This window comes from Motiliproteus sp. SC1-56, assembly GCF_017309075.1.
GTDB lineage: Bacteria > Pseudomonadota > Gammaproteobacteria > Pseudomonadales > Balneatricaceae > Motiliproteus.
In genome coordinates, this window is the sequence record NZ_JAEMGS010000010.1 from 1 (window position 1) to 57,671 (window position 57,671).

44 protein-coding genes are annotated in these 57,671 nt (G+C 61.6%); 15 read left to right on the forward strand and 29 right to left on the reverse strand.

Annotated elements, in window-relative coordinates; translation table 11 throughout:
• The first annotated feature begins 596 nt into the window (after positions 1–596).
• The 6 genes from JGZ97_RS12075 (at position 597) to JGZ97_RS12100 (ending at position 4,639) form a co-directional block, all read left to right on the forward strand.
• On the forward strand, positions 597–1,238 hold the full coding sequence (locus JGZ97_RS12075; protein WP_207062886.1) for an SGNH/GDSL hydrolase family protein: 642 nt from the start codon (positions 597–599) through the stop codon (positions 1,236–1,238).
• Between the two features lie 102 nt (positions 1,239–1,340).
• Positions 1,341–1,652, forward strand: a complete 312-nt coding sequence (locus JGZ97_RS12080) for a pyrimidine/purine nucleoside phosphorylase (RefSeq protein ID WP_207062887.1) — start codon at positions 1,341–1,343, stop codon at positions 1,650–1,652.
• A gap of 20 nt (positions 1,653–1,672) precedes the next feature.
• Positions 1,673–2,023: a carboxymuconolactone decarboxylase family protein gene (locus tag JGZ97_RS12085; RefSeq protein WP_242521732.1), complete on the forward strand. Its 351-nt coding sequence runs from the start codon at positions 1,673–1,675 to the stop codon at positions 2,021–2,023.
• A 189-nt stretch (positions 2,024–2,212) separates the two neighbouring features.
• Positions 2,213–2,575, forward strand: coding sequence for a zf-TFIIB domain-containing protein (locus JGZ97_RS18510; protein WP_370584058.1), 363 nt, complete (start codon positions 2,213–2,215; stop codon positions 2,573–2,575).
• Between the two features lie 42 nt (positions 2,576–2,617).
• Positions 2,618–3,073 (forward strand): hypothetical protein, encoded by a 456-nt coding sequence (locus JGZ97_RS12095; RefSeq protein WP_207062889.1) that lies wholly within the window; start codon positions 2,618–2,620, stop codon positions 3,071–3,073.
• A gap of 90 nt (positions 3,074–3,163) precedes the next feature.
• Positions 3,164–4,639: an AAA family ATPase gene (locus JGZ97_RS12100; protein ID WP_207062890.1), complete on the forward strand. Its 1,476-nt coding sequence runs from the start codon at positions 3,164–3,166 to the stop codon at positions 4,637–4,639.
• A gap of 115 nt (positions 4,640–4,754) precedes the next feature.
• Here JGZ97_RS12100 and hutC read toward each other — a convergent pair whose 3' ends face one another.
• Positions 4,755–5,462 carry a histidine utilization repressor gene (hutC, locus tag JGZ97_RS12105; protein ID WP_207062891.1) on the reverse strand — a complete coding sequence of 236 codons (708 nt, stop codon included), beginning with the start codon at positions 5,460–5,462 and terminating at the stop codon, positions 4,755–4,757.
• A 178-nt stretch (positions 5,463–5,640) separates the two neighbouring features.
• Between hutC and hutI the strand changes: the two genes are divergently transcribed.
• The 4 genes from hutI (at position 5,641) to hutH (ending at position 11,173) form a co-directional block, all read left to right on the forward strand.
• Complete coding sequence (gene hutI / locus JGZ97_RS12110) at positions 5,641–6,873, forward strand: imidazolonepropionase (RefSeq protein WP_207062892.1); 1,233 nt, start codon at positions 5,641–5,643, stop codon at positions 6,871–6,873.
• Entirely contained in the window at positions 6,866–7,828 is a 963-nt protein-coding gene (gene hutG / locus JGZ97_RS12115; protein ID WP_207062893.1) for a formimidoylglutamase, read from the forward strand. The genes hutI and hutG overlap by 8 nt, the downstream gene beginning before the upstream one ends.
• 83 nt (positions 7,829–7,911) lie before the next feature.
• Complete coding sequence (gene hutU, locus JGZ97_RS12120) at positions 7,912–9,609, forward strand: urocanate hydratase (RefSeq protein WP_207062894.1); 1,698 nt, start codon at positions 7,912–7,914, stop codon at positions 9,607–9,609.
• 28 nt (positions 9,610–9,637) lie between these two features.
• Positions 9,638–11,173, forward strand: a complete 1,536-nt coding sequence (hutH, locus tag JGZ97_RS12125; RefSeq protein ID WP_207062895.1) for a histidine ammonia-lyase — start codon at positions 9,638–9,640, stop codon at positions 11,171–11,173.
• 150 nt (positions 11,174–11,323) lie between these two features.
• Here the strand turns inward: hutH and JGZ97_RS12130 are convergent, their stop codons facing one another.
• From JGZ97_RS12130 to JGZ97_RS12145, 4 genes are all read right to left on the reverse strand, one after another.
• Positions 11,324–11,617 (reverse strand): DUF1330 domain-containing protein, encoded by a 294-nt coding sequence (locus JGZ97_RS12130; protein WP_207062896.1) that lies wholly within the window; start codon positions 11,615–11,617, stop codon positions 11,324–11,326.
• Positions 11,618–11,661: 44 nt separating this feature from the next.
• Positions 11,662–12,234 (reverse strand): lipid-binding SYLF domain-containing protein, encoded by a 573-nt coding sequence (locus JGZ97_RS12135; RefSeq protein WP_207062897.1) that lies wholly within the window; start codon positions 12,232–12,234, stop codon positions 11,662–11,664.
• Between the two features lie 78 nt (positions 12,235–12,312).
• Positions 12,313–14,220 carry a nitrogen regulation protein NR(II) gene (locus JGZ97_RS12140; RefSeq protein ID WP_207062898.1) on the reverse strand — a complete coding sequence of 636 codons (1,908 nt, stop codon included), beginning with the start codon at positions 14,218–14,220 and terminating at the stop codon, positions 12,313–12,315.
• Between the two features lie 152 nt (positions 14,221–14,372).
• Entirely contained in the window at positions 14,373–14,771 is a 399-nt protein-coding gene (locus JGZ97_RS12145) for a hypothetical protein (RefSeq protein WP_207062899.1), read from the reverse strand.
• A 277-nt stretch (positions 14,772–15,048) separates the two neighbouring features.
• Between JGZ97_RS12145 and JGZ97_RS12150 the strand changes: the two genes are divergently transcribed.
• A complete protein-coding gene (locus JGZ97_RS12150; protein WP_242521733.1) occupies positions 15,049–16,671 on the forward strand; it encodes a phospholipase D family protein in 1,623 nt (540 codons plus the stop codon).
• Between the two features lie 60 nt (positions 16,672–16,731).
• On the opposite strand, the gene JGZ97_RS12155 is transcribed toward JGZ97_RS12150, so the two are convergent.
• Positions 16,732–18,831: a mechanosensitive ion channel family protein gene (locus tag JGZ97_RS12155; RefSeq protein WP_207062900.1), complete on the reverse strand. Its 2,100-nt coding sequence runs from the start codon at positions 18,829–18,831 to the stop codon at positions 16,732–16,734.
• 381 nt (positions 18,832–19,212) lie between these two features.
• Between JGZ97_RS12155 and JGZ97_RS12160 the strand changes: the two genes are divergently transcribed.
• Positions 19,213–20,010, forward strand: a complete 798-nt coding sequence (locus JGZ97_RS12160) for a hypothetical protein (protein ID WP_207062901.1) — start codon at positions 19,213–19,215, stop codon at positions 20,008–20,010.
• A gap of 307 nt (positions 20,011–20,317) precedes the next feature.
• On the opposite strand, the gene JGZ97_RS12165 is transcribed toward JGZ97_RS12160, so the two are convergent.
• From JGZ97_RS12165 to JGZ97_RS12190, 6 genes are all read right to left on the reverse strand, one after another.
• Positions 20,318–21,124: an OmpA family protein gene (locus JGZ97_RS12165; RefSeq protein ID WP_207062902.1), complete on the reverse strand. Its 807-nt coding sequence runs from the start codon at positions 21,122–21,124 to the stop codon at positions 20,318–20,320.
• 18 nt (positions 21,125–21,142) lie between these two features.
• A complete protein-coding gene (locus JGZ97_RS12170) occupies positions 21,143–21,526 on the reverse strand; it encodes a DUF4398 domain-containing protein (protein ID WP_207062903.1) in 384 nt (127 codons plus the stop codon).
• Between the two features lie 347 nt (positions 21,527–21,873).
• Positions 21,874–22,554 (reverse strand): META domain-containing protein, encoded by a 681-nt coding sequence (locus tag JGZ97_RS12175; RefSeq protein WP_207062904.1) that lies wholly within the window; start codon positions 22,552–22,554, stop codon positions 21,874–21,876.
• 383 nt (positions 22,555–22,937) lie between these two features.
• Positions 22,938–24,137, reverse strand: a complete 1,200-nt coding sequence (gene fabV, locus JGZ97_RS12180) for an enoyl-ACP reductase FabV (protein WP_207062905.1) — start codon at positions 24,135–24,137, stop codon at positions 22,938–22,940.
• 114 nt (positions 24,138–24,251) lie between these two features.
• Positions 24,252–25,865: a methyl-accepting chemotaxis protein gene (locus JGZ97_RS12185; RefSeq protein WP_207062906.1), complete on the reverse strand. Its 1,614-nt coding sequence runs from the start codon at positions 25,863–25,865 to the stop codon at positions 24,252–24,254.
• Between the two features lie 242 nt (positions 25,866–26,107).
• Positions 26,108–27,658, reverse strand: coding sequence for a DUF3369 domain-containing protein (locus tag JGZ97_RS12190; protein WP_207062907.1), 1,551 nt, complete (start codon positions 27,656–27,658; stop codon positions 26,108–26,110).
• A 225-nt stretch (positions 27,659–27,883) separates the two neighbouring features.
• Here JGZ97_RS12190 and JGZ97_RS12195 point away from each other — a divergent pair, with 225 nt between their 5' ends.
• Positions 27,884–28,717, forward strand: coding sequence for an endonuclease/exonuclease/phosphatase family protein (locus tag JGZ97_RS12195; RefSeq protein ID WP_207062908.1), 834 nt, complete (start codon positions 27,884–27,886; stop codon positions 28,715–28,717).
• A gap of 39 nt (positions 28,718–28,756) precedes the next feature.
• Here JGZ97_RS12195 and JGZ97_RS12200 read toward each other — a convergent pair whose 3' ends face one another.
• From JGZ97_RS12200 to JGZ97_RS12245, 10 genes are all read right to left on the reverse strand, one after another.
• The gene (locus tag JGZ97_RS12200; protein WP_207062909.1) at positions 28,757–29,848 is read right to left on the reverse strand and encodes a tryptophan 2,3-dioxygenase family protein; all 1,092 of its coding nucleotides are present in this window, start codon (positions 29,846–29,848) and stop codon (positions 28,757–28,759) included.
• 88 nt (positions 29,849–29,936) lie between these two features.
• Entirely contained in the window at positions 29,937–33,056 is a 3,120-nt protein-coding gene (locus JGZ97_RS12205; RefSeq protein WP_207062910.1) for an efflux RND transporter permease subunit, read from the reverse strand.
• Positions 33,053–34,300 (reverse strand): efflux RND transporter periplasmic adaptor subunit, encoded by a 1,248-nt coding sequence (locus tag JGZ97_RS12210; RefSeq protein WP_207062911.1) that lies wholly within the window; start codon positions 34,298–34,300, stop codon positions 33,053–33,055. Before JGZ97_RS12210 ends, JGZ97_RS12205 begins: the two co-directional genes overlap by 4 nt.
• A 4-nt stretch (positions 34,301–34,304) precedes the next feature.
• Positions 34,305–35,732, reverse strand: coding sequence for an efflux transporter outer membrane subunit (locus JGZ97_RS12215; RefSeq protein WP_207062912.1), 1,428 nt, complete (start codon positions 35,730–35,732; stop codon positions 34,305–34,307).
• A 244-nt stretch (positions 35,733–35,976) separates the two neighbouring features.
• Positions 35,977–36,738, reverse strand: coding sequence for an enoyl-CoA hydratase (locus JGZ97_RS12220; protein ID WP_207062913.1), 762 nt, complete (start codon positions 36,736–36,738; stop codon positions 35,977–35,979).
• On the reverse strand, positions 36,738–37,727 hold the full coding sequence (locus tag JGZ97_RS12225; protein WP_207062914.1) for a nitronate monooxygenase family protein: 990 nt from the start codon (positions 37,725–37,727) through the stop codon (positions 36,738–36,740). Before JGZ97_RS12225 ends, JGZ97_RS12220 begins: the two co-directional genes overlap by 1 nt.
• A complete protein-coding gene (locus tag JGZ97_RS12230; protein ID WP_207062915.1) occupies positions 37,714–38,310 on the reverse strand; it encodes a DUF2889 domain-containing protein in 597 nt (198 codons plus the stop codon). Before JGZ97_RS12230 ends, JGZ97_RS12225 begins: the two co-directional genes overlap by 14 nt.
• Positions 38,307–39,986, reverse strand: a complete 1,680-nt coding sequence (locus JGZ97_RS12235; protein ID WP_207062916.1) for an AMP-binding protein — start codon at positions 39,984–39,986, stop codon at positions 38,307–38,309. The genes JGZ97_RS12230 and JGZ97_RS12235 overlap by 4 nt, the downstream gene beginning before the upstream one ends.
• 45 nt (positions 39,987–40,031) lie before the next feature.
• The gene (locus tag JGZ97_RS12240; RefSeq protein ID WP_207062917.1) at positions 40,032–40,346 is read right to left on the reverse strand and encodes an SCP2 sterol-binding domain-containing protein; all 315 of its coding nucleotides are present in this window, start codon (positions 40,344–40,346) and stop codon (positions 40,032–40,034) included.
• Between the two features lie 39 nt (positions 40,347–40,385).
• Positions 40,386–42,179 (reverse strand): acyl-CoA dehydrogenase C-terminal domain-containing protein, encoded by a 1,794-nt coding sequence (locus JGZ97_RS12245; protein WP_207062918.1) that lies wholly within the window; start codon positions 42,177–42,179, stop codon positions 40,386–40,388.
• 447 nt (positions 42,180–42,626) lie between these two features.
• Here JGZ97_RS12245 and JGZ97_RS18515 point away from each other — a divergent pair, with 447 nt between their 5' ends.
• Positions 42,627–43,721, forward strand: a complete 1,095-nt coding sequence (locus JGZ97_RS18515) for a PEP-CTERM sorting domain-containing protein (protein WP_207062919.1) — start codon at positions 42,627–42,629, stop codon at positions 43,719–43,721.
• Positions 43,714–46,572, forward strand: a complete 2,859-nt coding sequence (gene prsT / locus JGZ97_RS12255; protein WP_207062920.1) for an XrtA/PEP-CTERM system TPR-repeat protein PrsT — start codon at positions 43,714–43,716, stop codon at positions 46,570–46,572. The genes JGZ97_RS18515 and prsT overlap by 8 nt, the downstream gene beginning before the upstream one ends.
• Before the next feature lie 94 nt (positions 46,573–46,666).
• Here prsT and fadA read toward each other — a convergent pair whose 3' ends face one another.
• From fadA to JGZ97_RS12290, 7 genes are all read right to left on the reverse strand, one after another.
• Entirely contained in the window at positions 46,667–47,842 is a 1,176-nt protein-coding gene (fadA, locus tag JGZ97_RS12260) for an acetyl-CoA C-acyltransferase FadA (RefSeq protein WP_207062921.1), read from the reverse strand.
• Between the two features lie 9 nt (positions 47,843–47,851).
• Positions 47,852–49,993 carry a fatty acid oxidation complex subunit alpha FadB gene (gene fadB, locus JGZ97_RS12265; RefSeq protein WP_207062922.1) on the reverse strand — a complete coding sequence of 714 codons (2,142 nt, stop codon included), beginning with the start codon at positions 49,991–49,993 and terminating at the stop codon, positions 47,852–47,854.
• Between the two features lie 199 nt (positions 49,994–50,192).
• Positions 50,193–51,233 carry an AraC family transcriptional regulator gene (locus tag JGZ97_RS12270; RefSeq protein WP_207062923.1) on the reverse strand — a complete coding sequence of 347 codons (1,041 nt, stop codon included), beginning with the start codon at positions 51,231–51,233 and terminating at the stop codon, positions 50,193–50,195.
• Positions 51,217–52,107: a universal stress protein gene (locus JGZ97_RS12275; protein ID WP_207062924.1), complete on the reverse strand. Its 891-nt coding sequence runs from the start codon at positions 52,105–52,107 to the stop codon at positions 51,217–51,219. The genes JGZ97_RS12270 and JGZ97_RS12275 overlap by 17 nt, the downstream gene beginning before the upstream one ends.
• Positions 52,097–54,490 carry an RND family transporter gene (locus tag JGZ97_RS12280; protein ID WP_207062925.1) on the reverse strand — a complete coding sequence of 798 codons (2,394 nt, stop codon included), beginning with the start codon at positions 54,488–54,490 and terminating at the stop codon, positions 52,097–52,099. The genes JGZ97_RS12275 and JGZ97_RS12280 overlap by 11 nt, the downstream gene beginning before the upstream one ends.
• A complete protein-coding gene (locus tag JGZ97_RS12285; protein WP_207062926.1) occupies positions 54,487–55,581 on the reverse strand; it encodes a YCF48-related protein in 1,095 nt (364 codons plus the stop codon). Before JGZ97_RS12285 ends, JGZ97_RS12280 begins: the two co-directional genes overlap by 4 nt.
• A 595-nt stretch (positions 55,582–56,176) precedes the next feature.
• Positions 56,177–57,604 carry an HDOD domain-containing protein gene (locus tag JGZ97_RS12290; protein ID WP_207062927.1) on the reverse strand — a complete coding sequence of 476 codons (1,428 nt, stop codon included), beginning with the start codon at positions 57,602–57,604 and terminating at the stop codon, positions 56,177–56,179.
• Between the last annotated feature and the right edge of the window lie 67 nt (positions 57,605–57,671).

Genomic DNA, 57,671 nt, shown 5'->3' on the forward strand with positions numbered 1-57,671 from the left:
GAGAAACTTCTCTTTGCGTGTCTGGCGACTCTTGCTGGTGAACTCGCTGTCAGCGAAGGAGAGTTGGTGATCCATGGATAGCCCTCAGCACATCAGAGCGCGGATTGTCTCATGCCAAGGGACTTAATCGCATGCTCCCTAGTCGGAAACGAAAGCACCATATTGGTTGTACTGGCATCAACATACATCTTATTTAGACTGCCAATTTTCGGTCAGCGCAATAAATATCGAAGTACTTTTATGGTCACTGCATCGACACTGGTTTTGTTTGTGATTTCGTACTTTCTTCGCGACCTGGTTCAATATCTTGAATCAACAGCATTGGTAGTCGTATTAATATCAGCAGCCTGGGTTTCGGTGTTGCTTCCTGGACCCGCTAATAAAGTGTCTGTACCTAAAGAAAAAAGACCGCATTGGCAATAGGATTATGGTCGGCTGGCATCCTTTCTCTGATAGCGGCAGGGATTTGGCAACGTGTATAGCCCAAGCCCTAACAATGCGTTCAAAAACGTTCGCTGCGCTCACTGGAACCTGCAAACTACTGCGCAGTTTTCCGTCCCGTTAATGGGGCGTTAAAACGCAACCGAGATCAAGCCATGAATCAAATTCTCGTATACTCCGACAGTCTGACATGGGGAATTATTCCGAACACCCGGGAACGACTAGCATTTGAAAAACGCTGGCCGGGCGTTTTTGAAAACACATTAATCAAACTCGGCAAGAATGTTCGAGTGGTTGAAAATTGTCTGAATGGTCGCAGAACTACGTGGAGTGACCCGTTCAAGGATGGGCGCGATGGCTCGCAAGGCTTAGCACAGGTTATTGAAATGCATTCACCATTGAAGCTGGTGATCCTGATGCTTGGCTCAAACGATTTTCAATGTACACATGATAATAACGCCTGGCTTTCCTCCCAGGGCACAGCCAAATTAATTCAAATTATCCGCCAAGCACCGATAGAGCCTGGCATGCCTGTTCCTGAAATAATGGTTATCGCTCCTCCGCCCATCGTTAAGCCCAAAGGGGTCATTGCAGATAAATTTGAAGGTGCTGAAAGGCGGTGTGCCGGTTTGGCCGCCCAGTTAGAGAATGTGGCTAACGAGCTCTCTACCCATTTTTTCAATGCGGGCAGTGTCACCGAAGCCAGCGCTATTGACGGCATCCACCTAGACGAGAAGCAACATCGAACTTTAGGCAAGGCCATCGCCTATGCCGTATCCGAAAAAATAGCCTTATAACAGGGGCTGCCATTCGCACGCTTCCCGTGTCAGACTCAGCAGCAGGTGCTTCGCCGTTGCGCCAGGCCTTATGCTGTAACAAGCCATTGGAGATATTGAACCATGTCACAATTCAACGATGTATCGATTACCCGAGAAGCAAACATCTACTTTGACGGAAAGGTTACGAGCAGAGCCGTTCACTTTCCCGACGGGACAAAGAAGACCCTTGGAATCATGCTGCCAGGTGACTATGAGTTCAGCACCGAGGCAAAGGAGCTGATGGAAATCCTCTCTGGCGATCTTGAGATTCAACGAGTCGGTGAGGAGTGGCGAAAAGTCTCAGCTGGCGAATCCTTTGAAGTGCCGGCCAATTCAAGCTTCAAATTGAAGATCATTGAAGTTACAGATTACTGCTGTAGCTATCTGGACTAGGACCAATACATGACACCTAGATGCAGGACGCCGGCACGCGCCGCGCCTGCTCTTTGTCGTTAAGGAGATTGGAGATTACAGTGCTGAGCAAGCACCACAAGGTGCTTTACGATGCATTCTACGACTCCACGCATCAGAACGAGTACCTGGATCAGAAAACCGAAGTTTTGGTAGGCCTCGCCGCTGCCATGGGCATGAATTGCCAACCCTGCACTCGCTACTATCTTCACCAGGCGAAGAAAGCCGGCATCAAGACGGGCGAAGTGTCAGAAGTTTTAGCGAAGGTGATGGCTGTAGCAGCAGGTCAAAAACGACTTCAAGCGCAGGCAGTCCTCGATGATTACAAAATCGACATTGAGTCGTTCAAGTAGTGCCCTTAATTAGGCTACGCGGTTTCGACGCATGAGCCCAGCGTAGAACGCACAACTAGCAGACCAACATCGCGATGGAGTCGCCATATGGAAGTACGTGGCATGAAGTGCCCTAGGGATCAAGGATTACTGGAGCCGTCCTCAGCAACAAGCCACGGCTCTATAGAATGTTCATCTTGCCAAGGTTTGATGATCGACGCTCGCCAGATACCTTCGCTTCGAAAGCTCAAGCATCAGAAAATACTTTCTCTTAGCGCATCCAAGATAAGTTGCCCTTCATGCGACTCGACTATGCGAGAGTTCTCTTACCGGAGTGTGGAGATCGACATCTGCCCTACATGCAAATCCGTCTGGCTTGATCCTGGCGAAGAAAAAATTCTGGAAAAACGCCGACAAAAAAAAGAAGAATCGAAATGGTACGACCACCTGGACCCAATATCCGTTTTTCCCGGTAGATCCTCTTCACGATCAAGCAGTTCTTGCTCTGGCGATGATAGCGGCATTCTAGATTTTCTGGGAGATGCTATCGGGAACCTGTTTGACGGCATTTAATACAACCGCCAATGACCACCTCAACTCCAATGGATGGCCTGCATGTTAGAAACAATAAAAAAGAAGAAACCTTTCGATTTCAAGACTCAAGAAATCGGCTCAAAAATCATTTGCGGCGCTTGCAGCCATGTACGTACGGAATCTGACAGCAACCCTGCATGGCAATGCCCAAACTGTAAATCAGCTTACGTAAAAGTGCAGAAAAAGTCGCAAGACGCATATAAAAACTTAACACAGGCAGAACTCAAGGCAAAAAACCATGCCTTTTTACAGAAATCTAAAGAAAAAAGAGAAAAGCAGAAGAAAGAGCAATTCAAGGAGCCGCTATTATCGTCCATCGGAGTCATGCTTTTCGCTGGGGTAGCCGAGGTTGCCAGTAAGTTTTCATCCTGCACCTGCTCCTCTTCCAGCCTGTCTACTCCAGCCAAGGCCGGCGCTATATTTTTTGGCATAACTCTATTGGCGATGGTGTTTCTACTTGGATTCTTAAACGAATAAAATCACAAAGACTAAAACATAAAAAAATAAAGACATCCGCAGACGAATGCGCCGACTGAATTGAATCAAATGTACAAGGCGACCCATATAATGAACAGTTCAAATGAGATAGAGGCTCTTGTCAACTCTCAGGTGCCGATCATCATCATCGAATCTCATGAGGAAATCAGAGTTTCAAAACTCATAGGAGAGGTCGCCGCGCGGGCGAAAACGCCCTTGTATAAATGGAGCGTCACTTCCGGCCTCCAGCGCATGGACATAGAGATGCCGCCACAGAAACACAACTCGGACCCTGAGGGGGTACTGAGACACATCAGCAGCATCGAAAACCCGGGGATTTTCATCCTCAACGATTTTCATCCTTTCCTGGACAACCCCGTCCATGTCCGGCTGCTTAAGGACATCGCGATAAGGCACGAACAAAGCAACCAGACAGTCGTGCTGTTAAGCCATGAAGTCGAAGTGCCGAGCGAACTGGCAAAGCTGTCGGCAACGGCCAACATCCCCCTGCCAACGAAAAGTGAACTGGATGAGGTGGTACGAAAAACCGCCAAGGACTGGGCGAAAGAGAACGGCGGGCAGGTCAAGGCCGATCGTGAAACCCTGGATATGTTGCTTAACAACCTTTCGGGACTCACCCACCGTGACGCCCGGACACTGGTCCGAAGGGCGGTGTTCGACGATGGCGCCATCACCCAGACGGACCTGCCAAAGACCATCCGCGCCAAGTATGAATTACTGGGCCGCGATGGGGTTCTGAGCTTCGAACACGATACCGCGCACTTTTCCGAGGTGGGTGGCTTCAGCCGGTTAAAAAATTGGCTTAGCTATCGTAAGGAGGCGTTTTATTCAAAGGCCCACCCCCTGCACACCGACAAACCGAAGGGGATGATGTTGCTCGGGGTCCAGGGCTGCGGCAAGAGCCTTGCCGCCAAGGCGGTCGCCGGTTTGCTGGCCGCGCCCCTGTTACGCTTGGATTTCGGAACCCTGTACAACAAATTTCATGGCGAGACGGAAAGAAATCTGAGGAATGCCTTAAAAACCGCTGAGGCCATGTCGCCCTGCGTACTGTGGATCGATGAAATTGAGAAAGGAATTGCCACCGAGAATACCGACGGGGGGACATCCCGCCGGGTGCTCGCCACCCTCCTGACCTGGATGGCGGAAAAGGAGTCCAGCGTCTTTATCGTCTCCACCGCCAACGACATTACCTCGCTACCACCAGAGTTGGTGCGAAAGGGTCGCTTTGACGAAATTTTCTTTGTCGATCTTCCCGAGCTCGATATCAGAAAAGAGATCTTTGAGATTCACCTGTCCATTCGTGGATTATCAATGGAACATTTCAATGCTGAGCAACTGGCACTGGCCAGCGAGGGCTTTTCCGGGGCTGAAATAGAGCAGGCTGTGGTCTCGGCGCAGTACACGGCCTATGCCCGGAACAGGGCTATTTCAAACGATATTCTGTTGGAGGAACTAGCCCAAACCCGTCCCCTTTCTATCATCATGGCGGAAAAAGTCGCGCACCTGCGTGCGTGGGCAAAAGGACGAACGGTTCCCTGCGACTGAGGGAGTAGGCTGCGTCTGGAGTCTGGAAATCCGCGTCCGCGTCCGCGTCGCAGCGCAGTAATGCTAGCCAGAGCCGCTTTGAATTTTTGGGTCTGAGCGCCATTTACCCTTGCGGTCAGCGCCGTGAACGCGAACTCAACCGGTAGCGGTTGCCGGGGTGGATCAGGCGGGCGCAGCTGATCAGCCCCTGGTCACTCCAGGTACGCCGGTTCACCTGCAGGCAGGGTTCCTCCGCTTTAACACCCAACAGTTGCTGCACCTCGGCGCTGGGGGCCACGGCCTCGACGATGTGCTCCACCTCCGACAGGGGAAAACGCTCGCTCAGGTACTGGCTCGGGGTCAGGGCGCTGAAATCCTGCTGCAGATAGTCCGGGACCACCTCGGCGTTGACGTAGCGATCCTCGAGCTGGATCGGGACGCCGTTCTCGCGGTGGACGATCAGCGAGTGAAAGGCGATCTCACCGGGGTTGAGTCCCATGCGCGCCGCCACGGAGGAATCCACTGACACGGCTTCGAGGCGGTGGCGTTCGCTGCTGTAAATATGGTGACGGGCACGGATTTCGTCGGCGATATTGCGGATCTCCAGCAGCGGCGACTCGGCCTGCACCTCGGCGACAAAAGTACCCAGCCCCTGGTGGCGCACCAGCACCCCGTCGCTCACCAGTTCCTGGATCGCCTTGTTGGCGGTCATGCGACTCACCGTGAACTGCTCCGCCAGCGCCATCTCCGTGGGGATTTGCTGGCCGGGACCGTAACGCCCCTCGCGAACGGCTTCAAGCAGGTGCTGCTTGATCGCTTTGTAACGGGGTAGCACCGAATGCATTCCTCTCTCTGTCCTTAATTCCGCCGCGCCATCTCCCTATTGAATACCTGCTGAACAGGCCCCGGTGAAACGTGCGGCGGTTCAATGGGGTCACATCCTATAGGGATTTCACCGCGTTTTCTACAATTGTATATACATGTATAGACATTCGAATTCCGCTACTCCATAATCGCCGCCCATGAATACGACAACGACCCCACAACTCTGGTACAACGTCCGCATCGCCACCCTGGATCCGCGGGTAGACGCCCCCTACGGGCTGCTCGACGATCAGGCCCTAGTGATCAGGGACGGACACATTCACTGGCTGGGCCCGGCCGCAGAACAGGACCCGGCCCGCTTCGAGGGTACGGTGGTAAACGGCGGCGGACGCCTGCTTACCCCGGGCCTGATCGACAGCCACACCCACCTGGTTTACGGCGGCCAGCGCAGCAACGAATTCGCCGCCCGCCTGGCGGGCGACAGCTACGAGGCCATCGCCCGGCGCGGCGGTGGCATTCTGGCCACGGTCAACGCCACCCGCGAGCTCGACGAAGCGGCCCTGGTGCAGACCGCCCTGCCCCGCCTGCGCGCCCTGTGCGCCGAAGGGGCCACCACGGTGGAGATCAAGTCGGGCTACGGACTCACCGTCGCCGACGAGCTGAAGATGCTCCGCGCCGCCAAGGCCCTGGCCAGGCAGGTGCCGGTGCGGATCCGCACCACCCTGCTGGCGGCCCACGCCGTGCCCCCTGAATACAAAGGCCGCAGCGACGATTACGTCGACCTAATCTGCCGCGAGCTGATTCCCCGGGTGGCCGAAGAGGGGCTGGCCGAGGCCGTGGATGTGTTCTGCGAAAACATCGCCTTTGACGCGCCCCAGTGCGAGCGCCTGTTTGAAACTGCCCGTGCCCATGGCTTGGGCATCAAGGGGCATATGGAGCAGCTTTCCAACCTGGGCGGCAGCCGTCTCGCCGCCCGTTTCGGGGCCTGGTCCGTGGATCACCTCGAGTACCTGGACGATGCCGCCATCGCCGCCATGAAGGAGGCGGGCACCGTCGCCTGCCTGCTGCCCGGCGCCTTCTATTTTCTCGGCGAGACCAAGCTGCCGCCCGTGGCCGCGCTGCGCGAGGCCGGGGTGCCGATGGCGCTCGCCACCGACTGCAACCCGGGCAGCTCGCCCCTGGCCTCCCTGCGCCTGATGCTGAACATGGGCTGCGTGCTGTTCGGCCTCACCCCCGAGGAGGCCCTGGCCGGGGTCACCCGCGAGGGCGCCCGCGCCCTGGGTCTGTCCGAAGAGACCGGCATGATCCGCGAGGGCATGGCCGCCGACCTGCTGCTCTGGGACCTGGATGACCCGGCCCAGCTCTCTTATGAATTCGGTCCCCAGCGCCTGGTCAAACGTCTGCTGGCAGGAGAAGAGACCCATGTATGACGCAATGAACCCCGATATCTGGCGCGGACGCCGGGATGATCACGAGGAGGGGCCGGCACCGCGCTGGCACCAGGTCGTGCAACCCCTGCAACTGGACGCCCCCACCGAGGCGCCGGCGGGCGCCGCCCTGCTGGGGCTCTGTACCGACGCCGGGGTCAAACGCAACCAGGGGCGTCCCGGGGCCCGCAACGGCCCGGACGCCATTCGCCGCGTCCTGGCCAGCCAGGCCTGGCACCTGGATCGCCCCCTTTATGATTCGGGCAACCTGCACTGCGAAGCGGACGAGCTGGAAAGCTTCCAGCAGCGCCAAGCCGCAAGCGTCGAGTCCCTGCTCAAGCAGGGTCACTTTCCGCTGCTGATCGGCGGTGGTCACGAGATCGCCTTCGGCAACTTCAAGGGGCTGCTGGACTTTTCCCGCGACCACCTGGAGGGGCCGGTGGGCATCCTCAACTTCGACGCCCACTTCGACCTGCGCCGCGACGAGAAGGCCAGCTCCGGCACCCCCTTCCTGCAGGCCGCCGAGTACTGCCAGGCGCAGGACGTGCCCTTTCACTACGCCTGCCTGGGGGTGAGCGAAACCGCCAACACCCAGGCGCTGTTCCAACGGGCTGACGCCCTGGGCGTGCGCTACATGACGGACGATCAGATCGATCCCTGGGACCTGGGCAACGTATACGCCCTGATCGACGCCTTCGTCGAGCCGCTGTCCGCGCTCTACCTGACCATCGACCTGGACGTGCTGCCCGCCGGCGAGATGCCCGGCGTCAGCGCCCCGGCCCCCCGCGGCGTGCCGCTGGCGGTGCTGGAGAAGCTGATCGACCACGTGCGTCTGCGGGCCGGCGAACGGCTGCGCCTGGCGGACATGGCCGAGTACAGCCCGGAGTACGACATCGACGCGCGTAGCGCCCGGGTCGCGGCGCGCCTCTGCCACCGCATCCTGCGCCCGCTCCCCTGAGCGGGCGCCCGACAACGACTAGCACGGCACTCCGTTAACACCGATTTTGTAACCGCTCCGACAGGGGCTAAGCGAGAGAAACTATGACAACAAACAATCCCGTTTCCCAAAAGGACAACCGCCTGGATCCCAGCCGCGTCATCAAGGCACCCACGGGTTCTGAAAAGACCTGTAAAAGCTGGCTCACCGAAGCCGCCATGCGCATGCTCATGAACAACCTGCACCCGGACGTCGCCGAGCGCCCCGAGGAGCTGGTGGTGTACGGCGGCATCGGCCGCGCCGCGCGCAACTGGGCCTGCTACGACAAGATCATCGAAGTGCTGCAGCGCCTGGAGGATGACGAATCCCTGCTGATCCAGTCCGGCAAGCCGGTGGGCGTATTCAAGACCCACGAAGACGCGCCGCGGGTTCTGATCGCCAACTCCAACCTGGTACCGCACTGGGCCACCTGGGAGCACTTCAACGAGCTGGATAAGAAAGGCCTGATGATGTACGGCCAGATGACCGCCGGCTCCTGGGTTTACATCGGCTCCCAGGGCATTGTCCAGGGCACCTACGAAACCTTCGCGGCGATGGCCAAGCAGCACTTCGGCGGCGATGCGTCCGGCAAGTGGGTACTGACCGGTGGTCTCGGTGGCATGGGTGGCGCCCAGCCCCTGGCCGCGACCATGGCCGGCTTCTCTTGTATCACCGTTGAGTGCGACGAAACCCGCATCGACTTCCGTCTGCGTACCCGCTACGTCGACAAGAAGGCCTACAGCCTGGACGAAGCCCTGGAAATGATCGAAGCGGCCAAGGCGGAAGGCAAGCCGGTTTCCGTGGGTCTGCTCGGCAACTGTGCCGACATCTTCCCCGAGATCGTTGAGCGCGGCATCGTACCGGACGTGGTCACCGACCAGACCAGCGCCCACGACCCGCTGAACGGTTACCTGCCCAAGGGCTGGTCTCTTGAGCACGCGGCCGAGATGCGCAAAAAAGACGAAGCGGCCGTCATCGACGCAGCCAAAGAGTCCATGGCGATCCAGGTGCGCGCCATGCTGGAGCTGCAAAAGCGCGGTGCCGCTACCACCGACTACGGCAACAACATCCGTCAGATGGCCAAGGAGAAAGGTGTCGAGAACGCCTTTGACTTCCCCGGCTTCGTACCGGCTTACATCCGTCCGCTGTTCTGCGAAGGGATCGGTCCGTTCCGCTGGGTAGCGCTCTCCGGCGATCCGGAAGATATCTACAAGACCGACCAGAAAGTTAAAGAGCTGATCCCCGACGATCCCCACCTGCACAACTGGCTGGACATGGCGCGCGAGCGCATCGCCTTCCAGGGTCTGCCGGCGCGTATCTGCTGGGTAGGTCTGAAAGATCGCGCCCGTCTGGCACTGGCCTTCAACGAAATGGTTAAAAATGGCGAGCTGAAAGCGCCGGTTGTTATCGGCCGTGACCACCTCGACTCCGGTTCCGTAACCAGCCCCAACCGCGAAACCGAAGCGATGAAAGACGGCAGTGATGCCATCTCCGACTGGTCACTGCTGAACGCGCTGCTGAACACCGCGGGCGGCGCCACCTGGGTCTCCCTGCACCACGGTGGTGGCGTGGGCATGGGCTTCAGCCAGCACGCCGGTGTGGTCATCGTCGCCGACGGTACCGACGCCGCAGCCAAGCGCCTCGGCCGCGTGCTGCGTAACGACCCGGGCACCGGTGTCATGCGCCACGCCGATGCCGGTTACGACATCGCCATCAACTGCGCCAAAGAGCAGGGCCTCGACCTGCCGATGCTGAACGACTAGCCGTCGCTGAACAACTACGGAAACTGTTATGAACGAAATGATGATTCAACCCGGCCTGATGACCCTGGCCGACCTGCGCCGTGTCGTTAAAGAGCCGGTCACCCTGGCCCTGGATCCGGCCAGCCACGCCGCGATTGACGCGAGCGCCGCGGCGGTCACCCGCGTGATCGAAGAGAACCGCGTGGTCTACGGCATCAACACCGGTTTCGGGCTGCTGGCCAATACACGCATCGCCCCCGAAGACCTGGAGCTGCTCCAGCGCAGCATCGTGCTGTCCCACGCGGCCGGTATCGGCGACATGATGTCGCCGGCCACCGTGCGCCTGATGATGACCCTGAAGATCAACTCCCTGGCCCGCGGTTTCTCCGGTATCCGCCTGAGCGTGATCGAGGCCCTGATCAAGCTGGTCAACGCCGAAGTGTTCCCCTGCGTGCCGCAAAAAGGCTCCGTGGGCGCCTCCGGCGACCTAGCGCCGCTGGCCCACATGAGCACCGTGCTGCTGGGTGAAGGCGAAGTGCTGTACAAGGGCGAGCGCCTCTCCGGCGCCGAGGGCCTGAAGATCGCCGGCCTCGAGCCGATCACCCTGGCACCCAAGGAAGGTCTGGCGCTGCTGAACGGCACCCAGGCCTCCACCGCCTTTGCCCTGGAAGGGCTGTTCGCGGCGGAAGACCTGTTCGCCGCCGGCACCGTCGCCGGCGCTGCGTCTGTGGAAGCCGCCCTTGGCAGCCGTCGTCCGTTCGACGCCCGCATTCACGCCGTTCGCGGCCAGCAGGGCCAGATCGACGCCGCGGCGGCCTACCGCCACCTGCTTGGCGAAGCCTCGGAGGTGGGTAACTCCCACGAAGACTGCGAGAAGGTGCAGGACCCCTACTCCCTGCGCTGTCAGCCCCAGGTGATGGGCGCCTGCCTGCAGCAGATCCGTCAGGCGGCCGAAGTACTTCTGGTGGAAGCCAATGCGGTTTCCGACAACCCGCTGGTGTTCGCCGACGACGATGACTTCATCTCCGGCGGTAACTTCCACGCCGAGCCCGTGGCGATGGCCGCCGACAACCTGGCGCTGGCCCTGTCCGAGATCGGCGCCCTGTCCGAGCGTCGCATGGCCCTGCTGATCGACTCCAACCTGAGCAAGCTGCCGCCCTTCCTGGTGAACAACGGCGGCGTCAACTCCGGCTTTATGATCGCCCAGGTGACTTCCGCGGCGCTGGCGAGCGAGAACAAGACCCTCGCCCACCCGGCCTCGGTGGACAGCATGCCCACCTCCGCCAACCAGGAAGACCACGTCTCCATGGCCACCTTTGCCGGTCGCCGTCTGCGGGACATGGCGGAAAACACCGCCGGCATCCTGGCGGTTGAGCTGCTGGCCGCTTGCCAGGGCCTTGACTTCCGCGCCCCGCTCAAGAGCTCCGCGCCGGTTGAAGAGGCCAAGGCGGCACTGCGCCAGCGGGTTGCCTTCTACGACAAGGATCGCTACTTCGCCCCCGATATCGAGGCGGCCAAGAACCTGATCCAGGAAGGCGGCTACAACGCGCTGATGCCCGCAGAGCTGCTTCCCAGCGTAGGCTAAGCCCCCTTCGCCACGGCTCTGCTCCACCCTCGGGTGGCGGTGGCGCCGTGGCGATGCGCGGCACAAACCCTGACGGCCCGTCACCGGGAGGATTCCATCTTTCCCGGCGGCGGGCCGTCATCGTCTCTGGCCCAATACGAGGCCTCTAATTCAAACGCCTTCCGTGAGAATCACATTGACCTCCGCGCAGGACTGGCGCAGCGCTTTCCAGGGGCGGTACGCCTCGGAGTGATACCAGGCTTTGAACTGCTCGGTGCTGGGAAACTCGTGAATGACGATCAGGTTGCTCGGCCACTCTCCCTCCAGCACGTCCCCCCGCCCCCCCTTTACCAGGAACCGACCGCCGTATGGCGCCAGCGTCGGAAGGTGGCCGGTGACGTACGCAGCAAACTTTTTCTCGTCGAGGATTCGCACGATGTTGACGATACTGTAGGCTTTTTTCATCGGTCACCCCGTGTCCGCTTGCGGGCTTTGATCAAGCGCGGTGATCAAGGACGCTGACCGCCGGTCAAAGGGACGAAATCGAACTTCTGCCCGCCCAGGGCCGCCTCCACCATCCACCCCCCGCGACTCAGGGTGAACACCGCCACGCCCTGGTGAAATGCGAGATCCAGGGACGCGCCCTGGGTGTCGGTCGCCAGGGAGACCTGCCCTCCCAACTCAAGCCCACCCGAGGTAAAACGCTGCAAGGCCTTGGCGTCCTTGAAGAAGATCACCTCCGAGAACGTCTGGGCACCCAGCGCCGCGCCGACGGTCACTTGCGTCAGGGTGGCGTAACCGATCAGCCGATGTCGAGCATATACCTCGCCTTCGCCAAAGGCGCCGCCGAGCACGAAAGCGCCCTTGGTCACCTGCGGGAACACCGCGTAACCATAGGCCTGCTGAAAGTAGGTGCGCAGGGCGGGAACCTGGGCCTGGAAGCGGGCCAAGGTTTGTCTCACTTCAGGGCCGGCACCGTCCCCCACGGCCGCCGGCGACGAGCCCTTGGAGGCGGGCGTCCAGCCGCCGCTGCAGGCACCGAGCAACAGTGCCACTCCGACGGTAAGAAGCTGTTTGACCATACCGAACTCCGTTCCCTGGCTGCTCAGTATAGAAGCCCCGACACGCGCCCGGGCGCCCAGTTGAGCCCGGGAATAGGATCAGAAGCCGGCGCTTGCCTGTTGCTGTGGTTCGCCAGGAAGGTCGATGTGAATGTGGGTGCCCTCGCCGACCCGGGAGTGAATCTGCATCTCGCCATGCAGGCTGCTGACCAGCGAATCGCACAGCGAAAGTCCGAGCCCCGTGCCCTTACCCACGGGCTTGGTGGTGAAAAAGGCTTCACGTGCCTGGGCCAGCACCTCAGGAGGCATGCCGGTGCCATTATCGCTCACCGAGAGGCGAATGTTCTGTCCGACCTGGGCCGTCTTCACCTCGATTCGGGGGCTCTCTCCGGGGGCCTCGGTCACCGCATCCGCCGCGTTGGCCAGCAGATTCATCAATACCTGGACCAGCAGATCACCGACGGCGAAAACAGCCGGCAGTTGGCTGTCGAGGTTCAACTCCAGCTCAATGGCCTCGAACCGTTTGTCGTGGCGCATCAGCCGGCAGGTGCGCCCCACCAGGTTGTTGAGATCCAGCAACTGGGGCTCCCCCCCGTGGGGGTTGGCGAACTCGGATACGTCACGGGTGATGCTGATCACCCGCTGCACGTGCTCCTGCACCAGGCGCATGTGCTCACGAATTTCGTCGCTGCGCTGGGCGACTCCGGGACAGGGGTCGCAGAGCTGGTCAATCAGGCCGGAGATCGCCGCCACCGGGTTGCCGATTTCGTGGACGATGCCCGCCGCCAGGGTACCGATGGCGGCCATCTTCTCCTGGTGGAACGACTTCTGCCGCGCCTCGTTCAGCGCCCGCTCGGCTTTCACCTGCTCGGTGAGGTCGCGAATGGTGCCGATAAAGAGCAGCGTATCGCCGACAGAGGTTTCGGTGACGGCCAGTTCGATGGGAAACAGCGTGCCGTCGCGTCGCATCCCCTCGAGACGGCGTAGATTGCCGATAATGCGCCGCTCGCCGGTATCCAGATAGTGGCGCAGGTATTCATCGTGGTGGTGGCCATGCTCGTCCGGCATCAGCATCCTGACGTTTTCACCCAGCACCTCCTCGGCCGAGTAGCCGAACATCTCCTCGGCCGTGGGGTTGAATGAAGAGACGGTGCCCTGCCCATCGATAGTGATGATGCCGTTGAAGACATTATCCATAATCGCGTGCAGGTAACGCTCCTTCCCCCTGAGGTCCTTCTCCGCCGCCCTGCGCTCTTCCACCTCCCGGGCCAGGCCCAGGGTGCGCTCTGTGACCCGGCTCTCGAGCTCCTTTTTTACCCTTTGCAGCTCGCGCAGGGAGGTGCGCAATGCACTGTGGTTTTTGCGCAGGTGGCCATCGGCGTAGCGCACCACGGCGAAGAGCAAACCGTAGAGCAGCATCAGCACACCGATAATCCCGAGGCCGATCTGCCACAGGTTGCTCTTGGCCCGCTGTGCCATGGTGGAGACGTCGGAGTAGATCGCCAGCACCGCATCCACGCCGCGCTCGTCGCCAAGGCCAAGGGGTACCAGGGTGTAGATCAGGTCGACGTCGGAAAGGCTGCCGTAGGGGGAGTCGAACCTCGGCGCGTGCTCCTGTTCACTGACCACCCAACCCGCCTTAACGCGCTGAATTTCCCCGACGCCAAAGCGCTCCGCAGCTGCATGGCCGGTACTGTAAAGAGGCTCCATCGAACCGTTATAGACCACCACCCGTACCACCGAGCGCCCCACGAGCTGTTCATGCAGCACCCGGTCAAAACGGCGCACCTCGGATGTCTCGGCTCCGCCCGGCTCGCCGTCCACCAGCGCTTGCAGCGAATCGCGCAACGCGCCGCTGATCACCCCCGCGACCGCAAGGTTCTGGTCCTGCCCCTGTATCAGCAGATTTTTGTGCAGCATATATTGGGCGAAAAGCCCCAGCACGCCGGCGGCAATAACGACGATCACCAGGCTCGAGAGGGAGAAAAACCTCAGCAGTCTGAACATAAATCCGACCGATTTAATCGACTAATCTAGGTGCAGATTATCACTGGACACCCGCGCGATGCCAGCTTAGGAGCAGGTAACGGTTTGAACTGTGGGAGATAAAGAAAGCTTAAACGGAAGAGCCCGCAAGGACGGCCCTTCCGTATCGAACCTCAGCCGTTGCGTTCGGCCAGGGTGGAGATGCACCAGGAGGTAAATGCGGCCTTGTCCCGGGGATTGCGGCATTGCGCCGGATCGGGCGCCCCTTCAAGCAGGCGGTGGAGGATGATCTCGCCCTGGGCCTCGATCACCGCGTCCATCTCCTCTTCCGAAAGGGGAGCGACAAAATAGTCCACCTCGGCGGCATCCTGGGGCGCTTGATCCCGGTCGAACTCTTCGCGCGCGCCGACATTCTGGAACAGCGCCCCCTCGCGATATTCGATTCGCCACGTCTCTGCCTGCTGGCAGTAGCGAGGCCGGAACACCTCGACATTACGTCCATGTAACTGAATTCCAACAATATTAGCGGCCCTTGATTGACGTGCATGGGCCAGCGCGGTCTCTAAGTCCATTTCTTGTCCCTCGCTTTGGTTGCGTGAACGCTTGTTATTTTTAAGGCAATAAAATCTACCGCAGCGGTCCATAAATACCATGCACAATAAGTCTTAGGGCCCCTTCCACTCGGTGCTAAAACGGAGCAACTAAACACTGCCCGCTGGGCAAATTGCAGCCGATCCGGGGTCTGCGCCAAGCGGTACGAGAATTCGACGCCCGACGATTCCTTTCATACCCTTAACGATGAACTATTAAAGCGCGTGATAAACAACCACACGTAAGGATGCACCGGCCATGTTAAAAGCGCACTGCAATTTGACTGCACAGGGAGCAATTAGCGACACCCTCGATGAAGCGAACGGGCTGCCCCTCCCCTGTCAGCGCCTGCTCACGACCCTCGTACTCGCCCTGATGCTGACCGGGTGCGCCCTGCCCCCCATGCAGGAGCGTCAGGAGAGTCGCTCGTTTTCCCCGGTACAGACGCGCGAGACGACACTGGGCAACGCGATCATGCCCCTGGTGGAGCGCCACGACGGGCTGAGCGGCGTGCACTTGATGAACAACCCCTTCGATGCCTTCGTCGCGCGTGCACTGTTGGCACGCCATGCCGAGGCCTCCCTGGATGTGCAGTACTATATCTGGCAGCCCGACATCACCGGGACCCTGCTGCTGCAAGCACTGCACAAGGCAGCCGAACGCGGGGTCCGGGTACGTATGCTGCTGGACGACAACGGCATCAACGGGATGGACGAGCTCCTGGCCGCCATGAACCTTCACCCCAACGTGGAAATTCGCTTGTTCAACCCCTTCGTGGTCAGAAGCCCCAAGTGGATTGGCTACCTGACCGATTTCGGGCGCCTCAACCATCGTATGCATAACAAGTCCTTTACCGCGGACAACCAGGCCACCATCATCGGCGGGCGCAACATCGCCGATGCCTATTTTGGCGCGGGAGAGGGCGCTATGTTTGCCGATCTTGACGCCCTGACCGTCGGCCCGGCTGCGAACCTGGTGTCCACCGACTTCGACCACTACTGGGCCAGCAGCTTTGCCTGGCCTGCCGCGCAGATTCTGCCTGAAGCGCCCGAAAATGCCGCCTCCTGGCTCCAGGACCGGTTTGAATTGAACCGCGACAGTGAGGCGGCCTCTGATTACGTGCGCGCCCTGGAGGAATCTACGCTCCTGCAGAAGCTGACCGCCAGAGAGCTGGAGTTCACCTGGGCCCCGGTTTCAATGGTGAGTGACGACCCCAGCAAGGTCCTTGGGGAAGAGAGCCAGGAAGCGCTGATGAGCCAGCAACTGAAAGCGGCGCTGGACGATCCGCGCCAGCGGGTCACCCTGGTGTCCCCCTACTTCATTCCCCGGGACGCCGGCGTGGAGCTGTTCCGAAACCTGGAGGAGAAAGGGGTCGAGGTTCACATACTGACCAACTCCCTGGAAGCCAACGATGTGGCCATGGTGCATGCTGGCTACTCCAAGTACCGCGATCCCCTGTTGGAGGCCGGCGTTCAACTCTACGAGATGCGGGGACTGGACGTGGTACGTAAAAAGGGGGGACGCTTCCAGGCCGGCTTGATGGGAAGCTCCGCTTCCAGCCTGCACGCCAAGACCTTCGCCGTGGACGGCAAGACCCTGTTTATCGGCTCGTTCAACTTTGACCCGCGTTCGGTCAATATCAACACCGAGCTGGGGTTTGTGATCGAGAGTCCGGCACTCGCTCAGCAGCTGGAGACGGCGTTTGCCGAACGTATTCGCGAGAGTGCCTACGAACTGTTCCTGAACGATGAGGGCGAGCTGCGCTGGCGTGAATACAGTGCAGAGAACCCGATTGTCCACGAGAAGGAGCCAGGGACCGGCGCGATCAAACGGTCGATGGTGTTCTTCTTTTCCCTGTTGCCGATAGAAACGCTGCTGTAGAAGGCTCGCGCCTGCAGGCACCGCGCCCGCAGGCAAGGCGCCGTTTGGTTTTCACCCCGCTCAGGGCTCCTGATCGCTTGGCGGGGACCCCGAGGGGTGGCGCGAACGGCTCAGGATGCGACCAGCACCGGCCTCGACCGCAGCTTCGGCAACCGCGGCTGAATCAAGGGTTTCACCCGCCCCCTCGGGCATACGGATACGAACCTCGGGATGGGCGAAGGTAATGCCGGCGTCCTGCAGGGCGTCGCGCACCCGGGTGTAGGCTTCCCGCCGCAACACCCATTGCTCGCCGGGCTTGGAGGTGAACTTCATCCGCACGATCAGCGCCGACTCTTCCACCCGCGAAACCCCCTGGGATTTGAGGGGAAGCAGCAAATTGGGGCCCAGTTCCGGGTCCTGCTGCAACTCCTGCCCCACCTTCTTGACGATCTTTCGAACCCGCTCGATGTCGGTGTCATAGGGCAAGCGAATCTCCATCTTCATGGTGACCCAGTCCCGGCTGAGGTTCTTGATCGTGGAAATGCTCCCGTAAGGCACCGTCTGCACAGCGCCCAGGTGGTGGCGTAGCTGCATCGAACGCAGAGAAATTTTCTCCACGGTCCCCCTCAGCTCGCCGGTTTCAATGTACTCCCCCCGTCTGAAGGCATCATCGACGAGAAAGAACACCCCTGATATCACGTCCTGCACCAGCTTCTGGGCGCCGAAACCGATCGCGATGCCCACCACACCAGCGCCGGCAATGAGCGGCCCGATCTCCACCCCAAACGCACTCAGCACACTGAGCACGGTAGTCACCACCAACAACACCAACAACATGCTGCGCAGCAACGGCAACAGTGTTTCGGTGCGTGTGCCGCTGGTACCGCCCCCTTCACCGGGATCCAGGCTCCCGCTTTCGAGGCTGTCTGTAGGCTCCGGCAGATGACGTTCGATCGATGAGTAGATCAGCTGCCAGGCAAAGTAGGCCAACAGTAAAATCAGCAGGGTGTCCACCACCACCGACATCAGGCGCTCGGCCCCCAAATCACGCAGCAGCTCGAAGGTTCCGAGCCCCCAGGCCTCGGCCAGGGACAGCAAAGCGACCGCCACCATGATGACTCGCACACCGTTTTGCAGCACGCTGCGCATGCGCTTGCCGCGTTGCTCGAAGCTATGGGATTGGAACCAGGGTAACGCGGTCATACGTACCAGTAACTTTGCCAGCAGGCGGTCCACCAACGGAAACAGTAGCGTCACCCACCAGCTGAGACCCACCTTCGCTGCCAGGTCAGGGTTACCGGCCATCAGGTGGAATCCCCAGAGCGTCCACAGCAACATGAGCCAGGCTGAAAGCAGCCAGGGCCAGCTTTGCCGTATCAGTTGGGCCAGGGGCGTGGTGGCGGGGGCTTGCTGGCTCAGCAACTGCTGCAAGGGTTGGCGCTGCAGCCAGACAATCGCGATGAGAATCAGGGTCAGGGTGGCACCGGAAACCACCCGCAGCACGGTGACCAGCTCGAGGGGAAAGCCGGTACCCTGCAGAAGTCCAATCAACGCACGGTGAACCAGAAACAGGGCAGCAAACACCACCAAATAACGGTGTAACCGACGTGCCCGTTGGTTGCTGAGCGGAATCAGGCGTGAGCCTCCCGTGTCCCGCTCGGGATTCAGAATCCAGGCCGACACCATCGCCACCAGTCGCAGCCAAACGGCAGTGCTCAGAACGGCGCCGAAATAGAGCCCCACGGCACTGTTGTCATCCCTGGTGAGAAACAACAGCGACAGGGCAATGGCAAAGATGGCCAGGCGAATCAGGCTGACCCCCATGCCCACCAGGTTGGCGCAGAACGTTTCGAACCAGCTGCGGAACTGCTGCTGACGGGCCCCGCGTACCATGCGGTTTATAGGAATACTGAGCAGACGTTCGATCAGGTAGGCGGCAACGAGGGCGAAAAGCGTGTAAAACACCAGCATCTGCCCGGAATCAAAACGGCTGCTTTCGATGATCTGATCGATAACAACCGCCAACCGGTCGTCCGCCTGGGGCCAGCTGTCGCGCAACAATCGCATCTGTTGCTGCAACTGGCTGCGCGCCGCGTCAAAGGAAAATGATTCTGTAGGGACCTGATCCTGCTGCGCCTGCAACATCTGGTGCAGCTGCTCACGCACCTCTTTGTCGGTCATCGAGGCCATTGCCTCCGGGGCCGTCGCTGCGGGGTTAGCGACTGTGCAAAGCGGCAGCAGGAAGAGCAGCAACGCAAGCAACGCGCGCCATCCTTGGACAAGAGTAGACGGTGTCATGGCGAATCCGTTGTGAACCGTTTTTTGCTTAGTTTAGTTGGCTTTGCCGCATTGGGACGCCACAGCAACTGCTCTACTCAGCTTCCATGGCGCCTATGCGCCCCTTGCCCGGGGCAAGGCACCTGCTGGGGCATCAAAGTCGAAGCCGTCCCGTCGGGGCGAAGAGCCTAGGCTGGGCTAAAGTATTCGATGGGCAAAACCGGTGTACCGGCCATCTGCCGATGAATCCCCGGGACGCCTAATCCATCAACCTCGGTACTGCGTATGATTTCTTCTAAAAGCTACCTTACGGGTGCAGCGCTCAGCCTGAGCCTGATGCCGGCCGTTGCATCGGCTCAGTCTGACGCCGACCTCGCCCAGCAACTCGCTAATCCGGTCGCCAACCTTATCAGCGTGCCACTGCAGCTCAATTACGACCACCGGATCGGTGCCGACGACGGGAATCGCTGGACCTTAAACATTCAACCGGTCGTACCAACCGATTTCAGCGAAAGTACCCTGCTCATCTCGCGCACCATCGTGCCATTGGTCCACCAGGAAGACACCCGGCCGGGAGAGTCCAGCGAAGGCGGCATCGGGGACGTGGTCCAGAGTTTCTTCTTTTCACCGAAAGACAGCGGCAGCCTGACATGGGGCGTTGGGCCTGTGTTCCTGCTTCCCACCGCCACCGACGATGACCTGGGCAGCGAGAAATGGGGAGCGGGCCCGACAGCCGTCGCACTCTACCAGGCCGGCCCCTGGACGGTCGGTGCGCTGGGTAACCATATCTGGTCTTTTGCCGGCTCCGATAACCGCCGCGACGTGGATGTCACTTTCGTACAACCCTTTGTCAATTACACGACCCCGAACGCCACCAGCTTCTTTGCAAACCTTGAGGCAACCCATGACTGGGAATCCAGGGAGTGGGCGATTCCCATCAACATCGGCGTCAACCAATTGCTAAAGATCGGCCAGCAATCGGTGCAGATTGGCGCGGGCCTGCGTCACTGGCTCGACTCAACGCCCGGGGGGCCAGAGGACTGGGGGCTGCGGTTCAACCTCGTCTTTCTTTTCCCAAAATAAGCGACCACTGAGTCCCTCTCAAACACCCGCCGCAGATGAGGCGCAGGCAACGAGTCGGACAGGAGGCAAGGCCAGAACTCACACCTCTTTCCCCGGGACTGAGGCTTAGGTGCGCGGTAGATTCAGGTCGAAGAAGGTTTGATCAAAGGAAGAAGGTTTGATCAACAAGGAAGGCGTCTAGGGACAAGACTCAACGCCCCTGGCAACGGGGCGTTGAATATCGATTACGATAAAAGGTCGCGGAAAAATCACCACCGGCAACCTTGGCCTGCACCGGCCAAGGTTGCCGTACTCGCCTGGTCAGCCTCTACCGGCTCTTGATGTTACCTTCTTTATCCGAGATCACGATCTCGACGCGGCGGTTCAGCTGGCGGCCGGCCTTGGTGTCGTTGCTGGCCACGGGGTAGGCTTCCCCGTAGCCTTGCACCTCTACCCGGTCACTGGCAATGCCCTCACCCAAGAGGGCGTCGTAAACGGCCATGGCGCGAAGCTCGGAGAGTTTCTGGTTGTAATCTTCATCACCGGTGCTGTCGGTGTAGCCTTCAACGCGCACCCGACGCTCCTCGTACTGCTGCATAAACTCCGCGAGGCTGGCGATGGTTCGCTCGCCAGATGCCTTGAGCTTGGTTTCGTTCAGGTCAAACAGGACATCACCCAATGTGAGCACCATGCCGCGGTCGGTTTTCTCGGCTTTCAACGCTTCCATCTGCGCGCGCAGCGCTTCCGCTTCCTGACTTTTCATCTCCAGCATCAGCTGGTTGCGGCGGGCGTCGACCTCGTCACGACGCTCCTTGGCGGCGTTGATATCGCTTTCCAGGGCAGCACGGCGCCCCTGCTGCTGGGCGATTTCGCCATGACGCAGCGCCAGATAGGCAGCCTGCTCGACCTCTTCCACGTCAGCCCCATCCTCCAGCAACGCCTCGGCTCTTTCGAGCTCCTCCTTGGCGCTGCGCATCTGGCTGGCGCCGCTGCGAGCGACATCCGGATCCTGCTCAATCGCCGAGTAGGTGGCCCTGGCTTCTTCGAGTTTTGCGTTGCTGGGCGGCGTGCTGGCACAACCTATCATCAAGCTGGTCAGCCCGACCGCGACCACAATCGAATAGATACGATTCATGATATTGATCTCCTTGCGTTACTGTTTCTGCATTTCCATGTCGAGCTGTTTTTTCAATTCTTCGATGTTGGCGTTGATCTCGTCCATCACGATCTGCGCCTTCGCCGTCTCTGACTGCGCGGCAGCCAGTTGGGCATCAACCTCGGCCTGCTCCAGAAGCGCCTTCGCCTGTTCGTACTCCTCTTCTTCCATCAGCTTGCGCGCATCAGCCAGTTTATTCTGCGCCTGGTTAAGCAGGACCGGCTCGTGCTTCCGGGCATTGGCCTCTTCCGCCTGCCGAATGGCTGCTTCGGCGAGTTGCATCTCGCTGTCTGGCCTCGGCCCTGGGCCTGAGCAAGCCGCCAGGGTTGCGGACATGCCCAGAAGGACGATCATCCGCGGTATACGATTGCGCTGTTTCATAAAAGACTCCCCTGTCTACGATCGACCGTCGTCCGACGGAACAAGCAACGTTATTCAAACAATGTTGTTGCGTTTTAGTAACGCACCCGGAGTAACTATAGCAGTGGATTAGAAAGCCAAGACAAACCTGCGAGTGCAATGATCTTCTCGAAAAAGGCCTATTTTTTGCCCTGAATTTCACGTCAAAATCAGCCCAGCTGGACGGCAAAAAAAGGGCCAAGTGCGCGTTGAACGGGAGCGCTGTATGCTCTCGCTGAGCAAGCGGCTCTATTCAAGCCCAGGTCAAGCCCAGATCAAGCCCAGCGCCACCTTCGGCGCTAAGTTCGAACAGCAAGCCGCCAGCGGGTTCAATTCATATAGACCGCTTGAAAGGTTAGCAGTACCTGATTCTGCTGGTTAAACAGAACCAGTTTTTCCCCGGTAATTTCATAATGGGTTGTCGCCAGCAGAGCCTCGCTGAGTGCCTGCTCCTGCGCCATCCCGTCCATGCACATCTTTCGGGTGTTGGCGATCCCTTCAAAGCGTAAAGCCTTTGGGGGCGCTGTCACGTATTGGCCGGTAAACTGGTTGCAACCCAGAAAGCCGCTAACCCGACCGTCCATATAAAGCCGCATGTTGGGCTCGCGGGCGCCAACGGTCACGGCCTTGCCCCCCAGGGTGATGGCTTTCCAGTAGGTATTGGTCAAACTCGAATCCGGGATCCTGGCTTTTTGTAGCATGACCTTGACGGGCGTGGCGGGCGCCCCGTTGCTGAAAGGATCCGTGTGCTCGGTGGTGGTATAGCGTAGTTTCCCGTCCTGGGAGATCTGGGCCCTTAGGTTGTAGCGCATGTTGGCGACCACCTGACCGGCATCGTAGCTCAGTTCAACCCGGTATGGCGGCCCACCTGCAATCGGCACCGTTTTGCTGGCCAGCACCTTGGCAGGCACATCCATGCGCGACACATCCGCCAGGGTAACGGTGAGCTCGGAGCCCGGCGGCAACATACTGCGATCACGGTAAAAGGCTTCGACTTCCAACGTGCTCATCTGGGGCTCTGCTCCCGTCTCTTGTGGCGTTTGATCCATCGTGCTGCTGCACGCCCCCAGCAAAAGGCTGGCTAGGGCCGCAATCGGCAGGCCCCGCTTTACGCTCATCATAGTGGTCCCTCAACTCTGTCACCGCTCTCTTCGTTAACCAAATGTCGAGCCCGGCCCTTGTTAGGCACGCCGCTGACGCTTACTTAATTTAGTCAAAATAACGGGAGCATGAGCGACCGCATGCCCCTGGTCAGGCACGCTTGTCGGGAACGGCTAATGCAATTTCAAACGGAGGATGCGGAGCGGTCTGTTTCGGCAGGCCCTTAGACGGGCATAAAAAAGCCGTCGCATAAAAGCGACGGCTTTTTAAACTTAACGGTTTTAGCGCTGTTTTAGACTTCGACCACGTCGAAGTCTACCTGCGGATCGACGTCAGCCTCGTAGTCCACCCCTTCAACGCCGAACCCGAACAGGCGCAGGAATTCATCCTTGTAGCCCTGGTAATCGGTCTCCTCGAACAGGTTTTCGGTGGTCACACGCGGCCAGATTTCACGGCAGGCGTCCTGCACTTCGGGGCGCAGCTCCCAGTCATCCATGCGGATCCGGTTGCTGTCGTCCAGGTTGGACACCTCACCCGACGCGCTGAACAGCTGGGTGCGGAACAGGCGGTCGATCTGCTCCATGCAGCCTTCGTGCAGTCCCTTCTCTTTCATGACTTTGAAAGCCATGGCGATGTAGAGCGGCATCACCGGAATTGCGGAGCTGGCCTGGGTAACCACGCTCTTGAGCACCGCCACGTTGGCACCACCACCCTGTTTCGCCAGGCGGGCATTGATCGCGCCGGCAGCCCGGTCAAGGTCCATCTTGGCCTTACCCAGAGCACCGTCCCAGTAAATCGGCCAGGTGATGTCAGTACCGATATAGCTGTAGGAAACCGAGCGGCAACCCTCGGCCAGTACGCCGGCCTTATCCAGCGCATCGATCCACAGCTCCCAGTCCTCTCCACCCATGACGGTGACGGTATCAGCGATTTCCTGCTCGGTCGCCGGCTCCACCTCCGCCTCGATAATGCGGTCCTTGTTGGTGTCCACGGCGGTCGAGCGGTAGGGCTCGCCGATGGGCTTGAGACAGGAGCGAACCACTTCACCGGTATCAGGCAGCTTACGCACCGGGGAAGCCAGGGAATAGACCACCAGATCCACCTGACCCATGTCTTCTTTGATCAGCTCGATCGCTCTCTGCTTGGCCTCGTGAGAGAAGGCGTCGCCATTGATGCTTTTGCTGTAAAGCCCTTCGGCCTTGGCCGCCTTGTCAAAGGCAGCGGAATTGTACCAGCCAGCCGTGCCGGGCTTTTTCTCTGTCCCCGGCTTCTCAAAGAAGACCCCGAGGGTAGCAGCGCCACAGCCAAAGGCAGCCGCAATGCGCGAGCTCAGGCCGTAGCCGCTGGAGGACCCGATCACCAGCACCCGCTTGGGCCCGTCGATCGGACCCTTGGCCTTGGTGTACTGAATCTGCTGCTGAACGTTGGCCGCACAACCTTCCGGGTGGGTGGTGGTGCAGATAAATCCACGAATTTTTGGCTTGATGATCACGGTAAAGAACGCCTTGTGTTCTGGGATGTATTGATTTTAGCCGCCCATTATACCCCGCAGAACGCGGAAAAACCTACCGCCCCGCTCCCGGGGGGATAGGCTCCCCTTGCTGGTTCAATGGGTTTTAAACTGCCCCAGTTGCATCGATAACTCGCCAGCCAGGCTGTTGACCCGCCCGCTGATCTGGTTGGACTCCTCGGCATCGCTACGGGTGCGGTTGGCCTCATCGCTGATATTAATCACATTGCGACCGATATCTTCAGCCACTTTGCTCTGCTCCTCAGCCGCCGTGGCGATCTGCTGTGCCATGTCGGCAATGGTCCCGACAGCCTGGGTGATCCGTCCCAGCGCTTCGCCCGCCCGGGCCGCCTGGGTCGAGCAGGAGTCCGCCTGGGTGCGACTGCGGTTCATGGCGCTGACTGCACCCTTGGCCCCACTCTGGAGCCGTTCGATCATCTGCTGGATTTCGTCGGTGGACTCCTGGGTGCGCTGGGCCAGGGTACGCACCTCGTCGGCGACAACGGCAAACCCGCGTCCGTGTTCGCCGGCCCGCGCCGCCTCGATCGCCGCATTCAGCGCCAGCAGGTTGGTCTGCTCGGCCACCCCGCGAATCACATCCAACACGGTGCCGATGTTATCGGTTTCCTTCTCCAGCGCTTCAAGAGCGCCGCCGGCCTGCTCCACTTCCCCGGTCAGGGTCTGGATCGCACCGATGGTCCCGCCGACAACGCTCTCCCCCTCCCGGGCTTCGCTGTCGGCATCCTTCGCCGCCTGGGCCGCCTGCTCGGCGTTGCAGGCCACTTCCTGCACCGTCGACTGCATCTCGGTCATTGCCGTGGCCACCTGATCTGCCTCGCTCTGCAGCCGCTGCATCCCCGCCAGGGTGGTGTCAGCCACCCGGGACAACTCGCCACTGGCCGTGCCCAACTGTTCAGTGTCACCGGTAAAGCGCTCGATCAGCTGACGGATGTTCTCCACAAACTGGTTGAACTGCCCGGCCACCAGCGCCACCTCGTCCTTACCTTCGTCGTCAAGGCGTACCGTCAGGTCCCGGGCGCCGGAGGCCACGTTGGCCATCGAGCGGTTCAGCTGGTTCATGGCGCCGATTACCCGCCGGTAAAGCAGTATCAGGCAGGCCCCCAGCAACAGGGCAATGACGACGCTAGTCGTAAGCACCACCATGCCAGCATGGTGGATAGAGGTTTCCGCTTTTTGTGCCGAAGCCTCCAGTTCCGTCTCCACCTCACCCGCAAGCCCCTCCAGCGCCGTGGCCAGTGCAGAAGAAACGTCGTCGAAACCGCCCGGTCCCCGCATGATGGCGTTGCCCGCTTCGGTGCCCTCACGCACGTAAGCGCGCGCCATCTTGACGCCCATATCGTGAAGGTCGCTCACCTGCCCTTTCAGCACTTCGACCCGCGAAGCCAACTCCGGTGCCTCTTCGGCAAGCTGCATCAGGCTGGCGTGGGCACCCTCGAGGCTGGCCCGGGCTTCGGCCATCGCCTCCTCGTCCCGGGTGGCCCCCACGTCGGTGAGAAACTGCTGTATCTGGACCACGTAATAACGGGTGTTTTTAATGGCGATAACCGCGTGCCCCTGCTCCGTCTCCTCCTGGATCGCGCTCTTAGTGGACTGCAACTGTGCCTGGGTGGCCAGGTAAAGGACCACCAGGGCAATCAGGGTCAGTCCCAGGGTTATCTGCAGCATCCGTTTGATGGTTAACATCGCCATGTAGGGCACTCCCTCATCTATTCGCCGTCGACCGGCAACCGGTTTCTTCATGAGATAAAGCCCTTAAGCTACCACAATTACGCTTGGACAAAAGATTGATTTGAATCATCTTTAATGCCCGAACGAAGGGAGCGGACGGCGCCACCGGGCGGCGAGAAGCTCCCCGGAGGATTTTGACCAATTGGACTGTTAGCAGGGGGGGGATTCGGGGTGATTCGGGGCAATTAAGGGGAGGCGAAAACTTAACTGGCGGATGTGCCCGGATCGGGATGCCGTTCGCGAATGGCTATGAACGCATCAAGGTTGCGGGTAAACAGCTGAACCAGGTCCGGGTCAAAGACACTGCCGCTGCGCTCTTCAATGTATTTAACTACTTTTTCCATGGGCCAGGGCTCCTTGTAGCAACGGCGGGTACTGAGGGCGTCAAAGACGTCGGCGATCGTCGCGATACGCGCCCAAACCGGGATTTCGTCCCCCTGCAGTCCGTCCGGATAGCCTTTACCGTCCCACCGCTCGTGGTGATGGCGCGCAATGTCGGCCCCCGCATCCAGCAGCGGCAGACCGGACCCCGCAAGCATCCTATGGCCGAACGTGGCGTGTTTTTTCATCTGCTGCCACTCGTCGTGGGTAAGCTGGCCGGGCTTTTTTAGCACCGCGTCGGCGACCCCGATCTTACCCAGGTCATGGAGCGGGGAAGCGTCTTTGATCATCTGCGCCGCCTCCTCACCCAAGCCCGCCAACCGGGCCAGCTGCTCGCAGTAGAGCGCCACCCGCTTCACGTGGGAGCCGGTTTCCGGCGAGTGATTCTCCACCATGTCGCCCATTCGATAGACCAGCTCCTGCTGGGTACTGCGCAGCAGCTCGCTGAGATCGATGTTGTCCAGGGCAATGTTGAGGTTTTCGGTCAGCATGTTGATCAGGTGCTGGTCTAGGGTGGAAAGGGCCACCGGCCCCTCCAGGTAAAACATCACTACATGCTGTTGTCCGGCGCAGAAAATAGCGGCACGCTGATCTTCGAACTGGTTTTGCTGAGCCTGAATACTCGCTTCCAGCAGGCGCCTGACTGCCGGCTCCAGCTCTTCCAGGCGCACGAACTTGGTCTCACCGGCCGGCTGGCCGGGTAGAATCACCTCGAACTCTCCATCCACCGGACAGAAGGCCTTGACCTGGTAGAGGTAGATCACGGTCTGATCCAGGTTCAGGAGGGCCGCGAGCTGCTCCAGGGTGGCGTCCACGAACTGGGTCAGGGCGTGCTTCTCATAGATTCCGCGTGTGGCGCGAATCACCTTCTCTAGGCCGAGGCGGCTTTTGTGCAGGGTTTCGATGTCCCGGTAGGCCCGCAGGCACGCGATCATCAGGGTGTAGAGCTTCTGAGCAGATAGCTCGGTCTTGTCGCGGTAATCGTTGATATCGTAAGTGGCGATCACCTCCTGCTCCGGTGCTTGACCGGGCTGACCGGTACGCAGCACGATGCGTACATCCTGGTTCTTAAGCTCCTGCCGTATGTAGTGGACCAGATCAAGCCCCGCGCGATCGGACTCCATCACCACATCCAGCAGCAACACCGCGATATCCCGGTGCTCGTTGAGGATACCGCGGGCCTCGTCGGCACTGTAGGCGTGAAGCAGTTCCAGCGCCCGCTCGTCGTAAGTCATCGAGCCCAGGGCCAATTGCGTCACCCGGTGCACCGACTCCTCGTCGTCCACCACCAGCACCAGCCACGGTGGCTTTTCAAACCGTTTATCAGCCGTGGCCGCGGGTTGCTCATCGGAAAACAGCAGTTCGTCACTCATGGGCTTGGCAAGGGCTAAGGCCTTTTCCTTACATCAAAAAATGAAGCTTTTTCAGCTTAGTATATCCTTGCCCCGAAGCGTTCCCCTGGGTAACCCGACACCCTGTATCCCATAACCGGGGCCATTCCCTCCTGCGCACACCTGCTCCGTGCAGGCGGGGAAGACAGCAGAGCGCAGTGACCGCGGCTAGACTTGTTCAGGTTCGTACCCGTGGAGACAGAATCGATGTTAACCCGCAGGCGCCACCCGCCGGCACGGCTGATCAGGCCCCGGCGCAGCCCGCTCCCCTCGCCGGAGCCCAACAACCGCTTGCGCCTGCTCTCGTTCAACATCCAAGGGGGCATTAACAGCAGCGGCTTTCACCACTACCTCACCCGCAGCTGGCAGCACCTGCTGCCCCACCCGCGCAAGCAGGATAGCCTTTCGCGTATCGCCCGGGTGGTGCGTGACTTCGACATGGTGGCCCTGCAAGAGGTGGACGGCGGCAGTTTCCGCAGCAGCTACGTCAACCAGGTCCGCTACCTGGCCGAAGCGGCACAATTTCCCTACTGGTACCAACAGCTCAACCGCAACCTGGGACGAGTTGCCCAACATAGCAACGGACTGCTGAGCCGGTTCCACCCCGAGATCATCGAGGATCACCGCCTGCCGGGGCTGCTGCCCGGGCGCGGCGCCATTATCGTGCGCTTCGGCGCCAAGAAACCGCAACTGACCCTGGCCATGCTGCACCTTTCATTGGGCAGCCGCTCGCGCCTGCGCCAGCTGCAGTACGTGCGCGAGGTGATCGGTGACGAGGGAGAAGTGGTAGTCATGGGGGATCTGAATGTTCACCACGAACGGATTACCCGGCTCTCGGCCCTGGAGGATATCGACCTGCGCTCTCCTGAAGGCCACTTCCCCACCTTCCCCAGTTGGCAGCCGGCGCAGTCCCTGGACCACATCCTGGTGTCATCCGGGATCAAGGTGCATCAGGCCCGGGTTCTGGACTTCGCCATTTCGGACCACCTGCCCATCGCCGTGGAGGTCGAGCTTCCGGCGCCCTTGATCAACCCTTCGTGATCAACCCCCTGCAGCCCCTGATCCGCTCCCGGCAGTCCCTCAGCCGCCCCAGTCGCCGCGTCCGCTGAAATGAAAATCCAGATCCCGACGCAGGGCATCGGGCAGGGTCGGGAGGCGTGAGCGGGGCAGCAGGAACGAGGCTAGGCTGAACAGGTCCTCAAACACCCGCGGCGGCTCCGGTCCGAGGCGCGTCGAGGCGGCACCGCTCAGGCCGTTATTGCAGCGCCCCAGCAAGCGCTTGATCATGAGCGTATTCTGGTAACGCCAGGTGCAGAGTCCCTCGTCCACCGCCACCAGCCGGTTGAGCACCCGGAAGGGCTGTTGCAGCACCGGCTCGTCCCGGTAAAGCTGAATAAACAGCGCCGCCAGCATCGCCTCCTGGCTGAAACGCACCTTGTTATCAGCCCGCAGTTGAGCGTAGCGAACCGAATCAAACAGGCCGTCGAAACGGGCAATGGTTTCGCTGAGCTCACGCACGTGCGCCCGCTGCTCAGCCGGTGACAGCCCGCCATCACCCTCCAACGCGCTCAGGTCATCGTTGAGCATCGCGGCGGTGGCTTTGAGGTAATCACGCCAGAAATCGTAATCCCCGTAGTGAAGAAAAGGCATGCGGGCCAGCCAGCTCTCCACCCCCGTAAAGAGGCTGTCCTGCCCCTCCAGGGACTTCAAGTGGTCGCGATCCGCCGGCTTGAGGGCTCGAAAAAAGGAACAGCTCTCCAGCAGGCCCGGGGCGGCGCGCCTCACACCCAGGCGCAGCTCGATTTCACGGAACTGAACACTCTGAAAGCCACGTGGCGAGGAGAGAACGTCGCGGAAATCGAGAAAGTCCAGGGGAGTCATGGTTTCCAAAACCCTGACCTGCTCCACCAGCAACCGCTCAATCGCGCTGATACGCTCCAGCCGGCTCTCCACCGTGCCCAGGGCGCGCTCCTGCAGCGCATCACTGTCAAACAGCCGCTGAATAGAATCCAGCTCGTGAAGGATTTCCTTGAACCAGAGCTCGTAGGCCTGGTGCACGATGATAAACAGGGTTTCATCGTGAGCCTCGGGCCTGGCGGGTGCCTGGGCGCCGAGGATCTTCTCCAGTTGCAGATAAGCGCCGTAGTCGGTATCTGCGGGTATATTGCTCATGGCCGGATCCAGTGACGTTGAAGGCGGGAAGCGAGGTCAGCAATCAGCCGACAAACAGACCTACCTACAGTGTAGCCCCAGCCGCCGGCTACCCCTTCTGCATCTCAGGCGCCCCGGGGTGGGTTTCCCCGGCCCCGAACAGGCGCCTGAGGTCCTCCAGCACCAGGTAGTTGACCGGCACCACCAACAGGGTGATCAGGGTCGCGAACAGAATCCCGAAACCCAGCGAGACCGCCATGGGAATCAGGAACTGGGCCTGGGTGCTCTTCTCGAAAATCAACGGCATCAAGCCGGCAAAGGTGGTCAGGGAGGTGAGCAGGACCGGCCGAAAGCGCGCCGCCCCCGCCGCCCGCACCGCCGCCCCCAGGGCGACGCCCTGGCGTTTCTGACGGTTGATGTAATCAACCAGCACCAGGGAGTCGTTGACCACCACCCCGGTCAGGGCCAGCATGCCCATCAGGCTCATGATGGTCAGGTTCATCTCCATCAGCCAGTGGCCGAACACGGCCCCCACGAGGCCGAAGGGAATCACCGACATCACGATGAAGGGTTGGGCGTAGGAGCGGAAGGGGATTGCCAGCAGGCAGAACACCACGAAGAGCACGAACAACATGCCCCAGAACAGCCCGGAGAAGGAGTCCCGCTGCTCCTTGGCCTCCCCCTCGAAGCTGACCTGGATGCCCGGGTAGTCGGCCAGGCGATCGTCGAGGAACACCTGCAGGTCGCGCTTGATAAGGGTCAGGTCGGCCAGCTCCTTGTTGGCGTCAGCGCGGACATTGACGGTACGTTTGCGGTCGATGCGATAGATCGTGGCCGGACTGAGTTCGGGCCGCAGCTCCGCCACCTCGCGGAAAGGCACTTCGAGCCCCTCCGGGGTGCGGATCTTCATCCGTTCCAGGGTCTCCAGGGAGTAACGTTCGGCAGCAGGGTAGCGCACCAGCACCTTGACCTCGTCGCGCCCCCGCTGAATGCGCTGCACCTCGAATCCGAAGAAGGCCTGGCGTACCTGGCGCGCCAGGTCGATCAGGCTGACCCCCAGCAGCTCTGCCTCCGGGGTCAGGGCCAGTTGCAGCTCCTGCTTGCCGTTGGAAAGGCTGTCGCTGATGTCAAAGACATGGGGGTAGCCGGCCAGGCGCTGGCGCAGCTCTCCAGCCAGCTGGCGCAGGCGCTCGAGGTCATCGCCCCGCAGCTGGATGTCCAGGGGATCGCTGGAACGGCCGATCTCGGCCCGGTAGGTAATGCTCTGGGCCCCGGGCACGGCGCCGATCAGACGCCGCCACTCGCGCACCAGCTCGGAGCTGGTCACCTCCAGGGTGCGCAGTTCCGGCGCCACGATCTCGAACATCACCCGCCCGCGGTTGGCCGCGATGCCCTCGCCCGCCCCGGTGGTGGAGAGAATATGGGTGATGACACTCTCGCCGGTGCCCGGGTCCACGTACTTGGCCTGCAGTGCCTGGGCCGCTTCCGTGATGCGGCTGATCTGACGGTCAGTGACGGCGAAAGGGGTCCCCACCGGCATCTCCAGGGCAGCACGGGCCACCTCGCTCTGCACCCGGGGAAAGAACACGAAGCGAGTCCAACCGCTGAGCACCGCGGCCAGCACCAGCAAAGCGACACCGAACACCGCCGCCAGGGCCAGGTAACGCCGCTCCAGCACCCGGTCCAGGAAGGGGCTGTAGAAGCCGGCAATAAATCGCTCCAGGCCGCGGGCGACACCCTGCTGAAAGCGGGAGAACACCCCGTAGTCACGCGGCGGCTTGAGGTGTCGCAGGTGAGCCGGCAGGATCAGTTTGGATTCGACCAGGGAGAACAGCAGCACCGGAATCACCACCAAGGGAATCTGCTCGAAGATGGCGCCGCGGCGCCCTTCGATCAACAGCAGCGGAATAAAGGCCGCCACCGTGGTCAGCACGCCGAAGGTGACCGGCACCGCCACCTCCCGGGTTCCCTCGATGGCGGCGCGCAGTCCCTCGCCATGGCGGCTGAAATGGCTGTAGACGTTCTCACCGGTGACGATGGCGTCGTCCACCACGATCCCCAGCACCAGGATAAAGGCGAACAGGCTGGCGATGTTGAGGGTCACCCCCAGCTCCGGCATCAGCAGAAAGCCGCCCATGAAGCTGATGGGAATGCCGACGCAGACCCAGAAGGCCACCGTCGGGCGCAGGAACAGTGTCAGCAGCAGCATGACCAGCAGTCCGCCCTGCAGGGCGCTGTTGGTAAGCGTGGTCAGGCGGGCCTTGACGATTTTCGAGCGGTCCCGCCAGTAACCCAACTGAACTCCCTCTGGCATCTCGTGGCGCGTGGCGTCGAGGTAGTCACGCACCGCCGCCGCCACCTCGATGGAGTTCTGGTTGCCCACCCGGTAGACCTCGATCCCCACTGCCGGCTGGCCGTCAAAACGCCGCTTGATCGGATCCTCGGCAAAACCGTCATCGATGTGGGCCAGGTCCCCCAGCTCGATACGCGAGCCGTCGGCCCGGGTCAGGATGGGAATGCGGCGAAACTCCTCGGCGCTGTAAGCCTGGCCCCGGGTCCGTACCAGAATGTCGGCGCCCCGGGTGCGGATATTGCCGGCGGAGAGGTCCAAAGAGCCCCGTCGTACCGCCTCGGCCACCTGGGCCAAGGTCAGGCCGTACTCCTGGAGCACCAGTTCCGGCACCTCGATGGCCAGCTCATAGCGTCGGGGCGCATCCAGGTAGACCTGGGTGACGCCGGGCAGGGCGGCAAGATCGTCGCGTACCCGCTCGGCGATCTGGCGCAGGGCCATGGGATCCCGCTCACCGTAGACCACGGCGCTGATCACCTCGCGACGGAACTCGGTGATGTTGACCACCGGCCGCTCGGCCTCCTCGGGAAAGCGGTTGATGGCATCCACCCGGCTCTTCACATCGTCCAGCAAGAAGCGGGTGTCGTAGCCCTTGGCCACCTCGATGTTGACCTGGGCCGCCCCTTCAGAGGAACGGGAGCTGATCTGCTCGATCCCCTCCAGGTCCTGGACCGCCTCCTCGATGCGGATGGTGATGCCCTCCTCCACCTCCGCCGGACTCGCGCCCGGGTAGCTCACGGTAACGTTGATCCGCTCCAGTTCGATGGTAGGAAACACCTCGAGGGGCGTTCGGTTCAGCAACGCATGGCCGCCGAGGGCGAGGATCAGCACCATCAGCAGGTTGGCGGCAACCGGATTGCGGGCAAACCAGGCGATCATGAGCGGTCGCCACCGGCAGCGGGGGCAGATTTCACCCGCGCATCAGCGGGCGTCCCCCCGTCGCCCTTTTGAACGACCGGAGCGCCGTCCACGGTCGCCTCAACCCGTGTGCCCGCGGCCATGGCCCCCACCGGGGTCAGATTGAGCACTTCCCCGGCCTCGAGTCCACTGCTGATCACCACGTGATCGTTGTCGGTCCAGCGCGGGATTACTTGCCGCGAACGCAGGCGCCCGCCCTCAATCAGCATCACCTGGTTATCCTGGGTCAGCGTCTCGCGGGGCAACACGAACACGTCCTTGAGGCGTTCTCCCTGGATACGTGCCTTGACGAACTGGCCGACCTTCAGGGGCGGTTTGCCCTGGGGGTCGAGGCGATACGGATCATCCACCTGGGCCACCACGAAGAGCTGACGGCTCTGCGCATCAATGGCTCCCTCCACCCGCACCACGCGCCCCTGCCAGAGGTAGGTGTCACTGCCCACCTGGGCTTCCAGGGTTACCGGCGGCAGAGCGCGACTGGTCACTTCACCACCCCGGTAACGCTCGGGCAAGCGAATGAACTCCAGCTGCCGGTTATTGAGGGGCAGGCGCACTTCGACGTAATCCACCGCGTAGATCTCGGCCAGAGTATTGCCGGCGGAAACCACCTGGCCCAAACCCACCGCTTTAGACAACACCCGCCCGGCGTAGGGCGCGGTGATGCGGGTCCGCTCCAGGTCAAGACGGGCCCGGGTCAGGCGCGCCCGGGCGGAAGCAATGGCCGCCTCGGCGGCGGCCAATTGTGGCTTGCGCAAAACCAGCTCCCCGGCTTCTCCCTGGCCCAGTCGCTGCCAATCGCGACGGGCCTGCTCGGCCCGGGCCCGTTCCTCCTTGAGACGCAGTTCAGCCTGCACCAGCTCCGCCTCGGCCACCGCCACCTGGGCACGGTAATCCCGGTCGTCGATGCGCAGCAGCTCGTCCCCGGCCTCGAAAAACGCCCCCTCGCGCAACTGCTCGGAGATCGCCACCACCTGACCGGAGACCTGGGCTACCAGGGGACCCTGGGTACGAGGCCGCACCACCCCGTAGGAGTCGAGCACCACCTGGAATTCCTCCGCCCGCAAGCGGGTCCCTTCCACCGTCATGGCAGCGGCCGGTGCGGCACGCCCCCGTTTAGCCTCGGGCGGGTTTTGCAACAGCCAATACGCGCCACCGGCGCAGAGGGCCAGCACCAGCAGGGGAAGCAGACCCCGGCTCCATCGCATGGGATTATCCTCGTGGTTGATCGCCGGCCCCGGCCGGCTCGGTGGATGCCCCGTTGGAGTCTTCTACGCTAATAAAGTCTCCGCCCAGGGCTAAATAAAGGTCGATTCGATTACGCCAACGCGCGGCCTGCGCCTGCAAAAAGGCGCTGCGGGCGTTAAACGCCCGGCGCTGTGCTTCAAGCACGGTAATAAAGTCCACCAACCCGGCTTGGTATTGCTCGACAGCCAGCTCCTCGGCGCGCTCCGATTCCAGCCGCGCATCGCTCAAGGCCTGCACCTGCAGCGCCAGCGCCGCCTCCTGCTGCAACGCTGACTCCACCTCGTTAAAGGCCTGCAGCAGGGTGTCCAGGTAATCGCCGACCCGCTGGTCGGCCCGGGCACGGGCCGCCGCTTCCAGCGCTTCCAGACGGTGACCGTCGTACAGCGGTTGGGTCAGCCCGGCCAGCAGGGACCAGACAACCTGGTCGGCGTCGAAAAGATCACCCAACTCCTCGCTACCGGCGCCAAGCCGCGCACTCAGCCGCAGGCTGGGAAAGCGGTCCTTGTAGCGGCGGGCCAGCTCGGCTTCATCCCGGGCCAGGCGCAGGTGGGCGCTGCGTATATCGGGGCGGCGCTCAAGCAGGGCTGCCGGCAACCCGACCGGCACCGGGCCAGGAAAGGGGGGCAGTTCGGCGGCAACTGTCGGGGACGCCCCGGGGTAACGGCCCAGGCGCTGGGCCAGGGTTCGCCGCGCATCGCCCAGCGCCTGCTCGCGCTGCGCCAGGCGACTGCGCTCGGCAGACAGGTTGGCCCGGGCCAGGTGGATATCGAGCGCGCTGATCAGACCACTGCGAAACCCTTCCTCCAGCACCTCGAGACTGTTCGCCAAATTGTCCACCAGTTGCCGGCTCAGGTCCCGTTGGCGCAGCGCCTCGGTGGCGGCGAACCAGTCCCTGGTCAGGTCAGCCACCAGGGTCTGGCGGGTACGGCGCATGGCCTGCTGCTCCGCCTCCGCGTCCAGTATCGCCGCACGGGCCGCGTCGGAAAGTTTGCCCCAGAGATCCAGCTCGTAGCCCAGGGTCAGCGCATAACTGTAGTCGTCCGCCGCACCGCCACCGGAAGAGCGTTTTGCGCGCCCGCCCTCGATACTCGCATCTAAAGCAGGCTTGAGCGGCGCACCCGCGACTTGAGCCTGGGCCAGAGCCTCGCTCAGGCGCGCCTCGGCGCGATGCAGATCGGGGTTGGCGGCCAGCGCCTCAATCACCAGTTCCCGCAGTTGTGGCGAAGCCACCCGTCGAAGCCAGGCGGTTTCCACAGCTCCTTCCGGCGCCGGCTGCTGCCAGCGCGGCGGTGGCGTGAATTCGGGCGCTAGCACCGGGCGCGCTGACCCGGGCAGACAACCGGTCAGCAAGAGAGCAAAGCTCAGCACGAAAAAAGCAGCGGGGCTGGGCACGGCTTAGGCGAACTCCCAATAGAACAAGGACTTCAATCTTACTGAGAGGCGGGCTTAAGTGCACCGTTCTTTTTCAAAGAACCACGGGGGCGGACGCACCCGTTCGACGGTCCGTGGGGAATGTGCCAGGTTAGTACCTGGCTCGACCTGGGATGGGCCCGTGTCTCAAGCTGCATGCGGGAGAGACGGCGCTGCCCTCCCCCGCTTCGAGCCACCCCACGAACAGTCGAAGCGGCCTTTCCCCTTACTCAAAGGCCGAAAAATCCGGCGCTCTTTTCTGCTGGAACGCCATCAGCGCTTCATGCGCCTCGGGCGAAGTCAGACGCTCGCGAAACGCAGCCACCTCCTCATCCAGCACCTGCGCCACCGGTTTCCCCGCCTGGGACTTGAGCATCGCCTTGGCCTGGGCCAGGGCGGCGGGGGGCTTGGCGGCGAGTTTGCGGGCCTGGTCCTGAACCCGGGCCTCGACCGCATCATCGGCCAGCACCCCGTTGATCAAACCCAGCTCCCGGGCGGTGCCGGCATCAAAGGGCTCGCCCAGCATCAGAAGCTCCGCCGCTCGGGCATGGCCGACCATGGCCGGAAGCAGCAGACTGGAGCCACCCTCGGGGACCAGCCCCAGGTTGACGAAGGGCAGCTGAAAGCGGGCGCCTTCACCGGCGTAAACCAGGTCGCAGTGCAGCAGCAGGGTGGTGCCGATACCGACCGCCGGCCCCCTCACTGCCGCCAGCAGCGGCTTGGGGAAGGCGGCGATGGCATGGAGGAATTCCAGGGCCGGCCCGGGGCCGGCCTCACCGGCGGCGATAAAATCACCGATGTCGTTGCCGCTGCAGAAGCAGTCACCCGTGCCGGTGATCACCACCGCCCGCACTCCGGCGTCGGATGCAGCGCCTTTGAGGGCGTCGGCCAGCGTCTGGTACATGGCCCGGGTCAGGGCATTACGCTTTTCCGGGCGGGCCAGGGTCAGGGTAAGAACCCGATCCTCCAGGTTTTTGGAAACACTCATCATTCACCCCCTCGAAAGCAGCGCGAGCGGGACTCGAGCTCTTCGATGGCCCCGCAATACTCGGCCCGCAGGCGCGCCACCAGCTCGGCCACCGGGGGCGCATCGCTGATACTGCCCACCCCCTGCCCCGCCGACCAGATATCTTTCCAGGCCTTCTGTCCCTCTTCCGGCGCCTGCAGCTCGGCGCCGAAGTCGACGTGTTTCTTCTCGTCCAGATTCTCGGGCAGCATGCCGGCCCGGGCTAGGCTCTCGCGCAGAAAGTTGGCCGCCACCCCGGAGATTTTCGGGGTATAGACAATATCCGCGGCTTTCGCGGCGTTGACCATCGCCTGGTATTCGCTGCCGGCGCGGCTCTCCCGGGTGTTGATAAAGCGGGTGCCGAGGTAAGCCAGATCCGCCCCCATCAGCTGCGCGGCTGCGATATCAGAGCCCTTGGAGAGCGCGCCGGCCAGCACCAGAGTGCCGTCGAAGAACTCCCGGATCTCATTAACCAGGGCGAAGGGGCTGAGCGTGCCGGCATGCCCGCCCGCCCCTGCCGCTACCGCGATCAGACCGTCAACGCCGGCTTCGGCAGCCTTGCGGGCGTGGCGCAGGTTGATCACATCGTGAATCACCTTGCCGCCGTAGCTGTGCACCGCCTCGACCACCTCGCGGTTGGCTCCCAGGGAGGTGATGACCAGGGGCACCCGGTGCTTGACGCAGATCGCCAGATCCTCCTTCACCCGCGGGTTACTGTGGTGAACGATCAGGTTGACCCCGTAGGGAGCCGGTTTTTCTCCCGTCTGCGCCTCGAAGGCCTGCAGAGCGGCTTCGATCTCCAGCAGCCAGGCTTCAAACCCCTCACTGGTGCGCTGGTTCAATGCGGGGAAAGTCCCCACCACCCCCGCTTTGCAGGTATTGATCACCAGCTCCGGGCCGGAAACCAGAAACATGGGAGCTGCGATCGCCGGCAGCTTGAGGCCGGCCGTGAGAGTTTCAGATACGCTCATACTCGTCTTCCTTTTCTTTGTTCGCATCGGGTCGCGCCGCGTCGCGGTCCTGGTTCTTGTCCTGCCAATAGCGCTGCACCACGGGCCCGTCGGCCGCCAGGCTGTGGCAGCTGTCGGTGAGAAATTCGCGTACCGCGGCACTGTCCCCATCGTAGCCGGACGCAGACTGCCAGAGGGTCTGATACGCGGTCGTAGCGATGGGGCCGAGCAGCTCTACCAGGTGAGTGCAGCCCTTCACGCCGGCAAGCAGCGCCTTAACCTGCTGGCGAAAGCCCGGCACGATGCGCAGACCCACCAACTGCTGAAAGGCGGGCGTGATCGCCGGGCAGGTCGCAAAGGGCGCGGCCTCAATTTTCGCGCTCACCGCGTGGATGAGCAGCTGCTGGTCCAGGGTGAGGGTCAGGGTGATATCGTGCAGCGGTTCGCCGGCGGCGATGCGCCCGCGATCCTCGTTGGCCATGTCGAAGCTCTTGATATCGCGCATACGGCCTTCGATCTCCCAAAGGCCGTCATTGCGGACATAGCCCCGACAACTGACGTCGCGGCTGTGCAGCAGGGTGCGACGGGCTGCGGGCAGGTTCATGCGCCGGCCTCCGCACTCTCCACGGGCTGCTGCTTGAGCGCCCGACGCAGCACCTTGCCCACGTTGCTTTTCGGCAGTTCGTCGCAGAAAACCACGCTACGGGGCACTTTGTATGCAGCCATGTGGGCGCGGCAGTGGTCGCGCACCGCCTGCTCGGTCAGATCTGGATCGTCCGCCACCACGAACAGGCGCACCGCCTCGCCGGTGCCCGGATCAGGAATCCCCACAGCGGCGCATTCGCGCAGCCCCGGGTGGCTGATGGCCACGGCTTCAACCTCGTTGGGATAGACGTTGAACCCTGAGACGATGATCAGGTCCTTCTGCCGGTCCACGATCTGGATAAAGCCCTGATCGTCAAGACAGGCCATATCGCCGGTTCTGAGCCAGCCTTCCTCATTGAGCACCGTGGCGGTCTCCTCGGCGCGCTTCCAATACCCCTTCATCACCTGGGGTCCACGCACCCAAAGCTCACCGGCAATGCCCGCCGGCTGCTCCTCGCCCTCGGGCGATACCACCTTCACCTCGGTGCTGGGCAGGGCCTGGCCCACGGTGCCCAGGCGAATATTGTGCGGCTGATTGAAACTTACGCCGGGCGAGGTCTCGGTGAGCCCGTAACCTTCCACCACCGGGCAGCCGGTAACCTGCTGCCACTGTTCGGCGGCGGCACGGGTCAACGCCATGCCACCGGAGGCAGTGAGGTGCAGCCGGGAGAAATCCAGCTTCTGGAACCCGGGATCCCGACACAAGGCGACAAAGAGGGTGTTGAGTCCGGCAAAGCCGGTAAAGGGCCGGCGCTTGAGCTCTTTGACCAGCCCCTTCAGGTCACGGGGATTGGGGATCAGCACGCTGTGGTTGCCTGTAGCCACCAGCAACAGACAGTGCAGCGTAAAGGCATAGATGTGATAGAGCGGCAGCGGCCCGACAAAAACCTCGTGACCTTCGGTAAAGCTGCCTTTCAGATGCTCATGCAACTGCAGGTAGTTCGCCACCAGGTTGCCGTGGGTCAGCATCGCTCCCTTGGCAACCCCGGTGGTGCCGCCGGTGTACTGCAACACCGCCAGGGTCTGGGCATCCGGCTTGGCGGGCTCCCAGTCCCGTCCCGCGCCAAGGCGCAGAGCCTGCCGCAGGGTGATCGAACGGGGGAAATGATAGCGTGGAACCTGGCGTTTGAGGTAACGGACGGCGCCGTTAAGCAGGGTGCGTTTCAGGGGAGCGTGCAAATCGGCGACCTCGGTCACCACCACCTGCTCGATCTCGGTCTCCTTGATGATCGAGGCGGCCTGGTGGGCCATATTGGCCAGCACCACCAGTGCCCGGGCCCCTGAATCTTTAAACTGGTGCGCCAGTTCACGGGGGGTATACAAGGGGTTGGTATTGACGACCACCAGTCCTGCCCGCAGGGCGCCGAACGCCACCACCGGGTACTGAATGAGGTTAGGCAGCTGCACGGCGATGCGGTCGCCCGGCTCCAGCCCCGCCTCATTGAGCAGGTAACTGGCGAAGGCGGCGGACTGCCGCTCTAGCTCGGTATAGGTCAGCGTACGCCCGAGACTGGTAAAGGCCGCCCGCGGACCATAACGGCGGCAGGCATCCACCAGCACCTCGTTGATGCTGGCATATCCCCGGGAATTAATCGCCGCCAGAGGCGGCGGCGAAGATGAAAGCGTGGCGTTCATCGGATGTCTCTAGCTGGATTTCAAAAGGGCGGGAGGATACTCCTATCAGCCGGCAGGAAACAGGTCCGTCAGCCGCATCGCCAGCATCATATCGCCGCTGACCTTGAGCTGACCGCTCATAAAAGCCTGCATGCCGTCCAGCTCGCCATCGAGCAGCGCTTCCAGCGTCGCCGCATCCAGCACCAAGGTGGCGTCGGGATCGTCCGCCGCCCCGGCCTCCAGCTGACAGCGTCCTTCAGCGATATGCAGGGCATGCTCGCTGCCATCCACCTGGTACTGGAAAATGGCGCTCAGGCTGCCCGCGGCCTGGGGGTCAAAGCGCTCATGCATGCGGCTCATCAGGGTTTCAGATTGACTCATGGGATACTCCTAGATTGTTGTTATCGTAATTGAGCGATCTCAGAAGGCCTCGGCCTCCAGCTGCATCAGGTTGTCGGCGCCGGCGGTCATGGTGACGGCCAGGGCGCGGGTGCGCGGCAGCAAGCGCTTAAAGTAGAAGGTCGCGGTGGCCACCTTGGCCCGGTAGAAGGCCTCCTCGTCGGTACCCTCGGCCAGCTTGCGCAAGGCCACCTCGGCGCTGCGCGCCCAGAAATAGGCCAGCACCACGTAACCGGAATACATCAGGTAGTCCACCGACGCCGCGCCCACCTCGTCCCGATCCTTCATGGCGGCCATGCCGATTTTCATGGTCAGCTCGCCCCACTCCTTGTTGACCGCCGCCAAAGGTTCGACAAAAGGCTGCAGGGCCGGATCTTCACCCGCCTGCTGGCAGAACTTATGCACGATCTTGGTGAAACGTTTAAGGGTCTCCCCTTGGGTCATCAGCACCTTGCGTCCGAGCAAATCCAGGGCCTGAATGCCGGTGGTGCCTTCGTAAAGCATGGCGATGCGGCTGTCGCGCACGTTCTGCTCCATGCCCCACTCGCTGATGTAACCGTGCCCACCAAACACCTGGAGCCCCAGGTTGGCGGCTTCAAATCCGGTCTCGGTCATAAAGGCCTTGGCGATCGGGGTCAGCAGGGCCAACAACTGCTCGGCTTCTTCCCGCGCGTCGCTGTCGGCAGCGTGCTTGGCCTTGTCCACCTGCTGCGCGGCAAAGTACGCCAGCATCCGCCCGCCCTCGGCAAAGGCCTTCTGGGTGAACAACATACGCCGCACATCGGGGTGAACGATAATCGGGTCCGCGGGCTGCTCCGGTGCTTTGGGACCGTTGAGCGAGCGCATCTGCAGCCGCTCGCGAGCATAGGCCAGCGACCCCTGGTAGCTCAGCTCGGCGTGCGCCAGCCCCTGCAGCGCGGTGCCGATACGGGCCGTATTCATGAAGGTGAACATGCAGTTAAGGCCCTTGTTGGGGGGGCCGATCAGGAACCCGCGGGCACCGTCAAAATTCATGACGCAGGTGGCGTTGCCGTGAATACCCATCTTGTGCTCGATGGAGCCGCAGCTCACCCCGTTGCGCTCACCGAGGGAGCCATCCGCCTGAACATTGAACTTGGGCACCACGAACAGGGAGATCCCCTTGGTGCCGGCGGGGGCGTCAGGGAGCCGGGCCAGCACGATATGGACGATGTTCTCCGCCATATCGTGATCGCCGGCGGAGATGAAAATTTTGGTGCCGGTGATGCGGTAGCTGCCGTCTTCAGCAGGCTCCGCCCGCGTCCGCAGCAGCCCCAGGTCAGTGCCGCAGTGGGCTTCGGTAAGGCACATGGTGCCCGTCCAACTGCCCTCGATCAGCTTGCTGAGGTAGGTCTGCTTCTGCTCCTCGCTGCCATGCGCCTCCAGGGTGTTCATGGCGCCGTGACTCAGCCCCGGGTACATGCTCCAGGCCCAGTTAGCCGTTCCCACCAGCTCGTTGATGATGATCCCCAGGGATTCCGGTAGCCCCTGACCACCGAGTTCCGGCTCATGAGCCAGGGAGGGCCATCCCCCCTCCACGTAGGCAGCGTAGGCCTCCTTGAAGCCGGCCGGCGTCTTGACCGCCCCCTCTTCCCAGCGGCACCCCTCGGTATCGCCTACCCGGTTCAACGGCGCCAGCTCCTTTTCGGCAAAGCGGGCACCCTCCTCCAGAATGGCGTCGACGAGATCAGGGGTCGCCTCTTCCACGCCGGGGAGCTGGGCGTAGTGACGATCCATTTCCAGCAATTCATGACTGACAAACCGAATGTCACGAAGGGGCGCTTTATATTCCGGCATGATGAACTCCAGTGATGTTATTAGCAGCGGCCCGCCAACGGCGGCGGTTCAGTTAGCATAGGAGGCCTAGCCTCCTTCAGCAGCGCCTTTCGAGCAATGTCAAAAAGCGCCTTGTTGACTAACAAAAACTTTCAGCCCTAACAACGAAGCCATAATAAAAGCTTCATATTATTGTTTTTAAAAGGCTTATATAGAACACCAAAAAGCACCTCCCTCCGTCCATAGCTAACTATTAAGGGCACTCAAGAAACCTCAGCGAGGCTGGCATCCCCTCCTTAAAACCCTTTGTTTCGTCATACTTTAGTCAGTATTTTTTACAGATTGTTAAACGCCATCGGCTGGACGATTCTTACCCTATTGTTAACCATGCTGTTTTAAAGACAGGCCTGAATATTGCATTAAACACAGCTCTTCCCACCCGGCCACAAAAAGGAGAGCGGTCATTGAGTGGCTGAAAAAACCAAGGAGAGCGATATGAAATCGCTAAAACCGCTGTTAATAATCCCCGCGATGGCGTTGAGCTGGAGTGCCCAGGCTGTCGTGACAACCACACTGCCTTTCCCGGGACCGACCGATCCGACGGGAGCCACCTTCGGAACGGCCCTTGACCAGCAAGGTGTTTCACGTGACGCCATCCTGATCGACGGCATCGCAGTCGCGTTTAAGTACGACGAGTTCTGGCAATACTCGGCGGAAGCGCTGGATAGCCTTCAGACGTCTGGAGACATTCCGCTAGAGTTCGGCGACTTCTCTGTCAACGGCGGGGTCGGGAATCAGGATGTAAAGATTTTCACCCAGGCGACGGGGCAGCAAAACCCCAACGGCAGCCTTGCAGGAGGTTTCGTATTCGAAGAACCGGCACCCACCGAAACAGGCAGTCAAGAGCCCTTCTTTTCTTCCTGGTGGGGACAAGGCGACCAGAATGATGACGGCACGGCCGATACCACGGAGGGCCCTGTAACGATCGGACAAGTGCGTGACTTCATCCAGCTGGCAAACCCAGATAACGACATTCCGGTTTTTATGTTTGACTGGAACCAGACGGGCGCGGAGTCCCTGTTGTTTTACGGAATGAACGTCGAGCTACTCGTGCCAGGCGCTGGAGCCGCAAGCGGCTTCACGATTTATGATAGTTGGTCGCTGGACGCCAACAACAACGGCGCGTTTGACCCCACCGATCCAGTACTGGAGGACACCTCGGCCTCTCTCGGATCCGGGTTTATCGACTTCTTCGGTTATGCCGAAGACATGAACCTTAGCCGAATTATTAACGAATATAACTTGGCAAATGGCAGCGGCGGCGAAGACCTGCTCTTCACCGTTGAGCTGCGCGTGGGATGCCCCCCGGGAACCGACCCCCTCATCGGCTGTAATAACGACGGTGCGGAGGAAATATTCCTGACCGGCCGGGTCGATCCGACAGGACGGGATCCGCGGATCATCGACCCCCCCGATATACCAGAACCGATGAGCTTCGCCTTGTTCTTGACAGGGCTGGGCTGGCTCGGAGTAAGCCGTCGCAAGCTAACCCGCCGTGGTTAGGCACCAACCCCAGGAGAGCGATCAGCCGGCCCGCGAATGCGGTGCCGGCTGTTCCGGCTCCGCGGGGCAAAAACTGATCCTTTGCCTTTGGCTGCTGGCAGCCTCCCCGTGCGCTGTTGCGCTCAACGAACCGGAGGCGCCTCGAGCGCTGCAACAAGCCCAATCCATGCTCGACAATGGCGAGTACCGAGCGGCCGCCATCACGCTCAAGAATTTTCTTCGGGAACAGCCCGAAAACAGTCAGGCACGCTATTGGCTGGGACGAGCAGAAGTGGCGAGCGGCGATATGAAGGCGGCAGTCAAGGAGTTTGAGCGAGCTCTGGAGCTCGGTGAACCACGGGGAAAAATCCTTCCCGAGCTCGGCCGCATTTACTGGTGGCTGGGCGATAACCAGAAAATTCTCGAAAGCATACGTCCAACGCCCGATGACTCCGCTGAGCTTTCTTTCAGCATCAGCCTGTTGCACGGCGATGCCCACGCGGGGTTGCGTCAGTTGGATCAGGCGGAGGCGGCCTACCGGCGGGCAATGGCACTCAGCCCAAAAAACAGCCAGCCCTACCTCGGCCTTGCCACCCTGGCGCTGCAACAACACCCCCTTGAAGAAGCCGCCGGAGATCTGGTCCGCACTGCCTTGCAGCTGGACCCAGACTCCTCCGAGGCCTGGATCATGAGCGGCTTCGAGGCATTGAGTCGCAGAGATCACCGGAGCGCGCTGAAAGCCTTTGACGAGGCGCTGCGGCTAACCCCCAAGCACCTCAAAGCTCAACTTGGAAGAGCGATGTCGCTAAACGCCCTCAATCGCCCGGGAGAGGCGCTGGAGCAGCTGAATCAGGCGCAAAACACCAACCCAGACCACGTATTCCTTCATCTACAAAAAATGGAGACTCTGGCGGCGTTAAAGCAATACCGCGCCGCCTACGAGGGCTTGCAGTTGATCCATCGGCACGCAGAAAAACTGCCAAAAATCAACTTATTGGCGGGGTTCACGGCGTTGCAGCTGGGCCACCACCACCAGGCCGAGCAACACCTGCGTCAGTTTCTCGACAGCCATCCCGGTCATGATGAGGCGTATAAATTGCTAGCGGCGACACAGCGCCAAGTGGCCCCCGACGAGCACGTGCCGCTTCTGGACCTGCTTCCTACCGGCGACGAGCCGAATTATTACGCTCTGCTCGGGGATGCCTACCTCAAGCAAGGAGACCTCGAAAAAAGCAGGCAGGCGCTGGAGCGGGCAGCCGAACTCGACCCGGGAGGTGGCCATGTGTATGCCAGCCTCGGAAAACTTAACCTTCGCGAGGGCGCCTTAACAGAGGGTATAAAAGAGTTGGAAAAGGCGATCGCCCTTGGTGACGAGCGCGTGGATACAGAAACGACCCTCATCGAGGCACTGATAGCCCAGCAGGACATTAAACAGGCCCAGGCGCGGCTCGACGCTCTCGAGGCTAGCCACGATAGCCGCGTCGTTGTGGCCCAACTGCAAAGTCGGCTCTGGCTTGCCCAAGAACAACCCCAAAAGGCCCGGGAGGCTTTACAACGAGCAGTGGAACATGAGCCCGACTCACTGCCACTGTTGTTACAAATGGCCTACCTGGAATTGCAGGAGGGCGAAGCGAGCAAGGCACAGGCGATTTACCAGCGCGTGCTCGAGCTTAATCCGGAACAGCCCCTTGCCCTATCCGGCCTCGCCCTTATCAACGAGGCTGAAGGACATGCAGAGCGGGCTCACGCTTTGTGGCGCCAAGCGCTGCGCCTGCAGCCCGATAACATATTACTTGCGGCACAGCTCGTCGCCTCTCTGGTGCGAACCCAAGAGTATGAACAAGCACTGGTTGCGCTCGGCGAAGCCCCCCTCAAAAACCACCACAGCACCACCCTGCTTCAGCTGAGGGCCGAAGCCGAACTTCAGTCCGGCGACTACCCGGCCCTGATCGAAACACTGGAGAAGCTCAGCCAAGCCCGCCCCGATGACCTTCAAATCCCCTTCATGCAGGGAAAGATCTACCTACTGATAAGCCGTCCCGACCTGGCTGCGGAACGCTTCAACAAGGTATTGAACGACGGCCCCCGTGATCCAAAGGTGCTGATGGAGCTGGCCAAAGCCGAACTTACGCAGGACAACATGGAGCAGGTTCAGCGTCTCCTGCAGGAGCTGGAGGCACAGCACCCCGCTACGCCCTATGCCGCGGCCCTAAAGGGACGAGTAGCTTACTTTGAGGGGGACTTTCACCAAGCCGCCCAGCACTACGAAGAGGCCTACGAGATTTCCGGACTTGCCCCTTTCAAAGCATCCACCTTCCAGTCCCAGCTGCGTGCAGGCCAGGGCCCCCGGACCCGCGAGGCGATGAAAACCTGGCTCGTCGAGCATCCCGATGACCGGGCGGTCAGCGATTTATTGGTCAACTCGCTGCTGTGGCGTGCACGCGCCATGGAACATGCAAACATGGCAGATCAAGCTATCGACGCCTATCAGAGAATTTTTCAATGGGCCCCTGACAACCTGGCGGCGTTGGGCCGCCTGAGCATCCTTTACCATCAGAAAAACAGAGCCGAGGCGCTGGTTTACGCCCGACGGGCGTACCACAAGGCCCCAGAAAAGCCCGAAGCCGAGGCCCTCTACGGCTGGCTACTGTTTGAGTATGGGGACAAGGCACAGGGACTGGACATCCTGCGAAAGGCCCTTGTTAAGGCCCCGGATCAGCCTGGATTGCGGCTACAGCTGGCCACGGCTCTGGAGCGGGCCGGCAAGCAGAAAGAGGCACATAACGCGCTGCAACCTTTGCTCGGCCTACCCAGCGACTCCCCGTTGAAACTTGAAGCCGAAAAGCTGAACAGACGCCTGGCATCCCAGTAGCCTAAGAAGCCCTTGAATCCGGAAAAAAGCGCCTCAAAAAAAACAAAGCGCGCCCCGAGGGGCGCGCTGAGAGCAGAACTCGGCATCTGCGCTATCAGATGCGCTCGATCACCGTGGCGACGCCCTGCCCCATACCGATACACATGGTGGCCAGGCCCAGCGTGCCTTCTCGCTGCTCCATAATGTTCAGCAAGGTGGTCAGGATGCGCGTACCGGAGCAACCCAGAGGGTGGCCCAAGGCGATAGCGCCGCCGTGCAGGTTGACCTTCTCATCCATCACATCAAGCAGCTTGAGATCCTTGAGCACGGGCAGCGCCTGGGCGGCAAACGCCTCGTTAAGTTCCACCACGTCGATATCGTCGATGCCGAGGCCGGCCCGCTTAAGGGCCTTTTTGGTCGCGGGCACCGGACCGTAACCCATGATCGCCGGGTCGCAGCCGGCCACGGCCATGCTGCGCACCTTGGCCCGGGGCTTGAGACCCAGGGACTGGGCCCGCTCCGCAGACATGAGGATCATGGCGGATGCCCCATCAGAAAGCGCCGAGGAGGTGCCGGCGGTGACGGTGCCGCCCTTGGGATCAAACACCGGCTTGAGCTCCGCCAGGCTCTCCAGACTTGTCTCGGGGCGGATCACCTCGTCCACCTCGATCAGGCGGCGAAAGCCTTCACCATCATGGCCTTCGATGGGAACGATCTCGTTGCCGAAGCCTCCCGCCAGGGTGGCCTGGTGCGCCCGCTGGTGGGAGCGCACGGCGAAGGCATCCTGCTGCGCGCGGGAAATGCCGTGCATGCGCCCGAGCATCTCCGCGGTAAGCCCCATCATCATGGAAGCCTTGGCGGCGTGCTTGCTCAAGCTGGGGGTGATGTCGACGCCGTGGGTCATGGCCACATGCCCCATGTGCTCAACACCGCCAACCACGAACAGCTCGCCGTTGCCGCTCTGGATGGACTGGGCCGCGCTGTGCAGGGCCGACATGGAGGAACCGCAGAGGCGGTTCACCGTCTGGGCGCCTACGCTGTTGGGGATCCGGCTCAGCAGGCTGAGGGAGCGGGCGATATTGAAGCCCTGCTCCAGGGTCTGGTTGACGCAGCCCCAGACCACATCTTCCACTTCCGCCGGGTTCAGCCCGGGGTTGCGGTCAAACAGGGCGTCCACCAGTTGGGCCGAGAGTTCATCGGCGCGGACATGGCGAAAAGCGCCGTTCTTGGAGCGCCCCATGGGTGAGCGCACGCAGTCGACAATGACTGCATCGTTGGCTTTCAGGCTCATGAGTCTCTCCTATTGCTCAAAGTAACGGCGGTTTTCGGCGGCCAGGGCGCGCATCGCCTTGGTCGGCTGGTAAAGCGGCCCCAGCGGGCTGAGTTCATCGGCCTGTTGGCAGAAAGTCGCCAGCCCCAGGTCGTCCAGATAGCGCAGGGCGCCGCCCCGGAAGGGAGGGAAGCCAATGCCGTAGACCAGTCCCATGTCCGCCTCGGCGGCACTGCCGACGATCCCCTCTTCCAGGCAGCGGGCTGTCTCGATACACAGGGGCGTCATCATGCGGGCCACGATCTGCTCGTCGCTGATCTCGATGCCATCCCCCGCCAGCTGCGCTTCCACAGCCGGATTGGGCCGCTTCTGCAGCTTGCCTTTACGGTCTTTCTCGTAACAGTAAAACCCTTCGCCGCTCTTCTGTCCCAGGCGCCCCTGTTCCACCAGGGCGCGGATAAAGGCAGGCGCGGCCGGCTGCATCCGGTCCGGGTAGCCCTCGGCCATCACCGACTCGGCGTGCACCGCGGTATCGAGCCCCACCACGTCCAGCAGGTAAGCCGGGCCCATGGGCCAGCCAAAGGCTTCCATCACCTTGTCGATACGCCGGTAATCGACCCCGTCCTTGAGCAGGGCGTCAAAACCCGCGAAGTAGGGGAAGAGCACCCGGTTGACCAGAAAGCCCGGGCAGTCATTGACCACGATGGGGGTTTTACCGAGCTTCTGGGCGTACGCGACGGTGGTCGCCACCGCCCGCTCCGAACTCTTGGCACCGCGGATCACCTCCACCAGAGGCATGCGGTGGACCGGGTTGAAAAAGTGCATGCCGCAGAAATTTTCCGGGCGCTTCAACCCCTCAGCCAGCAGATCGATGGAGATCGTCGAGGTGTTGGAGGTCAGCACCGTCTCCTCGCTCACCTCCCCTTCCACTTCCGCCAGTACCGCCTGCTTGACCTTGGGATTCTCCACCACAGCCTCGACCACCAGGTCGACGCCGGCAAAATCGCTGTAACCCAGGGTGGGGCGAATCGCCGCCAGCCCCTTAGCCATCCCCTTGTTATCCAGGCGGCCACGCGCCACCTGCTTGCCCAGCAGCGTGGCCGCCTCGGCCATGCCCGCCTCCAGGGCCGGCTCGTTGATGTCCTTCATCAGGATCGGGGTGCCACGGCTGGCCGACTGGTAGGCGATGCCGCCACCCATGATTCCCGCGCCCAGCACCGCGGCCCGCTTCACCGGGGCGGCATCACGGGCAAAGCCCTGAGCCGTCTTCTTAACCAGCTGATCGTTCAAAAAGAGGGCGACCAGATTGCGACAGACATCGCTCTTGGCGACCTTGACGAACCCCTTGGCCTCGACGGCCAGCGCCGCATCACGCTCCAGGGCCGCGTGCTTCTGCATGGTCTTGATCGCCGCCACCGGTGCCGGGTAGTGGGGGCCTGCTTTGCCGGCCACGAACCCCTTGGCGGTTTCGAACGCCATCATCGTATCCAGCTGCCCCAGCTTCAAAGGCCCTTTCTTCTCGGCCCGGCGACTCGCGTAGTCGAGCTTTCCGGCTGCACACTGGGCCAACAGATCCAGGGCCGCCTCGCGCACCCGCTCAACGGGCACCACAGCATCGGCCGCGCCTTCAAAGAGCGCCTTGTCCGCCCGTTTTTCACTGCCCGAGGCGATCCACTCAATCGCGTTGTCGACGCCGATCAGCCGCGGCAGGCGCACCGTTCCGCCCCACCCGGGGTAGATGCCCAGTTTGGTTTCAGGCAGGCCCACCTTGGCAGAGTCGGCCATGACCCGGTAATCGGCACACAGACAGAGTTCAAAACCGCCCCCCAGGGCCAGGCCGTTGATGGCCGCTACCGTGGGAAAAGGCAGGTCTTCCACGCGGCTGAACAGCGTGTTGACCTGCTGCAGCATCGCGACCAGTTCGGCCTCGTCGCGGGCGAAGTAATCGGAAAACTCCTTGATGTCCGCGCCGACGATAAAGGCATCCTTGGCGCTGCTGATGAGGAGTCCGCGAACCCCTTCCCGGGCCGCAAGCGCCTCAACGGCTTCACCGAGCTCGGTCACGGTGGCCTGACTGAGGGTGTTCACCGGCTGCCCCTTCACATCGAAGCAGAGTTCGACGAGGCCCTCATCCAGAGCCTTTACGCCGATGGCGTTACCTTGGTAGATCATGTTGTCACCTTGTGGTTAGTAGAGCGGGCAACCTACGGGTCGTCCCTTACTGACGTGTTATGCTAATCGCCGCGCGCCTGCGAACAATTGCATTTGTCACCATATTCACTGACAAAATAAACCAAAGCCCATAGCAGGCTTTCCCTAAAACCAACTTATTTCCTTAACCGAACTACCAAAACCGCCCATCGCAAGCCAGTCACTCGCGCTGCAGACGGGCTCGGTATTCACCCGGCGTCATCCCCGTCCACTTTTTGAAGGAGCGGAAAAAGGCACTGGCCTCATCAAAGCCCATCAGCCCGGCAATGTCGTTGTTGCTGAGTTCCGGGCAACTGAGGTAGTTGATCGCCGCCTCTTTCCGGCAGGCATCCTTGATCTTCTGGTAGGAGGTATCCTCCTTCAACAGCCGCCGCCGCAGGGTGGTAACCGACATATTGAGACTCTGGGCCACCGCCTCGGCACTCGGCAGCTCGCGGCTGAAATCCCGCCCGATCAACGCCCGCACACGGGAACCCAGGCTGTGATCGCCATTGACCTGCACCAGCAACTGGTAGGGCGCCGTCTTGAGAAACCCTCCCAGGGCCTCCTCGGTCTGGACCACCGGCAGTTCAAGGGCCTCGCTGGGAAAACGTAGCAGGTTATCTTCGGCGTTAAAGCGCAGCGGCGCCTGGAACAGCACTTCGTAATCGGCCAGATCCGGCGGACTGGGAAAACGAAAGTGGACCCCGGCCAGCGGCACCCGACGCCCGGTCAACCAACAGAGAAAGTGGTGCCACATGGAGAGTGAGGTCCGCACCTCGGTCGGGTTGCTTGCCGCCAGCACCTCCTGGTACTCCGCCTCGGACACTTCATTCAAGGGGCCCATGCGCACCTGGGCCGTGCGTCCGCGCACCTCAAGGATCGGCTTGATACGGGGCCCGCGGCAAATTTCGTAGAATTCGGAGCAGCGCTGAATCGCCTCCCCCAGGCTCTGGCAGGGCAGTATGCACAAGCACATCATGCGCAGCGTGCCGTTGGGCACCTTACCGCCGCTCAACAGGCCGTAGGACTCATCGCGCATCTCCAGCATCACCCGCTGGTAAAGGCGCCCGTAGCGCTCGGCGGGAAACTGCTCCCCCCGCAGCTCCTCGGGGGCGATTTCCGCCGCCTCAAGAATCGCTTCCGCGTTGCCTCCCTGCTGGCGAATCGAGCTGATCAAGGAGTTCACATAACTGATCGGTACGCTAAAACTCGGACTCATCAGTAGCCTTTTGCTCCGCAAACAACAACTCCAGCAGCGTATCGGCGCCCTGGGGTTTAAGCGTCAAGGTATCGGCCTCCAGGCGCGCCAGCAGTGTTTCGGCGGTGTTACCACCCATCAGCAGCGCCTGCAAGCCACGGCGGGCGACGGTGCCCATGACCACCAGGGCCGCATCCAGATGCTGCGCGGTCTGGCTGACCCAGGCCTCGACCGGCCCCTCCCCGACGTGAATATCGGCCGGTGTTACGCCCTGTTCCGCGCACAGCTCCTGACAGACACTCCGGTAACGCTGCGCCTTGGCGGCAGGGGTCTCGGTGCTCAGATCACTTCCCTGCATGGCCGTTGAGTAGGCGCTGACCACGTGCAGCGGTCCACCGCTGGTTTGGGCGATGCGGGCTGCCGCGCGCAGAATCTTCTGGTTGAGCGCCTGGTGATCCGGGTCGTGGGGGTTGGCGTCGATGGCGGCGAGAATTGCACGGGACTCCCAAGGCCGGTGCTGCTTAACCAGCAGCACCGGGCACGGTGCGAAACGCATCAGCTTCCAGTCGCGAGGGGTCACCAGGCCTTCCAGGGGCGTCGCAGGGTCAGCGTCCTTTATCAACAACCCGGCGCCGCTGGCTTTCAGCGCCTCGACGATGGTTCCCTGCACCGAACCCTGCCAGGCCACTTCAGTGTCCACTGCAATCTCACGTTTCCGGAACCCCTCAGCCTGCTCCTGCAGACGATCCCGCGCCTCGGCCCCGGGTTCCGCGCAGGGCAGTAACAGCCGAACCGACAGCCCCATGCGCTCCGCGATAAGCTGGGCGCGCAAGTGGGCGTAACCCGCCTCCCGGGCCGGGTCCACGGTCAGCAGCAACGCTTTGTTAAACGGCATGGGAATCTCCTTGGTTTTCCGCCACCAGGCGCTTTCGCGCTCCCGGGCGCAGGTAACAGGCCAGGGCCGGGAGCAGAATCAAGGCACCCAGCATGTTCCAGAGGAACATAAAGGTGAGCAGGATGCCCATATCCGCCTGGAACTTGATCGGCGAGAAGACCCAGGTACCGACGCCGATCGCCAGCGTCAGCCCGGTAAAGGCCACCGCCCGCCCGGTGGTTTTGAGCGTCAGGCGGTAGGCCTCCACCAGCTCTAGCCCCTGGGCGAGGTAACTCTCCAGCCGGCTGTAGATATAAATCCCGTAATCCACCCCGATTCCGACCCCAAGGGCGATGACCGGCAGGGTCGCCACCTTGACCCCGATGCCCAGCACGGTCATCAGCGCCTGGCAAAGCACCGAGGTGAGCGCCAGCGGCAAAATGATACACACCAGGGTGCGCCAGGAGCGGAAACTGAGCAGACAGAGCAGGCTCACCACTCCGTAGACCAGGGCCAGCATCAGGTATTGAGCTTTACCGATCACCTCGTTGGTGGCCGCTTCGATCCCGGCGTTACCGGCCGCGAGCAGGAAGGTGACCTCTCCGGTATCCACCCGCCCGATAAAGGCCTCAGCCTCCTTCACCACCCGGGCGAGGGTCTCTGCCTTGTGGTCATCGAGGAACAGCAGCACCGGGGTCAGGTCGCACTGGGGGCTGATCATCCCCTGGGGTACGTAATTCAGCGCGGTGTTGAGCAAAAACTGGTTACGGTTGATGCCCATCCACTTGAGGTTGCCCTCGCTGAGGCCCACGGTGGTCTGCTTGGCCACATCGGCCAGGGAGAGGGCCGACTGCACCCCCGGCACATTGGCCATGTGCCACTGGAAACGATCGATCATCACCAGGTTGTCGTAATGGGCGCACTGCTCCTCCGGGGTGCGCGCCATCACCACGAAGACATCGCTGCTGGTGCTGTAATTCCGACTGAGAAAGGCGTTGTCCAGGTTGTAGCGTGAATCGGGCCGCAACTCCGGCGTACCCGGATCCAAATCGCCGATCTGCAACCCCTGGCTGACCCAGCCGCCAAGGGCGAACAGCGCCAGCGCGCCCACCACGGTAAACCCGGCACGGCGCGGGTGGGCGAAACCGCTAAGCCAGTTCCAGACGCCCCCCTCACCTTCACGGTCGTCCATCTTGGCGGCAAGGCGGGCGAGCGCCCGGGGGCTGATGCGCAGGTAGGAGAGGATAATGGGCAGCAGAATCAGGTTGGTCAGCACGATCACCGCGACCCCCAGCGACGCCGCCAGGGCCAGCTCCTGAATCACCGCCACGTCAATCACCATCAGGGTGACAAAACCGAGGGCGTCGCTGAACAGGGCCACCAACCCTGGAATATAAAGACTGCGAAAGGCACGCTGGGCGGCGCTGTGCATATCCAGCCCCTGGCTTGCTTCCAGGGCCATGGCATTGACGATCTGCACCCCGTGACTGACGGCGATAGCAAAGACCAGGAAGGGCACCAGCATCGAATAGGGGTCCAGCCCGTAACCCAGGGTGCGCAGCAGTCCCAGCTGCCAGAGCACCGCCAGGATGGAACAGCCCAGCACCACCGCGGCGCTGCGCCAGCAGCGGATATAGGCGTAGAGCAGCGCGAAGGTAATGACAAGCGCGAGGGCGAAGAAGAACACGACCTGCCCCGCTCCCTCGATCAAGTCACCCACCACCTTGGCGAAACCGGTGATACGGATGGTCACCTGCTCATCTTCGAAGCGGTCGCGGATATCCTGCTCCAATTGTTCGGAAAAGCGATGGTAGTCCAGTCGCTCGCCGGTTTCCGGATGCACGTCGAACAGGGGGGCATGAATGATGGTGGACTTGAAGTCATTGGCCACCAGGCGCCCCACCTGCCCCGAGCGCAACACGTTCTGTCGCAACTGTTCCAGGCTCTCGGGGCTGCCGTCAAAGTCGCTGCCGATCACAGGCCCGCCGACAAAACCCTGTTCAGTCACCTCCTTCCAGCGTACGTTGGGGGTCCAGAGGGATTTGAGCGCCCCCCGGTCGACCCCGGGAATGAAGAACACGGCGTCGGTAATCTCGCGCAGTTTCCTCTGGTACTCGGCGTCGAAGATGTCTCCCTCGCGCGCCTGCACCGCGATCCGCACCGCGTTGCCCAACCCAGCCATATCCTCCCGGTGATTGAGGAAGTTCTGAATATAGGGATGCCCGGTGGGAATCATCTTCTCGAAGCTGGCATCGGGGCGGATCTGGGTGGCCTGGTAGCCCAGCGTCAGACTACAGAGCAGGAACAGCAAGAGCCACAGGGCCCGGTTGCGGAACAGCAGCCGCTCCACCCAGGGCTCGGAGGCTTTCATCGGCCCCAGAAGGCGGGATTCCAGACGGCTCATGGGGCCACCTCCACCAGTTCATCGCGCCGCAGGTGGCGCACCCCCCCCTGCCCGAACAGAACCCAGGCCTCACCCCGGCCCTGGGCGGCGCCCAGGTAAGCCCTGCGCTGCGGATCGGTGTAGGCCTGGAAACGTCGCCCGCCGTCCTCGCTGAGCAGCAAGGTTCCCCGCTGTCCAACCACCAACACCCGCCCTCCGGGCAGATCCAGAACCGCGTTGAGGGTACTCTGGGTGTCGGTGGTCACCGCCTGCCAAGTCCGGCCCTGGTCGGCGCTGCGAAAGGCCCTTCCGCGCATCCCCAGCAGCAGCAATGCCCCGTCAACCGGGGCTACTGCGAACAGGGAGCCGGCATAGGGGCTTTGCAGCCATTCAAAACTGCGCCCAGCGTCCAGGGAGCGAAACAGCAACCCCTGCTCGCCTGCCAGGTAGAGCGCCTCCCCGACCCCGGCCACGGCATTCAGGTGATACCCATCAGGGTTGTCCAGATCAGCCATGCGGGGCGCCCACTGACGGCCGCCGTCCCGGGTCTCCAGCACCAGGCCGTAAGCCCCCACGGCCCAGCCATGACGGGCATTAGCAAACCAGACGTCCAGCAGCGGCTTGTTGGGACCGTCTTCCAGGGCATACTGGGCATCTTCTAGTGCGAACAGAGCCTCGTCCAGGCGCTCTTCCAGCAGGTCGGCATCCGCGCCTACCTCGGGCTGGGCCAGCGCCGCCTCCAGCTCGTTCACCCGGGACTGGCGGTATTCGACAATCCGGTCGTTAAGGGCGAACCCATCCAGCTGCCGCTCCCAGGTGCGCCCGCTGTCACGGGAGTGGAGGATGATGCCATCGTGGCCTACCGCCCAACCCAGTTCCGGGGTGGGAAAAGCGACCGCCGTCAGGGTGACTCGCGCCGGCACCTCGGCCTGCTGCCAGGACTCTCCCCGGTCCTCTGAATAAAGAATGTGCCCCCGTTCGCCAACCGCGACCAGCCGGTCACCGGCATCGGCTACATCCAGGAGCAGTGAGTGAGCAGCAAGCGACGAAGAGCGGGCAGGTAGCTGGATGCGATCGCCATCGGGGATGGCATGGGCGGCAAACGCCAGCATAACGAGGCCCCCTGCGACAAAGCAGCGCGCCGCGCGTAAAGAGGATCCCAAAATCAACCTCATATAACTATCCGATTATTATCATTATTGGGCCGACTATTATCATTATCGGGTCAGGAAATGACATGTCAGGTCAAATGCGGCCCTATCCGGTGCCCTCATTCTAGCCGAGAAGCCCTCACAAGCACGTACCTTTTGCGCCTCGCTGCCAGAACCCAAAGGGTTCCAAACCCGCCATTTTGTCGCAATGTCAATTCCTACCCTTTTGACTAACACTTTCAACCATTTTAACCCAACGAGACTGACAAAAACCGCCGAATAGTCCTTACGTAATAACCTCATAGCCCGCCACCTGAAGGCCACAAAAAGCCCGGATCGGAAATCCGACCCGGGCTTTTCACTCAGCTGGACGTAGGTGACGCGCCCGTTAGAGGCGAGCCTCCGCTTCGGTGAGATCAGCGCCGTCCGAAACGACGCATGGCCGCGGCGGCGAACTGGCCCCGGTCGAAGGGCTGACCGAAGGTGAAGCCCTCCTTCTCGTTGGTCAGGCTGTCCACCAGGTAACGCCCGGCCTAAAGGTCATGCAGCACCTCCTCTAGTTCAAGTGCTGCCTGAGCACGACGGGAAGGGACTTACGCTGCTTTCGCAGCCGGGGCAGGAGGGTCTCGTCGGCGAGCGCCTGGAGCGATTCGGCCTTCAGGTCCAGCAGCGCCAGGTGCTCCTGCAGAAACAGCGTCGGCATTTGCACAACAGCTTCGCCTTTGAGCAGGCGATAGCAGAGCCGGGAAAGGTAGAGGATGGCTACGGGCATGCGCACCTGGGTGTCGATCTGCGCCGGTGGCGTATATTCCGGGTAGCGCTGCAGCTCGATACTGGAGCAGACCGTTTCCGGCAGGCCCCAGGCGCGCAACAGCGCCGCGCCCATGTCCGCGCTCTCCAGGCAGCCGATCAGGGGCAGCATCTGCGGATAGCGCTCCTTCAGCAGCTCGATCACCGTCAGTCCCACCTGATGCAGCAACCCGATTGTCGCCAGCTCCGCCGGCTGTCCCTGACGGCACTCCTGGGACAGGACAAAGGCGATGCTGGAAACCCCTAGGGCCGTCTCATACACCTGGTGAAAGGTCTGGGTGTCGGGAAGACAGTGACGCACGCCCGAGACCACCAGCATCTGATAGATCCCGTCATAACCCAACAGCACCACCGCGTGGTTAACGTCGGCTATCTTGTTTTCAAACCGGTAGCAGGAGGAGTTGACCGTCTTCAGCACCTCCGCGGTCAACGCCGGGTCTGATTTCACCAGTTCCACAATCTCCCGTGTGGAGGAGCGCCGGTTAACCAGCTTGGCGATCAAGGTTGTGGTGGCATCCGGCAGCCGCGGCACCTTTTCGATGAGCGCCTGGACTAACTTTGAACGACCTATATCAGGGGCGGTCCGGTGGGAGGCCTGCATCAGCCCCGCGATCAGCTGCGCGTTTTTCTGACCGGTCTGACGGGCCTCCTCCCCCAGTTGCCGGATCCGCTGGCGGTCGACGCCGTGAACAGTCCCCAACAGGGCCAGCTTCAACCGGTCGTCGATCAGCCCCAGCAGGCGCTCGTCGACGAGCGCCACTGAAGTCGCCGAGCACGCCGTGGCCCGGCATCCGACCGCTCGAGGCCGACTCAGGTCGGCCTCGGCAAACCAGCCCCCCGGTTCAAGGGTCTCCACCCTGGCGGCGCTCCCTTCAACGGCGTCCCAGGCCAGCTGGAGACTCCCCTTGACCACCCAGTACCAGAAAGCCAGCGGATCGTCTTCACGGTGGAGCACCTCCCCCGGGGCCAGGGGTTTTACCGTCGCCAGGCGATAGAGCGCCAGAAGCTCCTTGTCACCAAGCACGGGCAATGGCGGGGCATCTTGGCTCGAGGCGGCTCGCGCCGACTGGGGGGATAGGGTCCGGGAATCATTCAAGGAGACATGGGGGGGCGCCGGCTTCGCGGGGGGCGAGGCGGCACGGATCTGGCGTGACTTCCAGAAGTTGACAAACATACCCAATCCCTTAAGTACAACTACCGATGGGTAAGAAATAGTGCCACCATCCTCGGCAGCAGCAGAT

Excerpts from the sequence above, each read along its gene's own strand:
- JGZ97_RS12075 (WP_207062886.1), top strand. The coding sequence starts at position 597 with ATGAATCAAATTCTCGTATACTCCGACAGTCTGACATGGGGAATTATT.
- JGZ97_RS12080 (WP_207062887.1), top strand. The coding sequence starts at position 1,341 with ATGTCACAATTCAACGATGTATCGATTACCCGAGAAGCAAACATCTAC.
- JGZ97_RS12085 (WP_242521732.1), top strand. The coding sequence starts at position 1,673 with ATGCAGGACGCCGGCACGCGCCGCGCCTGCTCTTTGTCGTTAAGGAGA.
- JGZ97_RS18510 (WP_370584058.1), top strand. The coding sequence starts at position 2,213 with ATGATCGACGCTCGCCAGATACCTTCGCTTCGAAAGCTCAAGCATCAG.
- JGZ97_RS12095 (WP_207062889.1), top strand. The coding sequence starts at position 2,618 with ATGTTAGAAACAATAAAAAAGAAGAAACCTTTCGATTTCAAGACTCAA.
- JGZ97_RS12100 (WP_207062890.1), top strand. The coding sequence starts at position 3,164 with ATGAACAGTTCAAATGAGATAGAGGCTCTTGTCAACTCTCAGGTGCCG.
- hutC (WP_207062891.1), bottom strand. The coding sequence starts at position 5,462 with ATGCATTCGGTGCTACCCCGTTACAAAGCGATCAAGCAGCACCTGCTT.
- hutI (WP_207062892.1), top strand. The coding sequence starts at position 5,641 with ATGAATACGACAACGACCCCACAACTCTGGTACAACGTCCGCATCGCC.
- hutG (WP_207062893.1), top strand. The coding sequence starts at position 6,866 with ATGTATGACGCAATGAACCCCGATATCTGGCGCGGACGCCGGGATGAT.
- hutU (WP_207062894.1), top strand. The coding sequence starts at position 7,912 with ATGACAACAAACAATCCCGTTTCCCAAAAGGACAACCGCCTGGATCCC.
- hutH (WP_207062895.1), top strand. The coding sequence starts at position 9,638 with ATGAACGAAATGATGATTCAACCCGGCCTGATGACCCTGGCCGACCTG.
- JGZ97_RS12130 (WP_207062896.1), bottom strand. The coding sequence starts at position 11,617 with ATGAAAAAAGCCTACAGTATCGTCAACATCGTGCGAATCCTCGACGAG.
- JGZ97_RS12135 (WP_207062897.1), bottom strand. The coding sequence starts at position 12,234 with ATGGTCAAACAGCTTCTTACCGTCGGAGTGGCACTGTTGCTCGGTGCC.
- JGZ97_RS12140 (WP_207062898.1), bottom strand. The coding sequence starts at position 14,220 with ATGTTCAGACTGCTGAGGTTTTTCTCCCTCTCGAGCCTGGTGATCGTC.
- JGZ97_RS12145 (WP_207062899.1), bottom strand. The coding sequence starts at position 14,771 with ATGGACTTAGAGACCGCGCTGGCCCATGCACGTCAATCAAGGGCCGCT.
- JGZ97_RS12150 (WP_242521733.1), top strand. The coding sequence starts at position 15,049 with ATGTTAAAAGCGCACTGCAATTTGACTGCACAGGGAGCAATTAGCGAC.
- JGZ97_RS12155 (WP_207062900.1), bottom strand. The coding sequence starts at position 18,831 with ATGACCGACAAAGAGGTGCGTGAGCAGCTGCACCAGATGTTGCAGGCG.
- JGZ97_RS12160 (WP_207062901.1), top strand. The coding sequence starts at position 19,213 with ATGATTTCTTCTAAAAGCTACCTTACGGGTGCAGCGCTCAGCCTGAGC.
- JGZ97_RS12165 (WP_207062902.1), bottom strand. The coding sequence starts at position 21,124 with ATGAATCGTATCTATTCGATTGTGGTCGCGGTCGGGCTGACCAGCTTG.
- JGZ97_RS12170 (WP_207062903.1), bottom strand. The coding sequence starts at position 21,526 with ATGAAACAGCGCAATCGTATACCGCGGATGATCGTCCTTCTGGGCATG.
- JGZ97_RS12175 (WP_207062904.1), bottom strand. The coding sequence starts at position 22,554 with ATGAGCACGTTGGAAGTCGAAGCCTTTTACCGTGATCGCAGTATGTTG.
- JGZ97_RS12185 (WP_207062906.1), bottom strand. The coding sequence starts at position 25,865 with ATGGCGATGTTAACCATCAAACGGATGCTGCAGATAACCCTGGGACTG.
- JGZ97_RS12190 (WP_207062907.1), bottom strand. The coding sequence starts at position 27,658 with ATGAGTGACGAACTGCTGTTTTCCGATGAGCAACCCGCGGCCACGGCT.
- JGZ97_RS12195 (WP_207062908.1), top strand. The coding sequence starts at position 27,884 with ATGTTAACCCGCAGGCGCCACCCGCCGGCACGGCTGATCAGGCCCCGG.
- JGZ97_RS12200 (WP_207062909.1), bottom strand. The coding sequence starts at position 29,848 with ATGAGCAATATACCCGCAGATACCGACTACGGCGCTTATCTGCAACTG.
- JGZ97_RS12205 (WP_207062910.1), bottom strand. The coding sequence starts at position 33,056 with ATGATCGCCTGGTTTGCCCGCAATCCGGTTGCCGCCAACCTGCTGATG.
- JGZ97_RS12210 (WP_207062911.1), bottom strand. The coding sequence starts at position 34,300 with ATGCGATGGAGCCGGGGTCTGCTTCCCCTGCTGGTGCTGGCCCTCTGC.
- JGZ97_RS12220 (WP_207062913.1), bottom strand. The coding sequence starts at position 36,738 with ATGAGTGTTTCCAAAAACCTGGAGGATCGGGTTCTTACCCTGACCCTG.
- JGZ97_RS12225 (WP_207062914.1), bottom strand. The coding sequence starts at position 37,727 with ATGAGCGTATCTGAAACTCTCACGGCCGGCCTCAAGCTGCCGGCGATC.
- JGZ97_RS12230 (WP_207062915.1), bottom strand. The coding sequence starts at position 38,310 with ATGAACCTGCCCGCAGCCCGTCGCACCCTGCTGCACAGCCGCGACGTC.
- JGZ97_RS12235 (WP_207062916.1), bottom strand. The coding sequence starts at position 39,986 with ATGAACGCCACGCTTTCATCTTCGCCGCCGCCTCTGGCGGCGATTAAT.
- JGZ97_RS12240 (WP_207062917.1), bottom strand. The coding sequence starts at position 40,346 with ATGAGTCAATCTGAAACCCTGATGAGCCGCATGCATGAGCGCTTTGAC.
- JGZ97_RS12245 (WP_207062918.1), bottom strand. The coding sequence starts at position 42,179 with ATGCCGGAATATAAAGCGCCCCTTCGTGACATTCGGTTTGTCAGTCAT.
- fadA (WP_207062921.1), bottom strand. The coding sequence starts at position 47,842 with ATGAGCCTGAAAGCCAACGATGCAGTCATTGTCGACTGCGTGCGCTCA.
- fadB (WP_207062922.1), bottom strand. The coding sequence starts at position 49,993 with ATGATCTACCAAGGTAACGCCATCGGCGTAAAGGCTCTGGATGAGGGC.
- JGZ97_RS12270 (WP_207062923.1), bottom strand. The coding sequence starts at position 51,233 with ATGAGTCCGAGTTTTAGCGTACCGATCAGTTATGTGAACTCCTTGATC.
- JGZ97_RS12275 (WP_207062924.1), bottom strand. The coding sequence starts at position 52,107 with ATGCCGTTTAACAAAGCGTTGCTGCTGACCGTGGACCCGGCCCGGGAG.
- JGZ97_RS12280 (WP_207062925.1), bottom strand. The coding sequence starts at position 54,490 with ATGAGCCGTCTGGAATCCCGCCTTCTGGGGCCGATGAAAGCCTCCGAG.
- JGZ97_RS12285 (WP_207062926.1), bottom strand. The coding sequence starts at position 55,581 with ATGCTGGCGTTTGCCGCCCATGCCATCCCCGATGGCGATCGCATCCAG.
- JGZ97_RS12290 (WP_207062927.1), bottom strand. The coding sequence starts at position 57,604 with ATGTTTGTCAACTTCTGGAAGTCACGCCAGATCCGTGCCGCCTCGCCC.